This is a genomic window from Metasolibacillus sp. FSL K6-0083, assembly GCF_038630865.1.
GTDB lineage: Bacteria > Bacillota > Bacilli > Bacillales_A > Planococcaceae > Metasolibacillus > Metasolibacillus fluoroglycofenilyticus.
In genome coordinates this window covers 2,427,672-2,485,342 of record NZ_CP152046.1, presented here as the reverse complement: position 1 = coordinate 2,485,342, position 57,671 = coordinate 2,427,672, and the positions used below count along the sequence as shown (strand labels likewise).

At 39.1% G+C, this 57,671-nt stretch carries 56 protein-coding genes, 1 tRNA gene, 3 rRNA genes and 1 other RNA gene (2 of these 61 cut by a window edge); 50 read left to right on the top strand and 11 right to left on the bottom strand.

Annotated features, from left to right (window positions below; translation table 11 throughout):
* A protein-coding gene (locus MHB51_RS11595; protein WP_066165941.1) for an aldehyde dehydrogenase family protein crosses the window boundary here: on the top strand, nt 1–314 show its 3' portion. 1,114 nt of this gene lie to the left of the window's left edge; 314 of the gene's 1,428 nt are visible here — the last part of the coding sequence; its start codon lies off the left edge, out of view; it ends in the stop codon at nt 312–314.
* Nucleotides 315–336: 22 nt separating this feature from the next.
* Nucleotides 337–1,590 carry a histidinol dehydrogenase gene (hisD, locus tag MHB51_RS11590; protein ID WP_342558200.1) on the top strand — a complete coding sequence of 418 codons (1,254 nt, stop codon included), beginning with the start codon at nt 337–339 and terminating at the stop codon, nt 1,588–1,590.
* A 133-nt stretch (nt 1,591–1,723) separates the two neighbouring features.
* On the opposite strand, the gene MHB51_RS11585 is transcribed toward hisD, so the two are convergent.
* From MHB51_RS11585 to MHB51_RS11575, 3 genes are all read right to left on the bottom strand, one after another.
* Nucleotides 1,724–2,398 carry an ABC transporter ATP-binding protein gene (locus tag MHB51_RS11585; RefSeq protein WP_066165947.1) on the bottom strand — a complete coding sequence of 225 codons (675 nt, stop codon included), beginning with the start codon at nt 2,396–2,398 and terminating at the stop codon, nt 1,724–1,726.
* 1 nt (nt 2,399) lies between these two features.
* Nucleotides 2,400–3,431 (bottom strand): ABC transporter permease, encoded by a 1,032-nt coding sequence (locus MHB51_RS11580; RefSeq protein ID WP_066165950.1) that lies wholly within the window; start codon nt 3,429–3,431, stop codon nt 2,400–2,402.
* 206 nt (nt 3,432–3,637) lie between these two features.
* On the bottom strand, nt 3,638–4,489 hold the full coding sequence (locus MHB51_RS11575) for a hypothetical protein (RefSeq protein WP_342558199.1): 852 nt from the start codon (nt 4,487–4,489) through the stop codon (nt 3,638–3,640).
* Nucleotides 4,490–4,784: 295 nt separating this feature from the next.
* On the opposite strand from MHB51_RS11575, the gene MHB51_RS11570 reads away from it, so the two are divergent.
* From MHB51_RS11570 to MHB51_RS11560, 3 genes are all read left to right on the top strand, one after another.
* Nucleotides 4,785–5,219: a DUF4279 domain-containing protein gene (locus tag MHB51_RS11570; RefSeq protein WP_066165960.1), complete on the top strand. Its 435-nt coding sequence runs from the start codon at nt 4,785–4,787 to the stop codon at nt 5,217–5,219.
* Between the two features lie 162 nt (nt 5,220–5,381).
* Nucleotides 5,382–6,086, top strand: coding sequence for a CoA transferase subunit A (locus tag MHB51_RS11565; protein ID WP_342558198.1), 705 nt, complete (start codon nt 5,382–5,384; stop codon nt 6,084–6,086).
* Nucleotide 6,087: 1 nt separating this feature from the next.
* The gene (locus MHB51_RS11560) at nt 6,088–6,732 is read left to right on the top strand and encodes a 3-oxoacid CoA-transferase subunit B (RefSeq protein ID WP_342558197.1); all 645 of its coding nucleotides are present in this window, start codon (nt 6,088–6,090) and stop codon (nt 6,730–6,732) included.
* Between the two features lie 164 nt (nt 6,733–6,896).
* Here the strand turns inward: MHB51_RS11560 and MHB51_RS11555 are convergent, their stop codons facing one another.
* Together MHB51_RS11555 and tadA are read right to left on the bottom strand one after the other, a co-directional pair.
* The gene (locus tag MHB51_RS11555) at nt 6,897–7,463 is read right to left on the bottom strand and encodes a histidine phosphatase family protein (RefSeq protein WP_342558196.1); all 567 of its coding nucleotides are present in this window, start codon (nt 7,461–7,463) and stop codon (nt 6,897–6,899) included.
* Nucleotides 7,460–7,963 carry a tRNA adenosine(34) deaminase TadA gene (tadA, locus tag MHB51_RS11550; protein ID WP_107943770.1) on the bottom strand — a complete coding sequence of 168 codons (504 nt, stop codon included), beginning with the start codon at nt 7,961–7,963 and terminating at the stop codon, nt 7,460–7,462. Before tadA ends, MHB51_RS11555 begins: the two co-directional genes overlap by 4 nt.
* Nucleotides 7,964–8,088: 125 nt before the next feature.
* Here tadA and MHB51_RS11545 point away from each other — a divergent pair, with 125 nt between their 5' ends.
* The 4 genes from MHB51_RS11545 (at nt 8,089) to MHB51_RS11530 (ending at nt 12,424) form a co-directional block, all read left to right on the top strand.
* Entirely contained in the window at nt 8,089–8,724 is a 636-nt protein-coding gene (locus MHB51_RS11545; protein ID WP_066165971.1) for a deoxynucleoside kinase, read from the top strand.
* Between the two features lie 2 nt (nt 8,725–8,726).
* Complete coding sequence (locus MHB51_RS11540) at nt 8,727–9,395, top strand: deoxynucleoside kinase (RefSeq protein ID WP_066165974.1); 669 nt, start codon at nt 8,727–8,729, stop codon at nt 9,393–9,395.
* Nucleotides 9,396–9,679: 284 nt separating this feature from the next.
* The gene (locus MHB51_RS11535) at nt 9,680–10,969 is read left to right on the top strand and encodes an amidohydrolase (RefSeq protein WP_066165977.1); all 1,290 of its coding nucleotides are present in this window, start codon (nt 9,680–9,682) and stop codon (nt 10,967–10,969) included.
* On the top strand, nt 10,970–12,424 hold the full coding sequence (locus MHB51_RS11530; protein ID WP_283234865.1) for a M20 family metallopeptidase: 1,455 nt from the start codon (nt 10,970–10,972) through the stop codon (nt 12,422–12,424).
* Between the two features lie 22 nt (nt 12,425–12,446).
* On the opposite strand, the gene MHB51_RS11525 is transcribed toward MHB51_RS11530, so the two are convergent.
* On the bottom strand, nt 12,447–12,674 hold the full coding sequence (locus MHB51_RS11525) for a hypothetical protein (RefSeq protein WP_342558195.1): 228 nt from the start codon (nt 12,672–12,674) through the stop codon (nt 12,447–12,449).
* A gap of 631 nt (nt 12,675–13,305) precedes the next feature.
* Here MHB51_RS11525 and MHB51_RS11520 point away from each other — a divergent pair.
* The 4 genes from MHB51_RS11520 to MHB51_RS11505 all read left to right on the top strand — a co-directional run bounded on the left by MHB51_RS11520 (nt 13,306) and on the right by MHB51_RS11505 (nt 16,825).
* Complete coding sequence (locus MHB51_RS11520; RefSeq protein WP_153061612.1) at nt 13,306–14,550, top strand: helix-turn-helix transcriptional regulator; 1,245 nt, start codon at nt 13,306–13,308, stop codon at nt 14,548–14,550.
* A gap of 124 nt (nt 14,551–14,674) precedes the next feature.
* Nucleotides 14,675–15,313 (top strand): TIGR00730 family Rossman fold protein, encoded by a 639-nt coding sequence (locus MHB51_RS11515; protein ID WP_342558194.1) that lies wholly within the window; start codon nt 14,675–14,677, stop codon nt 15,311–15,313.
* Nucleotides 15,314–15,449: 136 nt separating this feature from the next.
* A complete protein-coding gene (locus tag MHB51_RS11510) occupies nt 15,450–15,947 on the top strand; it encodes a sigma-70 family RNA polymerase sigma factor (protein WP_066165990.1) in 498 nt (165 codons plus the stop codon).
* Nucleotides 15,947–16,825, top strand: coding sequence for a DUF3298 domain-containing protein (locus MHB51_RS11505; protein ID WP_342471505.1), 879 nt, complete (start codon nt 15,947–15,949; stop codon nt 16,823–16,825). Before MHB51_RS11510 ends, MHB51_RS11505 begins: the two co-directional genes overlap by 1 nt.
* A 204-nt stretch (nt 16,826–17,029) precedes the next feature.
* On the opposite strand, the gene MHB51_RS11500 is transcribed toward MHB51_RS11505, so the two are convergent.
* Nucleotides 17,030–17,122 (bottom strand) — tRNA-Ser (locus tag MHB51_RS11500).
* Nucleotides 17,123–17,362: 240 nt separating this feature from the next.
* On the opposite strand from MHB51_RS11500, the gene ffs reads away from it, so the two are divergent.
* The 5 genes from ffs to MHB51_RS11475 all read left to right on the top strand — a co-directional run bounded on the left by ffs (nt 17,363) and on the right by MHB51_RS11475 (nt 20,652).
* Nucleotides 17,363–17,630, top strand: an RNA gene (gene ffs, locus MHB51_RS11495) — signal recognition particle sRNA large type.
* A 120-nt stretch (nt 17,631–17,750) separates the two neighbouring features.
* On the top strand, nt 17,751–19,475 hold the full coding sequence (gene dnaX / locus MHB51_RS11490; protein ID WP_342558193.1) for a DNA polymerase III subunit gamma/tau: 1,725 nt from the start codon (nt 17,751–17,753) through the stop codon (nt 19,473–19,475).
* Between the two features lie 27 nt (nt 19,476–19,502).
* Nucleotides 19,503–19,817 (top strand): YbaB/EbfC family nucleoid-associated protein, encoded by a 315-nt coding sequence (locus tag MHB51_RS11485; RefSeq protein WP_066165995.1) that lies wholly within the window; start codon nt 19,503–19,505, stop codon nt 19,815–19,817.
* Between the two features lie 10 nt (nt 19,818–19,827).
* Entirely contained in the window at nt 19,828–20,424 is a 597-nt protein-coding gene (recR, locus tag MHB51_RS11480; protein ID WP_066165997.1) for a recombination mediator RecR, read from the top strand.
* 12 nt (nt 20,425–20,436) lie between these two features.
* Nucleotides 20,437–20,652 carry a YaaL family protein gene (locus MHB51_RS11475; protein WP_342558192.1) on the top strand — a complete coding sequence of 72 codons (216 nt, stop codon included), beginning with the start codon at nt 20,437–20,439 and terminating at the stop codon, nt 20,650–20,652.
* Nucleotides 20,653–20,944: 292 nt separating this feature from the next.
* Here the strand turns inward: MHB51_RS11475 and MHB51_RS11470 are convergent, their stop codons facing one another.
* Complete coding sequence (locus MHB51_RS11470; RefSeq protein WP_342558191.1) at nt 20,945–21,187, bottom strand: hypothetical protein; 243 nt, start codon at nt 21,185–21,187, stop codon at nt 20,945–20,947.
* Between the two features lie 370 nt (nt 21,188–21,557).
* Here MHB51_RS11470 and MHB51_RS11465 point away from each other — a divergent pair.
* The 15 genes from MHB51_RS11465 (at nt 21,558) to rsmI (ending at nt 37,521) form a co-directional block, all read left to right on the top strand.
* A 16S ribosomal RNA gene (locus tag MHB51_RS11465) occupies nt 21,558–23,112 on the top strand.
* A gap of 516 nt (nt 23,113–23,628) precedes the next feature.
* Nucleotides 23,629–26,556: ribosomal RNA gene (locus MHB51_RS11460) — 23S ribosomal RNA — on the top strand.
* A gap of 250 nt (nt 26,557–26,806) precedes the next feature.
* Nucleotides 26,807–26,922 (top strand): 5S ribosomal RNA (rrf, locus tag MHB51_RS11455).
* The 16S, 23S and 5S rRNA genes sit together here, the layout of an rRNA operon.
* A gap of 1,416 nt (nt 26,923–28,338) precedes the next feature.
* Entirely contained in the window at nt 28,339–28,821 is a 483-nt protein-coding gene (locus tag MHB51_RS11450) for an RNA polymerase sigma factor (RefSeq protein WP_066165680.1), read from the top strand.
* A complete protein-coding gene (locus MHB51_RS11445) occupies nt 28,814–29,680 on the top strand; it encodes a hypothetical protein (protein ID WP_342558190.1) in 867 nt (288 codons plus the stop codon). Before MHB51_RS11450 ends, MHB51_RS11445 begins: the two co-directional genes overlap by 8 nt.
* Nucleotides 29,681–29,750: 70 nt before the next feature.
* Complete coding sequence (locus tag MHB51_RS11440) at nt 29,751–31,175, top strand: aminotransferase class I/II-fold pyridoxal phosphate-dependent enzyme (protein ID WP_342558189.1); 1,425 nt, start codon at nt 29,751–29,753, stop codon at nt 31,173–31,175.
* Between the two features lie 18 nt (nt 31,176–31,193).
* Entirely contained in the window at nt 31,194–31,823 is a 630-nt protein-coding gene (tmk, locus tag MHB51_RS11435; protein WP_107943678.1) for a dTMP kinase, read from the top strand.
* Between the two features lie 70 nt (nt 31,824–31,893).
* A complete protein-coding gene (locus MHB51_RS11430; protein ID WP_066165667.1) occupies nt 31,894–32,223 on the top strand; it encodes a cyclic-di-AMP receptor in 330 nt (109 codons plus the stop codon).
* Between the two features lie 48 nt (nt 32,224–32,271).
* On the top strand, nt 32,272–32,709 hold the full coding sequence (locus MHB51_RS11425) for a YaaR family protein (protein ID WP_066165665.1): 438 nt from the start codon (nt 32,272–32,274) through the stop codon (nt 32,707–32,709).
* Between the two features lie 151 nt (nt 32,710–32,860).
* Nucleotides 32,861–33,865, top strand: coding sequence for a DNA polymerase III subunit delta' (holB, locus tag MHB51_RS11420; protein WP_342558188.1), 1,005 nt, complete (start codon nt 32,861–32,863; stop codon nt 33,863–33,865).
* Entirely contained in the window at nt 33,858–34,673 is an 816-nt protein-coding gene (locus MHB51_RS11415; protein ID WP_066165659.1) for a stage 0 sporulation family protein, read from the top strand. Before holB ends, MHB51_RS11415 begins: the two co-directional genes overlap by 8 nt.
* A gap of 128 nt (nt 34,674–34,801) precedes the next feature.
* On the top strand, nt 34,802–35,149 hold the full coding sequence (gene yabA / locus MHB51_RS11410; protein ID WP_042479111.1) for a DNA replication initiation control protein YabA: 348 nt from the start codon (nt 34,802–34,804) through the stop codon (nt 35,147–35,149).
* Between the two features lie 506 nt (nt 35,150–35,655).
* Nucleotides 35,656–36,405 carry a tRNA1(Val) (adenine(37)-N6)-methyltransferase gene (locus MHB51_RS11405; protein WP_066165656.1) on the top strand — a complete coding sequence of 250 codons (750 nt, stop codon included), beginning with the start codon at nt 35,656–35,658 and terminating at the stop codon, nt 36,403–36,405.
* Nucleotides 36,389–36,655: a GIY-YIG nuclease family protein gene (locus MHB51_RS11400; RefSeq protein ID WP_066165653.1), complete on the top strand. Its 267-nt coding sequence runs from the start codon at nt 36,389–36,391 to the stop codon at nt 36,653–36,655. Before MHB51_RS11405 ends, MHB51_RS11400 begins: the two co-directional genes overlap by 17 nt.
* The gene (gene rsmI, locus MHB51_RS11395) at nt 36,652–37,521 is read left to right on the top strand and encodes a 16S rRNA (cytidine(1402)-2'-O)-methyltransferase (protein ID WP_342558187.1); all 870 of its coding nucleotides are present in this window, start codon (nt 36,652–36,654) and stop codon (nt 37,519–37,521) included. The genes MHB51_RS11400 and rsmI overlap by 4 nt, the downstream gene beginning before the upstream one ends.
* A gap of 276 nt (nt 37,522–37,797) precedes the next feature.
* Here the strand turns inward: rsmI and MHB51_RS11390 are convergent, their stop codons facing one another.
* Nucleotides 37,798–38,076 (bottom strand): AbrB/MazE/SpoVT family DNA-binding domain-containing protein, encoded by a 279-nt coding sequence (locus MHB51_RS11390; RefSeq protein ID WP_042479106.1) that lies wholly within the window; start codon nt 38,074–38,076, stop codon nt 37,798–37,800.
* A 411-nt stretch (nt 38,077–38,487) separates the two neighbouring features.
* On the opposite strand from MHB51_RS11390, the gene metG reads away from it, so the two are divergent.
* The 13 genes from metG (at nt 38,488) to MHB51_RS11325 (ending at nt 52,067) form a co-directional block, all read left to right on the top strand.
* Complete coding sequence (metG, locus tag MHB51_RS11385; RefSeq protein ID WP_342558186.1) at nt 38,488–40,446, top strand: methionine--tRNA ligase; 1,959 nt, start codon at nt 38,488–38,490, stop codon at nt 40,444–40,446.
* Nucleotides 40,447–40,696: 250 nt separating this feature from the next.
* Nucleotides 40,697–41,473, top strand: coding sequence for a TatD family hydrolase (locus MHB51_RS11380; protein ID WP_342558185.1), 777 nt, complete (start codon nt 40,697–40,699; stop codon nt 41,471–41,473).
* Nucleotides 41,474–41,606: 133 nt separating this feature from the next.
* A complete protein-coding gene (locus MHB51_RS11375; protein WP_107943685.1) occupies nt 41,607–42,812 on the top strand; it encodes a G5 and 3D domain-containing protein in 1,206 nt (401 codons plus the stop codon).
* Nucleotides 42,813–43,472: 660 nt separating this feature from the next.
* Nucleotides 43,473–44,036: a ribonuclease M5 gene (gene rnmV / locus MHB51_RS11370; protein WP_066165638.1), complete on the top strand. Its 564-nt coding sequence runs from the start codon at nt 43,473–43,475 to the stop codon at nt 44,034–44,036.
* Nucleotides 44,029–44,916 (top strand): 16S rRNA (adenine(1518)-N(6)/adenine(1519)-N(6))-dimethyltransferase RsmA, encoded by an 888-nt coding sequence (gene rsmA / locus MHB51_RS11365; protein WP_342558184.1) that lies wholly within the window; start codon nt 44,029–44,031, stop codon nt 44,914–44,916. The genes rnmV and rsmA overlap by 8 nt, the downstream gene beginning before the upstream one ends.
* A 146-nt stretch (nt 44,917–45,062) precedes the next feature.
* On the top strand, nt 45,063–45,320 hold the full coding sequence (locus MHB51_RS11360; RefSeq protein WP_066165631.1) for a Veg family protein: 258 nt from the start codon (nt 45,063–45,065) through the stop codon (nt 45,318–45,320).
* A 342-nt stretch (nt 45,321–45,662) separates the two neighbouring features.
* Nucleotides 45,663–45,851, top strand: a complete 189-nt coding sequence (locus MHB51_RS11355) for a small, acid-soluble spore protein, alpha/beta type (RefSeq protein WP_066165629.1) — start codon at nt 45,663–45,665, stop codon at nt 45,849–45,851.
* A gap of 633 nt (nt 45,852–46,484) precedes the next feature.
* Nucleotides 46,485–47,351, top strand: coding sequence for a 4-(cytidine 5'-diphospho)-2-C-methyl-D-erythritol kinase (ispE, locus tag MHB51_RS11350; protein ID WP_066165626.1), 867 nt, complete (start codon nt 46,485–46,487; stop codon nt 47,349–47,351).
* Nucleotides 47,352–47,456: 105 nt separating this feature from the next.
* Nucleotides 47,457–48,284 (top strand): pur operon repressor, encoded by an 828-nt coding sequence (gene purR / locus MHB51_RS11345; RefSeq protein ID WP_066165623.1) that lies wholly within the window; start codon nt 47,457–47,459, stop codon nt 48,282–48,284.
* Nucleotides 48,285–48,659 (top strand): RidA family protein, encoded by a 375-nt coding sequence (locus tag MHB51_RS11340; RefSeq protein ID WP_066165620.1) that lies wholly within the window; start codon nt 48,285–48,287, stop codon nt 48,657–48,659.
* Nucleotides 48,660–48,926: 267 nt separating this feature from the next.
* Nucleotides 48,927–49,217, top strand: coding sequence for a septation regulator SpoVG (spoVG, locus tag MHB51_RS11335; protein ID WP_066165617.1), 291 nt, complete (start codon nt 48,927–48,929; stop codon nt 49,215–49,217).
* 505 nt (nt 49,218–49,722) lie between these two features.
* A complete protein-coding gene (gene glmU / locus MHB51_RS11330; RefSeq protein ID WP_342558183.1) occupies nt 49,723–51,087 on the top strand; it encodes a bifunctional UDP-N-acetylglucosamine diphosphorylase/glucosamine-1-phosphate N-acetyltransferase GlmU in 1,365 nt (454 codons plus the stop codon).
* Nucleotides 51,088–51,107: 20 nt separating this feature from the next.
* Complete coding sequence (locus tag MHB51_RS11325) at nt 51,108–52,067, top strand: ribose-phosphate diphosphokinase (RefSeq protein WP_066165611.1); 960 nt, start codon at nt 51,108–51,110, stop codon at nt 52,065–52,067.
* Between the two features lie 111 nt (nt 52,068–52,178).
* Here the strand turns inward: MHB51_RS11325 and MHB51_RS11320 are convergent, their stop codons facing one another.
* Together MHB51_RS11320 and MHB51_RS11315 are read right to left on the bottom strand one after the other, a co-directional pair.
* Nucleotides 52,179–52,424, bottom strand: a complete 246-nt coding sequence (locus tag MHB51_RS11320; protein WP_342558182.1) for a hypothetical protein — start codon at nt 52,422–52,424, stop codon at nt 52,179–52,181.
* Nucleotides 52,425–52,510: 86 nt separating this feature from the next.
* The gene (locus MHB51_RS11315) at nt 52,511–52,918 is read right to left on the bottom strand and encodes a hypothetical protein (RefSeq protein WP_342558181.1); all 408 of its coding nucleotides are present in this window, start codon (nt 52,916–52,918) and stop codon (nt 52,511–52,513) included.
* A gap of 207 nt (nt 52,919–53,125) precedes the next feature.
* On the opposite strand from MHB51_RS11315, the gene MHB51_RS11310 reads away from it, so the two are divergent.
* The 4 genes from MHB51_RS11310 to comX form a co-directional block, all read left to right on the top strand.
* On the top strand, nt 53,126–54,403 hold the full coding sequence (locus MHB51_RS11310; RefSeq protein ID WP_342558180.1) for an RNA-binding domain-containing protein: 1,278 nt from the start codon (nt 53,126–53,128) through the stop codon (nt 54,401–54,403).
* Between the two features lie 238 nt (nt 54,404–54,641).
* Nucleotides 54,642–55,856, top strand: a complete 1,215-nt coding sequence (locus tag MHB51_RS11305) for an MFS transporter (protein ID WP_342558179.1) — start codon at nt 54,642–54,644, stop codon at nt 55,854–55,856.
* Nucleotides 55,857–56,722: 866 nt separating this feature from the next.
* Entirely contained in the window at nt 56,723–57,622 is a 900-nt protein-coding gene (locus MHB51_RS11300) for a polyprenyl synthetase family protein (protein WP_342558178.1), read from the top strand.
* A gap of 11 nt (nt 57,623–57,633) precedes the next feature.
* Nucleotides 57,634–57,671, top strand: partial view of a competence pheromone ComX gene (comX, locus tag MHB51_RS11295; RefSeq protein WP_107943690.1) — the beginning only. It continues 124 nt past the right edge of the window; the window shows 38 of its 162 coding nt (coding positions 1–38); its start codon is at nt 57,634–57,636; its stop codon lies off the right edge, out of view.

Genomic DNA, 57,671 nt, shown 5'->3' with positions numbered 1-57,671 from the left:
TCGTATGCCAAGAAACATTTGCACCTGTCGTTTCAATTGTACCGTATAAGGATTTGGATGAGGCAATTCATCTAGTTAATGCTTCTAATTATGGATTGAATGTTGGCATCTATACGCAAAATTTAACAGATGCCCTGTATGCAGCTGATGACATTGATACGGGGTCATTGATTATTAATGATATTCCCTCTTTCCGTGTAGATAATATGCCGTATGGTGGCGTAAAGCAAAGTGGTTATGGGCGTGAAGGAATTAAATTTGCTATTGAAGAAATGACAAATTTGAAATTTATAGCAGTGAAAAAGAGTTTGTGAGACGAGTAGGAGGGAATTTAAAATGATTTATGTGAAACAAGCCAAAAGCACAACTGCAACATCAATGAACGAAGTGTCTACAATTGTTAAGGATATTATTGAAGATATAAAGCAAAATGGGGATGTCGCAGTATTAAAATATGAGGAGAGATTTGGTTCTTCTAACAGACCATTTCGTGTAACGCAAGAGGAGATTGATAATAGCATTGCTCAACTCTCTAGTGACACAAAAGAATTAATTGATCGAGTAGTAGAACGGGTAAATGCCTTTGCTGAGGCGCAGCTAAAGTGCTTACAACCATTAGATGCAGATTTCGGTGATGGCATTAGAATGGGGCATAAAATCGTACCAATTGAAACAATTGGTGCATATATTCCCGGGGGACGTTTCCCATTACTTTCATCTGGCCCAATGGTGGTTGCGCCAGCAAAGGTAGCAGGTGTTAAGCGCATTGTTGCATGTAGCCCTGCAAACTATCAAGGAGGAATTCATCCTGCTGTTTTATACGGACTTGTCAAATCAGGTGCTACAGATATTTTTGCCATTGGCGGTGCACAAGCCATTGCTGCGATGGCTTATGGTACAGAAACAGTACCAGAAGTAAGCATGATTGCGGGTCCGGGAAATAAATTTGTAGCAGAAGCAAAAAAACAGGTTTTTGGGAAAGTAGGAATTGACTTACTTGCAGGTCCAAGTGAAGTTATGGTATTTGCTGATGAACATGGCAATGCATTAAAGATTACGGCTGATTTATTAGCACAAGCCGAACATGACCCGAGTGCACGTGCGATATTTGTGACAAATTCGATGGATGTAGCAAATCGAGTAGTAGAACAAGTACATGAAACATTGAAGGAATTTTCAAATGATTCACCAGCACATGCTTCTTGGGAAGATTACGGTGAAGTCATTGTTACGGATTCAATCGAGGAAGGAATCGCGGTATGTAATGATTACGCAAGTGAGCATTTACATGTACATGTAGAAGAAGCTGATAAATATACGGCAAGTTTAACAAATTACGGTTCTTTATTTATTGGAGAGGATAGCTCAGTTGTATTCTCTGATAAAGTATCGGGAACAAATCATACACTGCCTACATTAAAAGCTGCTAAGTATACAGGCGGATTATGGGTAGGAAGCTATATTAAAGTATTAACGCATCAAAAAATAACCGGTGAAGGTGTCCAATACTTAGCGAATCACGCTGCACAGCAGTCTGAAATCGAAGGGTTAGAGGGGCACAAACTATCTGCAGCAGTTCGAATTAAATAAATAAAAAGTGCCGGATCCCCCCTTCCGGCACTTTTTTAGCTACATCACATTAGATTGTTGATAGCCTATTAGAAGAAATGCTTGAGTAATTTGAGGATATTCGGGGTGAAAAAGCGCCTTTTCTGACGCTCTTTCACTGTACAATCCCATCAACCATCTTCACAATACGATTAACGTATGGCAGCATTTCTTCATCGTGTGTGACGATTAATGTAGCGATATTTAGCTCTTTTGTGATGCTTTGCAGTAGCTCCATTATTTCTTTCGAGCGTGTAGAATCTAAGCTAGCAGTAGGCTCATCTGCAAATAAAACCTTTGGCTGATGAATGATGGCACGGGCAATTGCGACACGTTGCTTTTCACCACCCGACAGTGAGGCAGGGTACATGTTTTTTCGGTGTTCCATGCCAATCAATGATAAAATGTGGTCGATATGCTGCTGTTGCTTAGTCTTAGCCCATTTTACTTCTGCTACATCAAGCATAAGGAAGAGCTGTTCCTCTACAGTTAAAAATGGTACAAGATGGGCAAATTGAAAGACGAAGCCGAACTCACTAGCACGCACCTGACGAATTTGTTCTTCATTCATTGTGGCTAAATCGTGCTCATTAAAAATGATACTTCCCTCAGAGGCAGATTGAAGTCCAGCGGCAATTGTGAGCAGTGTGCTTTTGCCTGAGCCAGATGAGCCTACTAAAGCAGTCATTTCACCTGGATATAATGTCAAACTAACTCCTTTTAATATTTCTTCTTTTACTTCTCCCATTTGAAACGTTTTGTGTACATCAGTCACTGTAAATAAAGCCATTTTATCCATCTCCCCGCTGTATCGCCTGTAAAGGTTCAATTTGTTTAATTTGCAAACCAGAAAGCGTTGCCCCTATGAAGCCGATTACTAAAAAAATGCCAGCCAATTGTAGCGTAGTAGTAATTGATAAATGGAAGGGCATTTCGCTCGGCGCAAGCAAGACAAAAGCCTGGCTTAAGGCAATTGCAAATGCAAGGGCAATGATAGTAATTACAAGCATTTGTGTCCAAATTAATTGGAATAGCTTAACCGTTTTTAAACCGATTGCTTTTAAAATCCCGTATAAGCCAATTTTTTGTACATTCATCATATAGAAGAAAATAGCGAATAGCATTCCGCTGATGATAATCAAAAAGCTTACAATCATATTTAAAGACATTTGCTCTGCTTTATAGCTTGGGATACTTTGAAGTAATGCTTTTGCAGTAAATGCTTGCAATCCATCAATCACAAGTACCTCACTATTTGGGATAAAAATTAATTGCATCGTATTTGTGCGATACATTTCTTGATAATCCTGTTGATTAATAAAGGCAACAGGTGCATGACTGTATTTTTGCTCCTCAACAAAGCCTTTCACAGTCAACTCACCATTCAATTGATTACTTACTAAGCGATCCCCTATATTTACACCTTTTGCTTGCAGTGATTGATCAAGCACAACCTCTCCCTGCGCTATTTCTGGAAATAAATTTGAAGACGTCGCTGTAGTGAAGGCTACACCATGCTGCTGCTCCTCTATATCATTTAAAAAGCCCATTGAAATTGATAAGGCAACCGCATTGTCATGCTGTTGAAGCAAATCATCCTGTATATTTTGCGGGATTTGAGACATATTGAATGACCCCTCCGCCTTCTCCGTCATATAAAATTGCCCATTCGGCAAATTTCTAATCAGCGCCGCATTGTCCTGTGACAAACCATTCGCCAACCCCGAAATAATCAATGTCAAAAAGCTGATAAGAAAAACAATTGAACCAACAATAATAAACCTTACTTTATTACGTTTCATTTCCTTCCAAGCAAGATTCATACGAAGCACCTCCATGTTTCTTGATAACCTAACTATAAAAGGCAAAACTGAACTGAGCATGAACTAGTAAAGTGAAAATAAAAAAGACTATAGGTTCGCCTACAGTCTTTAAGGTGTGTGGATTATTACAATTTATTACCTAATAGAATGTTTTTTAAAAAAATTTTAGGATGCAATTTATATTTGCTTACATTAATCAAAATATTTTAATGTATATATTGCCCGAATTCTAAAGTAATTGTTTGAAGTAAAGAGTCATCATTATATATTTTAACTAATTCAATTGCTTTGGATAAATAAGGTGTTTCGTTAGAAGGAAGTAGTTTTTGTAAGCATATTTCTTTTCTCGATAGACAAACTGCTAGTGATTGATAGGGCATTATTTTTAGATTTTCATTTAATAATTTATTGAGAATCTGCAATGCTTCTTTATATTGTTTATTTTTGATTAGTAATAGGGATAGATTAATACACAAAGTAAGTTTTAAGTTTTTTACTTCTTCAAATTTCTTATATTTTTTTAAACGTTGCAACATATTGTTAGATATTTCGATAGCTATGTCTGTAGGAAAGAAATATAAAATAGAATTTAGTAATCTAAAGTCTGTTATATACCAATTATGTAAAGCCGACATACGTGTCCAAATAGGAGTTACTAATTTCCTTGCATTTTCCATGCCAAGATTCTCTCTTAGATGCAATAATGCTAAACAAACTAAACGCAAATCCTCTAATAATAAATCTTCATTATATTGTAAATACTCATCTATCGCCATTAACATTCTCTTTAATTCCTCTTTTGAATTATAGGGCATTGAGAAGAAGTCTTGTACTAATTGTGTTTTTTTAGCATTTTGGAAGCCTTCATGAATAAAAGAGAATTCATTATAAGTCATATTTAGTTTTTCTAGTAGTTGATGAAAAGCTACAAAATTAATATCACATTGATTATGTTCAAACTTTGAAAAGGAGCTTTGAGACAAAATATTTTTTGCTAAGTATTGTTGACTATATCCTTTGTTTTTTCGGATTACTTTTAATGTTGAACCATAATTCATCTATAATTCCTCCTCAAATATTCATATTTGAATATTTTGTCTGAATATTAAATATACCATATAAAATAAAGAAAAAAGAGGGGTGAAAGATATGGAATTTATTATGGCACTTATGGATATCTGGCTTATTGGTGGGGGAGGGTGATTAATTTTTTTGTTTAATAAAAGTAATATTCTATTTTTCTAACACAATGACTATTTTCATTGGATGGGAGCAAAATAGTCATTGTTATTTTTAAAATTAAAATACGTAATTTTTATAATACATAAAATACTAAAGAGGTGGTTTTACAAAATGAGAGTACAAGCTTATTTTCACTTGTTAAATAAGTATGAGAGCTTTCCAGTTGAGGAAGTGACAAAGGTTTTAAATCTACTTCCGACGTTTGTTAATGAACGACAAGAAATGCCTCTGTACACCTCGATATTCTGTAATTTCACCAATTGGCAATATGGAAAAGAATATAATGAATTTCATAATATAAATGATTTATTGATTTCGTTAGTTGAAGTACTTGAACCAAAAATGAATTTAATTAAACAGTTAATAAACAAGTATAAATTGACTGCGGAAATAGCAATCGTAATGGGTATAGATGAAGGACGTATGCTTAGTCTGATGATAGATTCAAGGGTTTGCAATTTTGCCGCTGAGATTAATGCTGGCATTAACATTTATTCTTATGAATTTGAAAGTTTAATAGATAGTAGTTTGTATTTGTTAAATTGAATTATTATGGGGAATTAAGCAATATACTATTCATAAAACCCAAGTAATGATGAGACTTTTCGTCATTATTTGGGTTTTCTTAATTAATTGTAGCCTCCCTTTACGGGCAATCACACATAAGGTAGAATTTTTAGTGAGTAATACAGAAAAGGGGTGTTTGTATTGGCTAGTAATAAAATATGGTCATCGTTTAGCGAGGCTGTGGCAGATATTGGGGATGGCAGCACGTTAATAGTTGGTGGCTTTGGTCTTTGTGGTATTCCTGAAAAATCAATTGAAGCGCTGAAGGATAAAGGGACAAAGGATTTAACAGTTGTTAGCAATAACTGTGGTGTAGATGATTGGGGGCTAGGGTTACTCCTTGCCAATAAGCAAATAAAAAAAATGGTCGCTTCTTATGTGGGAGAAAATAAAATTTTTGAGCAGCAATTTTTAAATGGTGAGCTAGAGGTTGAACTGACACCGCAGGGAACGCTAGCAGAACGCATTCGTGCAGGTGGTGCAGGTATTCCAGGTTTTTATACGGCAACAGGGGTAGGAACACCAATTGCAGAAGGGAAAGAAATTAAAGTCTTCAACGGCAAAGAATATTTGCTCGAGGAAGGTATTGTCGGCGATTTTGCGTTAGTGAAGGCTTGGAAGGCTGATACAATGGGGAATTTAGTGTTCCGTAAAACATCACGCAATTTTAATCCACTTGCGGCAACAGCGGGAAAGATTACGATTGCAGAAGTGGAAGAAATCGTTGAGGTTGGTGAGCTTGATCCAGATGAAATCCATACACCGGGTATTTATGTACAGCGTGTTTTGCTAGGAGAAAACTATGAGAAACGCATCGAACGACGTGTTGTGAAGGGGGATCTTTGATATGCATGATAGTAGACAATTGATTGTAGCGCGTGCTGTACAAGAAGTGAAGGATGGCATGTATGTCAATTTAGGTATCGGTATTCCAACACTTGTCGCGGACGCTTTACCAGCAGATGTCAATGTATTATTACAATCAGAAAATGGTTTGCTTGGCATTGGACCTTATCCATTAGATACGGAAGTTGATGCAGATTTAATTAATGCAGGAAAGGAAACGGTTACTGCTGCGCGCGGTGCAGCCTTCTTTGATAGTGCCGCGTCATTTGCGATGATTCGTGGGGGACATATTGATTTAGCCATTTTAGGTGGGATGGAAGTTTCACAGGAAGGCGATTTAGCGAATTGGATGATTCCCGGCAAAATGGTAAAGGGCATGGGTGGCGCAATGGATTTAGTTGTTGGCGCGAAGCGTGTCGTTGTTATTATGGAGCATGTCAATAAACATGGTGAGTCGAAAATTAAAAAAGAATGCACATTACCTTTAACAGGAAAGGCAGTTGTACATCGTCTAATTACGGATTTAGCGGTGTTTGATTTTACAGAAGAGGGTATGGTTTTAATTGAAGTGCAAGAAGGTAGTTCTGTACAAGAAGTTCGGGAAAAGACAGAGGCTGATTTCATAGTGGCTGAACATTTACAATAAGAAAAAAGGGCGTGTCTGAAAAGGTGAGATTTTTTCAAACACGCTTTTTTAAATTGCTTTTATATTGATTAGTTTAATTTTATTTTGATTCAGTTGCAGCATTGTGGTTAATTAATGGTTTTTCCTGTATTGCTGAACACAAGACGAGATTCTTTCAGTCCATTTTAGTGCCCCGTATAATTAAATAGCAGTAGCTTATTTTCTGATTTTGTTAATTCAATTACCGTTAATGCGGTGTTATGCATGCGAGGGAGATTGTGCTTAGGTAAAAGGAGCTGTAAAAATTGCTGGAGCAAATCGCCGTGACTGACGACGAGTATGCATTCTGTTGGAAACTGTTGCTGTATATATTGTAAAAACGTTTCGCAGCGAGTAATAATTTCTTGTTCAGGTTCTATTCCTAACTCTACATTTTGCCAATGGATGCCCCATTTTGCAATCCGCTCCTGTTCTGTTGTTCCTTCTATCATGCCTGTGCCAATTTCACATAAACGCGCATCTATCCATAAAGGGATGTTGCCATGCTGCTTCGCGATGATTTCAGCAGTTTGTTGTGCACGAGCTAGAGGGCTTGTAAAAATGGCGTCCCATTGCTCATTAGCAATTCTTTTAGCTAACATTTGTGCCGCAATGATACCCTCTTGATGTAAAGGGATGTCTAGCCGTCCTTGCTCCCGCCCCTCTTTATTCCATGCGGTAATACCATGTCGGATAAAGCCAATTGTCGTCATTGTAATTCCTGCTGCTGAGCTCGCTTTTGTGCCTTTTTACGAGCTCGCAATGCGCGAAAGAAGTCTGTTAAAATTTGTCCGCATTCCTCAGCTAAAACCCCTTCAACTACATCGCATTCATGGTTAAAACGCTTGTCGTTGAGCAAGCGATATAATGAATCGACACAGCCTGCCTTTAAGTCGCGTGCACCATAAACAACACGTGGCACTCTCGATTGTAAAATAGCGCCAGCACACATTGGGCAAGGCTCCAACGTAACATATAAAGTGGTCTGTTCTAAGCGCCAGCTTCCGATTTTTTCGCATCCTTGTTGAATAGCTAGAAGCTCAGCATGTGTAACAGCATTTTGCGTCGTTTCACGCAAATTATGGGCACGTGCAATAATTTCTTCGTTATGTACAAGGACAGCTCCAATTGGCACTTCCCCCTTTTCACCTGCGTGTTGTGCCTCGATGAGTGCTTGCTGCATAAAATAACGGTCTTTTTCAAATACGTCCATCTTCATCGCTCCTTGCCCTCATTGTAACAGAGTGCCAGGCACACACACAATTCTCACACAATTCACTGTGTCTATGATACAATGAAAAGCATTGACGAATTTGAAATTTAGGGGAGGAACTTTTCGTGTCAGTTCCATTTATAACAATCGAAGGCCCGATTGGTGTTGGGAAAACATCTTTATCTAATGCTGTTTCAAAGCATTTTACATATCATTTATTAAAAGAAATTGTTGATGAAAATCCATTTTTGGGGAAGTTTTATGAAAATATTGAGGAGTGGAGCTTTCAGACGGAAATGTTTTTTTTGTGCAATCGCTATAAACAGCTGTCTGATATTAAGCAATACTTAGCATGCGAGCAGAAGCCCGTTGTAGCGGACTATCATATTTTCAAAAATTTAATCTTTGCCAAGCGGACTTTACAGCCTTCAGAGTATAATAAATATGAAGCAATTTATAGTATTTTAACGGCAGACATGCCTGTTCCAAATATGGTCGTTTATTTATATGCAAGTGTTGATACATTGATGAAACGCATTGCGAAGCGTGGTCGTGAGTTTGAAAAAAATATTACACGTGAATACATGGAGCAGCTAGCGGCAGATTATCATGAATTTATTCAGCATTTTGTGAGGATGCATCCGGAGATTCCTGTTATACAGCTTAATGGTGATGAAATAGACTTTGTAGAAAATAAAGCTGATTTAAAAAATGTACTGCAAATTATTGAGCAAAAGTTACAACAAAGGAGTATAAAGTAGTTATGAATTTACGAGAAAAATATGGAATCCCGACAAATGCAGTTATTACAATTGCAGGAACAGTTGGTGTTGGTAAATCAACAATGACAAAAGCATTAGCAGAGGCCTTAAAATTCCGTACATCATTTGAAAAGGTTGATACGAATCCATACTTAGATAAATTTTATGAGGATTTTGAGAAATGGAGCTTCCATTTACAAATTTATTTTTTAGCAGAGCGCTTTAAGGAGCAAAAACGTATTTTTGAATATGGCGGGGGCTTTATTCAAGACCGCTCGATTTACGAGGATACTGGCATTTTTGCGAAGATGCATTATGATAAAGGCACAATGAGTCCAATAGACTATGAAACATACACAAATTTATTTGATGCTATGGTTATGACACCGTACTTCCCACACCCAGATTTACTCGTTTATTTAGAAGGGCCTGTGGAGGATATTATCGGTCGCATTCAAGAGCGTGGACGAGCGATGGAGCAGCAAACACCACATGATTATTGGTATGAAATGCATGGTCGCTATGAAAATTGGATTAATAATTTCAATGCATGCCCTGTACTGCGATTAAATATTAATGACTACGACTTAATGGAAAATCCAGAACAAGTTGAAAGTATTATAGACCGCATCGCATATATGATGGAGCAAACAAGCCATTTAAGAAAGTAGAGGCTAGTATATTTTTTATAAGCTTACTACTAGAAAAGAAGCTAATACTTTGTCTTACTGAGTCAGTCGCAAACTTTACATTTAAGAATATAAAGAGGTATAAAGTCCAGTGTATTTGAAAGATTGCTGTGTGCTTTATACCGCTTTTTTATTTTAGCCTGTTGAAATATTATTATTAATATAATAAAATTTATTTCGAATAGAGAAATACTGCAATAAAAATATTCGGAAAATTTAGATAAATTTACATTGCGTTTGTTTTAGATAGACGAGGAGGAAAATTTATGATTCGCATACAAGAAGGTTATTTAAACACATTATCAGAGTGGCGCAGAGATTTTCATCGCTATCCAGAACCGGGCTGGCTGGAGTTTCGGACAACAGCAAAAATTGCTGACCAGCTTGAGGAATGGGGTTACTCAGTATATGTAGGGAAGGATATAGTTGTTGGCGAGCGCATGGGGCTTCCAGGCAAGGAAGAGATGGATATATTTTTTGAACGTGCAAAAAAGATGGGTGCCAATGATAAATGGCTCGCAAAAATGGAAGGTGGCTACACAGGTGCATTAGCTGTTCTTGAAACAGGAAAGCCCGGTCCGAATGTGCTGTTTCGTGTAGATATTGATGCACTACCGATTTTAGAAACGACAAATGAAAGCCATGTACCACAGCAGCTAGGCTTTCGTTCGGTAAATGAAGGTTATATGCATGCCTGTGGTCATGATAGTCATGCAACAATTGGTCTTGGACTTGCCGAGCAAATATTGCAGCAACGCGATAAGCTAAAAGGGACAATCAAAATTTTGTTCCAGCCAGCAGAAGAAGGGGTACGTGGTGCGGCATCGCTTGTTGCCTCTGATTTATTTGATAATATCGATTATTTTTTTGCTCTCCATATTGGAACAGGTGTTGAAAAAGGGGTATTTGTTGCTGGGACTGACGGGTTTTTGGCGACATCGAAGTATGATGTGTTATTCGAAGGAGTTGCCTCACATGCAGGGGCCTTCCCAGAGCAAGGGAAAAATGCCCTTCTAGCAAGTGCTCAGGCTACTCTTGCTTTACATGCATTACCACCGCATAGTGATGGCTCAAGTCGTATAAATGTTGGGACACTCCATGCGGGCGCAGGGCGAAATATTATTGCACCAAATGCCAAGATGCAGCTTGAATTACGCGGGGAAACAACAGAAATTAATGCATTTTATGAAAATCAAATGCGCAATATTTTAGAAGGTATTGCGACAATGTATGATATTCAAGTTCACTATGAAAAGGTTGGAGGTGCGATAAGTGTACCATCAGACAAAAAGCTGGCTGAAAAATTAGCAAACATAACAAAAGCATTAAATATTCCAACTGTTGAATACCAATATTTCAACGCGGGCTCAGAGGATGCTACATATTTGATGGAAAAAGTACAAAGTAGTGGTGGGGTAGCTACATATTCTATTATAGGAACAGATTTAGCAGCGGGGCATCACAATGAATGCTTCGATATCCGTGAGGAAGATATGTTACCAGCTATTGAAATATGGCTAAATATGCTACTACATCTTAGCGAGGAGGAAAAGTAAATGGCAGTGACAGCGCTTGCGGCAATGCAAGAGCTTGAATCTTATCTAATTAAATATGAGCAAGACATATTTACTTTATCTGATCGGATTTGGGAAATTGCAGAAATACGTTTTGAGGAACAACAATCCGTACAATTATTAACTAGTTATCTTAAGGCAAATGGCTTTGAGATAGAAACAGGTCTAGGTGGAATCGAAACGGCCTTCGTAGCAAAGTATGGGACAACGGGTCCGATTATTGGCATTTTAGGTGAATATGATGCATTACCCGGTTTAAATCAAAAGGGTGGTGCGACAGCACGTGAAGCATTTGTAGAAGGGGCAAATGGACATGGTTGTGGTCATAATTTATTAGGTACAGCAGGGGTTGCAGCAGTAATGGCTTTAAAGGAATGGATTGCTGAAGGGAAAATACCTGGGCAAATTCATTATTATGGCTGCCCAGCAGAGGAGGGCGGCTCAGGTAAAACATTTATGGTGCGTGAGGGTGTGTTTGCTGACGTTGATATCGCCTTAACTTGGCATCCAGAATCATATGCCGGTGTTTGGAATCGTTCTTCTCTGGCAAACTACCAAGTGTACTTTGAGTTTGAGGGCATCGCTGCACACGCTGCAAATTCACCTGAGCTTGGTCGCAGCGCATTAGATGCAGTGGAGCTGATGAATGTAGGCGTAAACTATTTGCGTGAGCATGTGCCATCAAATGTACGCTTTCACTATGCAGTAACAAATACAGGTGGCATTTCACCAAACGTAGTACAAGCAAATGCAGAAGTATTATATTTAATTCGCGGCAAGGATATTAAGGAAGTGGAGCAAATTTATCAGCGTGTGGTCAAAATTGCAGAAGGTGCGGCATTGATGACGGAAACAACGGTTAAGGTGAAGTTCGATAAAGCCTGCTCTAATTATTTGCCGAACGACACAATTAATCAACTTCTCTATAAAAATTTAGAGGCAGTAGGGTTGCCGAAATATACGAAGCAAGAGCTTGCATACGCAAAGCAAATGGCTCAAACATTAACAGCGAATGAAATACAGGCAGGAAAAAATGACGTCAAGGACATAGCGGGTGGGCATAATATCGATGAAGCCTTTTTGCAAATGAATGGCCCATTTTTAAATATTGTATTACCCTATGAACAATCAGATAAAGCGATGGCGGGCTCAACAGACGTCGCAGATGTTAGTTGGGTTGTGCCAACAGCGCAATGCTTCACACCTTGCTTTGTTTTTGGCACGCCGCTTCATACTTGGCAAGTCGTATCTCAAGGGAAGACATCTATCGCACATAAAGGCTTATTATATGCAGCGAAGGTGATGGCATTAACGGCAATTGACTTATTGCGGGAGCCTCAGCTTATCACGAAAGCAAAACTAGAGCATGCCGCTCAAACAAATGGCTCATACGTCAATCCAATTCCAGCTCATGTGAAACCGAATATGAATAAATAAAAATTGTGTGAGTGCCTGGCACTCACACAATTTTTATTTTCAAAAAGCGCAGAAAAAAAGCGAGCATGAGAAGCACAACAGGTGTTAATGCGATGAGTTGGTAAGCGTTATTTGCGCCTACTAAAAAATAAAGGGCAATTGGTAATGATGCCACAGCACTTACACAGATGAGTAACCAAGATAATCGAGTTAATCCAACTAGCAATGCACCGACCGAAACAGCTAACGACAAGTAGAAAAGTGTTAACATTTCTTGTGAGCCTCCTAGAAGTTAATAGTATCAGGCGTGTTGATTATGAAAATATTGGATATGGATGCGTGTGTTTTAAGGTAGAGAATGCACTGTTAATAAAAGATTTATTTGTTCATTGGAGTGAAGGGGGCGAGTGCTCCTGCGATTACTCGTCGCAAAGCAAAGCCTTCCAGCAGGACAAAGTGTAGGGAGGCTAAAACCGCCGCGCCCTGCGGAAAGCGTCCCCCGCAATGGAAATCAACAAATTTCCTAGACTCTTTTTGTAAAATAAAGGATAATCAACGCATCTGTAATAGTATATATAATTATAGCTTGTTGGGAGAGCTTTTCGTAAATTGAAGTGCGAACTTTATAAAAAACCTTATTAATTCGCTAGAAAACTGTTAGTAATAAAAAATAAAATAAATTAGAAATAATGCATTTAAAATGATGAAAAACTAAAATATTTTGCGTATTTATAAAAAATAGAGAAATTAATGATGTTTAGTGTGCTTTATTGCGATTATTTTTGTAAGATGTTGGGGATAGCTAATACTTTAGTATGATTGAATTATGATATAATTCAGAAAGTACCTTACTATTTGATTTGAGCTACTATGTTAAGCGTACTGAAATGAGGTGAACCTTTTTGCACATAGGTAATCGAATACGAAAAATCAGAATGCTAAAAGGCTTTTCTCGTGAGTATGTTTATACAGGCATTGTATCTAACTCTCATTTTAGCAATATCGAAAAGGGAAGATATCAACCGCCAGCTGAGACATTGCAATTGATGGCCAAAAGAATGGAAGTACCGCCTCATTATTTGAGTGATTTTTATGATGAGGATGCAGAAGTTGCAGCGATTATTGAACGTTTAGCCGACTGTGTGAAAAACCATCAATTACAAGAGGCGCAAGATATTTTAAACACTTATCAAGACAAGCTAACGTATATTTCCTCTGTTTGGCAAGAGTTAGACTTCAATCTCACTCGTTTCGATGTATATGCGAAGCTTCATCAAGATGATAAGGCAAAATTACTATTTGAGAAGGAAATACAAGACATTATACAATTACAAGATGTACCGCCTGAATTGCGATATAGATATTTAAAAGTATACGGTACATACTTTTTAATGCAGAAAGACTTTGAGCAAAGCTTGCTACATTATCAACAAGCGTTGAGCAGTACCTATGCTATATCAGACCAAATTCCGATTCGCTATAATTTAGCCATTTGCTATTATCGGTTGGGTGATATAGAGCAGGCATGTAAAAACTTAGACAAAGTGCTCCATTACGCTTTACGTACACAAAATTGGATAAGTGCTATTCATGCCTATAATTTATTTGGCGTCTTGTTTCAAAAGAAAAAAGACTATCAACAAGCGCAAAGCTATTATCAATATGGCATTGCACTTAGTGAGTTAATTCAATTGGATGAAGTATTAATTATAGGGAAGCTCTATCATAATTTAGGGTTCATTTATTTTGAGCAAGCAAATTATGAGGAGGCAGAAAAAACGCTATTGCATTGTGTGGAGCTTAGAAAAGATGCACCTCAAATAGATAAGGTCAAAACCATTTATTTATTAATAGAAACTTATATTAAACAAGGTAGCTTAGAAAAGGCATATCTAGAGTTAGCGAATTATAAAACGCTTATCCCGCATTCGCTCTATATTTTTTGTCAGGCAAAGCTTGCTAAAGGGCTGCACAAAGATACGGAGTTTGAGCAGTATATTTTACAGGCAATGCATCTTTTCGAAAGAGAGAAGGAGCTTGTTTATTTGTCAGAGGCATTTGAGCATTATATTCCTTATTTAGAGGAAAAGCGCAAATACAAGCAAGCATATGAATTATTAAAAAGGTATCACGATATTAAAAAATAAAGGAGTTATGCAAAATGAAAAAATGGATTTTAGTATTAGCTTTATTATTAGTAAGTGTTCCACTTTATGGTGAGGTTAGCCCGCAAGATAATAGCGACATCGGCGAAGCAATGTAAAATAAGTTTTGTTACATCGGAATGTTATCATTTCGTTAAATATTTCGGCTGCAACTAGTCATGCACCTTCCTTGTCTATTAATATAATAGAAGAAAAGGAAGGTGCATTTTTAATGAATGTTGCAGTATATTGTGGTTCACAAATGGGGAAATCCCCAATTTATAAGGAAGCAGCGGCACAGTTAGGGGAAGTATTAGCTAATGCGGGACATGGCATTGTCTATGGCGGTTCAAATATTGGCTTAATGGGACAGGTTGCAGATGCTGCATTGCACGGAGGCGGAAAAGTAATCGGCATTATGCCTACGCATTTACAGCAACGTGAAATTGCCCATACGAGCTTAACTGAAATTCATTTTGTAGAGTCTATGCATGTGCGTAAAGCAAAGATGGTAGAATTAGCAGATGCCTTCATTGCATTACCAGGGGGCTGTGGCACGTTAGATGAATACTTTGAAGTATTTACTTGGGCGCAAATCGGTTTACATGACAAGCCTGTTATTTTGTATAATGTCAATGGATTTTATGATGCAATCGCACAGCATTTCGAAAAGATGCTAGATGAAGGCTTTATACGAGCAGAGCAACGTAGTTTACTACATATAGCGACATCACCCCAGCAAATAGTGGACATTTTGGCGAGGTAACCCTCGCTTTTTTTATTGCAAACAATTTTAAATTGTGTGTAAATTGTATGTGTGCCTGGCACTAAAATAATTTAAACTTTTTCATAAACTCATCCGTCTAGTAGTTGTATACATTAATCAAAGGAGTCTTTCGGAAATGAGTAATTCGCGCGCGGAACAAAATTTAGTAACATTTATCCGAAACAACAAAGAGCGTTTCTATTATCTTGCCTATAGTTATACGAAAAATGAGCAGGATGCGCTGGATGTTGTACAGGACAGCATTCAAAAAGCATTACAATCGCTTCATACATTACAAAATGAGGAGCAAATAAAGAGTTGGTTTTATAAAATCGTCGTGCGCACAGCTATCGATTTCCTCCGTAAACATAAGCGTCAACAAATAATGGAAGATGATAAGCTCGCGCTATTAACACCACAGCAGGTTGATTCGTATGAAAATACGGATTTGGAGGTGGCTCTTGATAGTTTACCAACTATTTATCGAGAGGTAGTTATCTTGCGTTATTTTGAGGATTTAAAAATTGAAGATGTTGCGCGTGTATTAGATACAAATATTAGCACAATAAAATCTAGATTGTACAAAGCGTTAAAGTTGTTAAAGATACAATTACAAGAGGAAGAAGGTTTTTAATGATGGATGAGCGTTTGAAAAAGTTAGAGCAACAGTATAAAAATGTACCGATACCGAAAAGTCTTGATTCAATAGTAGAGGCAAGCTTGAAGCAGCGACCAAAAAAGCGTGCGCCTAAATGGGTTTTAGGTGCGGTTGCAGCGACGGCGCTCTTTACTGCTGGTTTAAATATTAATCCTGCAATGGCCAAAAGTTTAGTAAATGTGCCAATTCTCGGTGATGTAGTAAGTGTATTGACATTTGTGAGCTATGAGATTGAACAAGATACGTATTCTGCCAATATAGATGTGCCAAAAATTAACGGGAAATCAGAAGAGATTGTGGCGCTAAATAAAAAATATGCGGCAGAAGGCAAAGAGTTGTTTGAGAAATTTAAAGATGATGTAGATTGGATGAATAAAAACGAAGGTGGCTATCTAGGTTTAGATAGTAGCTATGTTATTGCAACAGATACAAGCCAAATTTTATCAATAGGTCGCTATGTTGTTGAAACAGTCGGTTCTTCGTCAACTGTTATGAAATACGATACAATTGATAAGCAAAAGGAAATAGTCATCACTTTACCAAGTTTATTTAAAGACAATGCTTATGTAGAAAAAGTTAGCGCCTATATTGCTGATAAAATGCGCGAAGAGATGATAGCAACAAATCAAGATAAAATGTATTGGGTAAGCGATGCAGGTCTTGAGGATGAAAGCTTAGTCGAGCTCTTTACAACAATTAAGGCAGACCAAAATTTCTATATTTCGGAACAGGGTAAGCTTGTAATCGTTTTTGATAAATATGAGGTTGCACCAGGTTATATGGGAATAGTAGAGTTTGAAATCCCAACAGAGATAGTGCAAGATTCACTTGTAAGCAACGAGTATATTAAATAAATGGGGCGTATGACAAGCGGTGTAGTTGCCTGCTTGTTATACGCTTTTGTTGATGCTTTGTCAAAGCTATAACTCGTAAAAGAGAGAACCCTCCTCTTTGAAAACAGGCGAAACATGGGCTTTAGCAGATTTTTTTGCATTTAAAATACTTAACTCTATATTAAAAAAACCGCTACATCAGTAGCGGTTGTCATTTGAAAAATATGGCGGAGGAAGAGGGATTCGAACCCCCGCGCGGTTTAACCCGCCTGTCGGTTTTCAAGACCGATCCCTTCAGCCGGACTTGGGTATTCCTCCGTATAGATGTCTTATCGACAAGAATTAGAATATCATGTATTAAAATGTTGGTCAAGCACTTTTTCTGAAAAATATTGAAATCAGGCCTTGGCTAATTATTTGATTCGATTTAGATATCTGTTGTTACAATCGCCTGTTTGCTTGATAGCAATAGAAGAACATCGCTAAATCAAGATAAACAATAAATTCCTATGTACAATTCGTTGCTTTTTTTGTGGCATATGAGTATACTTATAAATGCCGTGCTAGATGGGGAGGTAGCGGTGCCCTGTAACTTGCAATCCGCTCTAGCAAGATTGAATTCCTTTTCTGAGGCTGTCCGTATTGTTTGGTCTGCCTTTTGCACGTAGTGTTGACGGTTGGGTCCTGCGCAATGGGTACCCATGAACTATGTCAGGTCCGGAAGGAAGCAGCATTAAGTGGTTTCACTCATGTGCCGCGGGGTAGCCTAACCTGAGCTGTCGACAAGAGTAACGCTTATGTGCGGCTGTCGAAGGAAGGTGCACGGCTTTAAATTGCAGGTAATAGCGCATTCATCTACTATGATGGATGCGCTTTTTTTAAAGAAAAAATCGCACAATTAATGCTATACTATAGCTAGTGAATTCAAGCAAAGGAGAGGAAACCGTTGACGTATCAAGCATTTTATCGTGTCTATCGCCCTCAATCTTTTCGGGATATGTCAGGGCAAGTACATGTAAAAAGAACGCTGCAAAATGCCCTCCTGGCAAATAAAACAACGCATGCCTATCTCTTCTCTGGTCCCCGTGGTACTGGAAAAACAAGTACGGCGAAAATTTTTGCGAAAACATTAAACTGTGAGCATGCCCCGACAAGTGAGCCTTGTAATGAATGTGCTACATGTAAAAGTATTACGGAGGGTTCACATCCAGATATCATTGAATTTGACGCAGCCTCTAACTCTCGTGTAGAAGAAATGCGTGATATTATTGAAAAAGTCCACTTCACACCAGCAAATGCGCGCTTCAAAGTTTATATTATTGACGAGGTACATATGCTATCAACAAGTGCTTTTAATGCACTATTGAAAACATTAGAGGAGCCTCCAGCGCATGTTGTATTCGTTTTGGCAACGACAGAGCCACACAAGCTGCCAGCGACGATAATTTCTCGCTGTCAACGCTTCGATTTTAAGCGCCTTTCTTCCACTGATATTTTAGAGCGTATGAAAGTTGTTTTAGAAGATATTGATCTACCGTTTGAAGAACAGGCATTAAAGGTAATTACACAAGCGGCAGCAGGGGGAATGCGTGATGCACTTAGCTTGCTAGACCAAGTGGTATCCTTTAGTAAAGACATATTAACAATGGAGGATGCGCTTTTTGTAACGGGCTCAGTTAGTCAAGATGTATTTTATGACCTAACAATTGCCATTGGGCAAAAAGATGTCGCGCAAGTACTCTCATTATTAGAGCAGTTAGTTGCTGATGGCAAAGAGCCATTACGTTTAACAGAGGACCTAATTACATTTTTCCGAGATTTATTATTGCTACAAACTACTGGCGATTTAAGTGAGCTACTGGAGCTTGTGACAATGGAAGAGAAATTTGTTCAATTAGCGGAGCAATTTTCGGCAGACACGCTGTATAGTTTTATCGACACATTAGCGCAAACACAGCAAGAAATGAGATTTTCTCATCACACGAAAATCTATTTGGAAACAGCTTTGTTAAAAATAACGCAATTTACAGCGAGTCCCACAGCATCAGTGGGCGTAAACCCAGCGCTAGAAGAAAAAGTTGCAATGCTAGAGCAGCTTGTTCAGCAGCTAACAGAGCAATTAGCGAATGGCACAACTATGCAACAACAGGAAAAGCAAGCGCCGCGACAAAGGGCAAAAACGCCAAATGGGTTTAAGCCGCAGACAGGGCGTATTCAAGAAGTGTTAAAAGATGCTACGAAGGAAGATATTCAAAAAATAAAATCAGCTTGGGCACAAAGCTTAAATCAAATGCAAAAATCACAAGCGGCACTTTTAGCGGAGGCAGAGCCTGTTGCAGCATCTTCTAGTGCTTTTGTGTTAAAATTCAAGTATGATATACATTGTCAAATGGTAGCTGAAAATCGCTCTTTATTAACAATGTTTACACAAACATTGGCAGCTCAAATCGGTACGATGTATGAGATGCTGTGCATTCCAGAAAGCTCTTGGCTTGAATTGCGAGAGAACTTTATTCGCGATAACGGTCTACACGCTAAAAAAAGTGAGCAGGTTCAGGAGACGGCGCAGCCATTTATTGACGACGCACAGCCAATCGCGTCGCAGGACCCACTTGTAGTGGAAGCTGAAGCTTTATTCGGCAAAGATTTTGTTGAAGTTATTGAAGAATAATTTATTCAATTTAGGAGGAATTTAATTATGCGTGGAATGGGTAATATGCAAGGCATGATGAAAAAAATGCAAAAAATGCAAAAAGAAATGATGGAGGCACAAGAGGCTTTAAATGCCCAGCAATTTGAAGGCTCTGCAGGTGGCGGCGTAGTGAAAGTAATCGTTAATGGCCAACGTGAAATTCTTGAAGTGAATTTGGATGAGTCAGTAGTAGACCCAGAAGATATTGAAATGCTACAAGACTTAATCGTTGTTGCAACAAACGATGCATTGAAAAAAGTAGAAGAGACTACAAATTCAACAATGGGCAAATTCACACAAGGCTTAAACCTTCCATTCTAGGAGGTACAACATGCATTATCCTGAACCAATTTCAAAGCTTATTGATAGCTTTATGAAACTGCCAGGCATTGGACCGAAAACTGCGGCCCGTCTGGCATTTTTCGTGCTAACGATGAAAGAAGATACCGTTTTATCATTTGCAAAGGCGCTAGTTGATGCAAAGCGTAATTTAATGTACTGCTCGCAATGTGGTCATATAACCGATATTGACCCGTGTCATATTTGCTCCGATAAGCAGCGAGACGTTTCAATGATTTGTGTAGTACAAGATCCGAAAGATGTAATTGCAATGGAAAAAATGCGTGATTACAACGGGATGTATCATGTATTACACGGAGCAATCTCGCCTATTGAAGGAGTGGGACCAGAGGATATTAATATTGCATCGTTATTGACACGACTTCATGATGAGCGAGTGCAAGAGCTTATTTTAGCAACAAACCCTACAATTGAAGGGGAAGCAACGGCGATGTATATTTCTCGTCTTGTTAAGCCATCAGGTATTCGAACAACAAGAATTGCACACGGCTTGCCGGTAGGTGGCGACTTAGAGTATGCCGATGAAGTTACTCTATCGAAAGCATTAGAAGGTAGACGTGAGTTATAAGGTGTGTGACACATGTTCTTTTCACGAAAAGGAAAATTAAAAAAAGAATTCGACGAAAAATTAGTATATCTAATAAAAGAAACAAAAGAAGGCTGGCATAACGCTAAAGTAATTGAAGATTTATCAGATGATTACAATTTAGATGTTGAAGCACAAAGAAAAGCTGCTGAGAGTATTCATTTCTTCTTATTTAAAGAAGCAAGAATTCGCCAAGTAAATATAAAATGAAGTTTGGAGCTGTTGGAGTGGGGATTTTCTTCAGCAGCTCCAATTCAGTTTGGAGCGATAAATATGATGGAAGGAAACCTCAATTAAGGGATTATGCCGATGCGTAATTGATTAATAGGCTAGCTGCTTGAGCGTGAGGATTTACCTTTACCTAGTCATCTCGGAAAATCAAAATTGTAGTAGTAGCTTTTCTAATTGCATATCTAAATATTCAGCTTGCTGAAAGAAGAAATAATTAGTACTGTCCTTGCATATGTTCTGTTGAATACATTTTCGAGGAGCGGGTTATTATTTATAAAGCACTTGGCATTGGTCTAATTTTATTTATTGTTATATTTATAGGAAGTAAGTTAAATTGGAACGTAATATTTGAAAAGCTAGCATTGATTTGGTTTAAGTTAGCGTTTGCAGTTATGATTTTATTTGGAGCGCATTTATTGCTATCAATGCAAGGCATTATACTGCCAATCAATATTTTTTCAATAGCAACAATAACGTTTTTAGGAATACCTGGCGTGTTATGCGTAGCATTCACAACTTTTTTATTAAATTTTTAATAAAGGTATTGCATAAAATGAATGATGATGCTAATATAGATAAAGTCGTTAGGGAAATAAATTAATAATAAGATAAATTGTTGACTAACGTATTAAGGATATGATATATTTTAAAAGTTGCCGTTTTAATATTGACGCTAACAGATAATAGTGTTAAACTATTAAAAGTCACTTATTGATAACTGCAAATGATATGAACCTTGAAAACTGAACAAGCAAGACGTGAATGAATAAAGTTTCATTGAATAGATGAAACACAATTTTGGACATCGAATGAAGATGCCAGCAAATGTTTTAATGTATCGAAAGCGAAGCGACAGATACAAATTTGAGCTTACTCAAATTCTTTTTATGGAGAGTTTGATCCTGGCTCAGGACGAACGCTGGCGGCGTGCCTAATACATGCAAGTCGAGCGAGTGTTACTTTGGTGCTTGCACCGAAGTAACGCTAGCGGCGGACGGGTGAGTAACACGTGGGCAACCTGCCCTGTAGATGGGGATAACTCCGGGAAACCGGGGCTAATACCGAATGATACTTTAAAACCCATGTTTTAAAGTTGAAAGATGGCTCTGCTATCGCTACAGGATGGGCCCGCGGCGCATTAGCTAGTTGGTGAGGTAATGGCTCACCAAGGCAACGATGCGTAGCCGACCTGAGAGGGTGATCGGCCACACTGGGACTGAGACACGGCCCAGACTCCTACGGGAGGCAGCAGTAGGGAATCTTCCACAATGGGCGAAAGCCTGATGGAGCAACGCCGCGTGAGTGAAGAAGGTTTTCGGATCGTAAAACTCTGTTGTAAGGGAAGAACAAGTGCCGTAGTAACTGGCGGCACCTTGACGGTACCTTATTAGAAAGCCACGGCTAACTACGTGCCAGCAGCCGCGGTAATACGTAGGTGGCAAGCGTTGTCCGGAATTATTGGGCGTAAAGCGCGCGCAGGCGGTTTCTTAAGTCTGATGTGAAAGCCCCCGGCTCAACCGGGGAAGGTCATTGGAAACTGGGGAACTTGAGTGCAGAAGAGGAAAGTGGAATTCCAAGTGTAGCGGTGAAATGCGTAGAGATTTGGAGGAACACCAGTGGCGAAGGCGACTTTCTGGTCTGTAACTGACGCTGAGGCGCGAAAGCGTGGGGAGCAAACAGGATTAGATACCCTGGTAGTCCACGCCGTAAACGATGAGTGCTAAGTGTTAGGGGGTTTCCGCCCCTTAGTGCTGCAGCTAACGCATTAAGCACTCCGCCTGGGGAGTACGGTCGCAAGACTGAAACTCAAAGGAATTGACGGGGGCCCGCACAAGCGGTGGAGCATGTGGTTTAATTCGAAGCAACGCGAAGAACCTTACCAGGTCTTGACATCCCGTTGCCCACTATGGAGACATGGTTTTCCCTTCGGGGACAACGGTGACAGGTGGTGCATGGTTGTCGTCAGCTCGTGTCGTGAGATGTTGGGTTAAGTCCCGCAACGAGCGCAACCCTTGATCTTAGTTGCCATCATTCAGTTGGGCACTCTAAGGTGACTGCCGGTGACAAACCGGAGGAAGGTGGGGATGACGTCAAATCATCATGCCCCTTATGACCTGGGCTACACACGTGCTACAATGGACGGTACAACCGGTTGCCAACCCGCGAGGGGGAGCTAATCCGATAAAACCGTTCTCAGTTCGGATTGTAGGCTGCAACTCGCCTACATGAAGCCGGAATCGCTAGTAATCGCGGATCAGCATGCCGCGGTGAATACGTTCCCGGGCCTTGTACACACCGCCCGTCACACCACGAGAGTTTGTAACACCCGAAGTCGGTGAGGTAACCTTTTGGAGCCAGCCGCCGAAGGTGGGATAGATGATTGGGGTGAAGTCGTAACAAGGTAGCCGTATCGGAAGGTGCGGCTGGATCACCTCCTTTCTAAGGATATTTTCGGAATATCTCCTACGGAGATAACATTCACGGATTGCTGTTCAGTTTTGAAGGTTCATCAACGGATGAATACTTCTTATTGTGCTCCTGCGGTTACTCGTCGCAAATACGCGAGGAAGCAAATACAGGTAGCCTATTTGCTCTTTGAAAACTGGATAAAACGACATTGAAAGTAACAAGTTTTAAATAGATCAAGTAATTGATCGTGTAAGTTCTTAAATCTTATTTCTTTTATGAGATAAGTTGTAACTAACATGAAGGTTTCAAGACACGAGTAGGACAAGGAAGCGATTGAGCGATGGAAGGAGCGTACTTAAGTACGTGACTGACAGAGTGAATGAAGCTGACGCAGTCATACGATGTGTATTGAAAGCCGAAAATGAAGGTTTCGAGATACGAGCAAGCCAAGGAAGCAGCTTGAGCGAATGAAGGAGCGTACCTTTGTACGTGACTGAATGAGTGAAAGTAGCTGACGCAGGATGGCGATGTATATCGAAAGCTGAAGGTTAAGTTATTAAGGGCGCACGGTGGATGCCTTGGCACTAGGAGTCGATGAAGGACGGCACTAACACCGATATGCCTCGGGGAGCTGTAAGTAAGCTTTGATCCGGGGATTTCCGAATGGGGAAACCCACTATGTTTAATGGCATAGTATCCATACGTGAATTCATAGCGTATGGAAGACAGACGCAGGGAACTGAAACATCTAAGTACCTGCAGGAAGAGAAAGAAAATTCGATTCCCTGAGTAGCGGCGAGCGAAACGGGAAAAGCCCAAACCAAAGAGCTTGCTCTTTGGGGTTGTAGGACACTCTATACGGAGTTACAAAGGAATGAAGTAGACGAAGCGACTTGGAAAGGTCCGCCAGAGCAGGTAAAAGCCCTGTAGTCGAAAGTTCATTCCCTCCAGAGTGGATCCTGAGTACGGCGGAACACGTGAAATTCCGTCGGAATCCGGGAGGACCATCTCCCAAGGCTAAATACTCCCTAGTGACCGATAGTGAACCAGTACCGTGAGGGAAAGGTGAAAAGCACCCCGGGAGGGGAGTGAAAGAGAACCTGAAACCGTGTGCCTACAAGTAGTTAGAGCCCGTTAATGGGTGATAGCGTGCCTTTTGTAGAATGAACCGGCGAGTTACGATAACGTGCAAGGTTAAGCTGAGAAAGCGGAGCCGCAGCGAAAGCGAGTCTGAATAGGGCGAAGGAGTACGTTGTCGTAGACCCGAAACCAGGTGATCTACCCATGGCCAGGGTGAAGGTAAGGTAACACTTACTGGAGGCCCGAACCCACGTACGTTGAAAAGTGCGGGGATGAGCTGTGGGTAGCGGAGAAATTCCAATCGAACCTGGAGATAGCTGGTTCTCTCCGAAATAGCTTTAGGGCTAGCCTCGTGATGGAGAATACCGGAGGTAGAGCACTGTTTGGACTAGGGGGGCATCTCGCTTTACCGAATTCAGACAAACTCCGAATGCCGGATATTTATACACGGGAGTCAGACTGCGAGTGATAAGATCCGTAGTCAAGAGGGAAACAGCCCAGACCACCAGCTAAGGTCCCAAAGTAATCGTTAAGTGGAAAAGGATGTGGCGTTGCTTAGACAACCAGGATGTTGGCTTAGAAGCAGCCATCATTTAAAGAGTGCGTAATAGCTCACTGGTCGAGTGACACTGCGCCGAAAATGTATCGGGGCTAAACGATTCACCGAAGCTGTGGATTGACATCTACGATGTCAGTGGTAGGAGAGCGTTCTAAGTGCGTTGAAGTCAGACCGGAAGGACTGGTGGAGCGCTTAGAAGTGAGAATGCCGGTATGAGTAGCGAAAGACAGGTGAGAATCCTGTCCACCGTATGACTAAGGTTTCCTGAGGAAGGCTCGTCCGCTCAGGGTTAGTCGGGACCTAAGCCGAGGCCGATAGGCGTAGGCGATGGATAACAGGTTGATATTCCTGTACTACCTCCCCACCGTTTGAGCAATGGGGGGACGCAGGAGGGTAGGGTAAGCAGAGCGTTGGTTGTCTCTGTTCAAGCAGTAAGGCGTGTGTGTAGGCAAATCCGCACACTCTAACGCCAAGCTGTGATGACGAGTCCGTATGGACGAAGTTCCTGATCTCACACTGCCAAGAAAAGCCTCTAGCGAGGTGGGAGGTACCCGTACCGCAAACCGACACAGGTAGTCGAGGAGAGAATCCTAAGGTGTGCGAGAGAACTCTCGTTAAGGAACTCGGCAAAATGACCCCGTAACTTCGGGAGAAGGGGTGCTCTTGAGCGTGCAAGCGCATGAGAGCCGCAGTGAATAGGCCCAGGCGACTGTTTAGCAAAAACACAGGTCTCTGCAAAACCGTAAGGTGACGTATAGGGGCTGACGCCTGCCCGGTGCTGGAAGGTTAAGAGGAGTGGTTAGCGCAAGCGAAGCTATGAATTGAAGCCCCAGTAAACGGCGGCCGTAACTATAACGGTCCTAAGGTAGCGAAATTCCTTGTCGGGTAAGTTCCGACCCGCACGAAAGGCGTAACGATCTGGGCACTGTCTCAACGAGAGACTCGGTGAAATTATAGTACCTGTGAAGATGCAGGTTACCCGCGACAGGACGGAAAGACCCCGTGGAGCTTTACTGTAGCTTGATATTGAATTTTGGTACAACTTGTACAGGATAGGTAGGAGCCAGAGATCTCGGAGCGCCAGCTTCGAAGGAGGCGTCGGTGGGATACTACCCTGGTTGTATTGAAATTCTAACCCGTGCCCCTTAGCGGGGTAGGAGACAGTGTCAGGCGGACAGTTTGACTGGGGCGGTCGCCTCCTAAAAGGTAACGGAGGCGCCCAAAGGTTCCCTCAGAATGGTTGGAAATCATTCGTAGAGTGTAAAGGCACAAGGGAGCTTGACTGCGAGACCTACAAGTCGAGCAGGGTCGAAAGACGGGCTTAGTGATCCGGTGGTTCCGCATGGAAGGGCCATCGCTCAACGGATAAAAGCTACCCCGGGGATAACAGGCTTATCTCCCCCAAGAGTCCACATCGACGGGGAGGTTTGGCACCTCGATGTCGGCTCATCGCATCCTGGGGCTGTAGTCGGTCCCAAGGGTTGGGCTGTTCGCCCATTAAAGCGGTACGCGAGCTGGGTTCAGAACGTCGTGAGACAGTTCGGTCCCTATCCGTCGTGGGCGTAGGAAATTTGAGAGGAGCTGTCCTTAGTACGAGAGGACCGGGATGGACATACCGCTGGTGTACCAGTTGTCGTGCCAACGGCATCGCTGGGTAGCTATGTATGGACGGGATAAGTGCTGAAAGCATCTAAGCATGAAGCCCCCCTCAAGATGAGATTTCCCATTACGCAAGTAAGTAAGATCCCTCAAAGACGATGAGGTAGATAGGTTCGAGGTGGAAGTGTGGCGACACATGGAGCTGACGAATACTAATCGATCGAGGACTTAACCACAATTAAAACTTGTTTCAATGTTCGTTTATCCAGTTTTGAAAGAACAAACACTTTCTAAAAACAAGGATTTCAAGATACAAGCTAATCGAGGAAACAAAGGAGCGATTGAAGGAATGTACTAAAGTACATGACTGAATGAGCGAGTGCAGTTGACGAAGAGTAGCGCAGTAGATTGGAAGCTGAGTAAGGAACGTCTACTAAAAGCACCACATCCTGTGGTAACGTAGACGCCAGCACACCCATGTGCAAGTGAAGTAATGATGGCAAAGAGGTCACACCCGTTCCCATACCGAACACGGAAGTTAAGCTCTTTAGCGCCGATGGTAGTTGGGGGCTTCCCCCTGTGAGAGTAGGACATTGCTTCGCAATCAAAACCACTGAGGAATCAGTGGTTTTTTTATATGGAAAAGAAGCCCCCAACTACCAAAGACCGAAGGTCAGCTCGGCGCGTAATCGCAAGCAAACAATTGCAAACACTTTTAATCGAATACAAGCTCAAGCAGTGCAGAAGAGCAAGGAGTCCGAGGCGTTAAGGAGCGCGGAGCGGAATGTGCATGGCACATGAGCACCGCAAGCGACGCGGGCAACGAAGGAATCCGCGGCTCAGCTGTACTGCGTTGAAGTGCCAATGGTAGTTGGGGGTGCCCCCTGTGAGAGTAGGACATTGCTTCGCAATCAAAACCACTGAGGAATCAGTGGTTTTTTTATATGGAAAAGAAGCCCCCAACTACCAAAGACCGAAGGTCAGCTCGGTGCGTAATCGGAGGCAAACAATTGCAAACACTTTTAATCGAATACAAGCTCAAGCAGTGCAGAAGAGCAAGGAGTCCGAGGCGCCAAGGAGCGCGGAGCGGAATGTGCATGGCACATGAGCACCGCAAGCAACGCGGGCAACGAAGGAATCCGCGGCTCAGCTGTGCTGCGTTGAAGTGCCGCTGGTAGTTGGGGGCGCTCCTTGTGAGAGTAGGACATTGCTTCGCAATCAAAACCACTGAGGAATCAGTGGTTTTTTATATGGAAAAGAAGCCCCCAACTACCAAAGACCGAAGGTCAGCTCGGCGCGTAATCGGAGGCAAACACTTTTAATCGAATACAAGCTGAAGCAGTGCAGAAGAGCAAGGAGTCCGAGGCGCCAAGGAGCGCGGAGCGGAATGTGCATCGCACATGAGCACCGCAAGCGACGCGGGCAACGAAGGAATCCGCGGCTCAGCTGTGCTGCGTTGAAGTGCCGCTGGTAGTTGGGGCTCCCCTGTAAGAGTAGGACATTGCTTCACAACCAAAAACCACTGAAGAATATCAGTAGTCAAGTGCAGAAGTTACCAAGAAGAAAAAGAGCGAACATGGAATAAATCTCAGAAAACATGGAATAAAAGTTGAAAAACGTGGAATAAACTCATAAAAACATGGAATAAACTTCGAAAAGCATGGAATAACGAACCGCTGGGAGCCTATTATAAATAAATTTAAACTATCAGCTAGAACCAACAGTTACTAAAAGTAGAGATAAAACAATATAGATAATGCCTTTGTAAAACAAAATATCAATGGAATTAAAGCTTTCCTGTAACATGCTAATAAAAGCTTGAAATGACCTAAGGAAAGGGAGAAGCTTACCGTTATAGTATCACAGCCTTCCAATAACCTTCAAAATCTACTTATATGACAATAAAAAAATCCGCCATACTTGCCCTAACCTCCTCCTTTTCTACAGATACATAAAATATTTATATTTTTACTAATTCCAATACGAAGTTTATTCGTCTTTAATTATAAGAGGAGGGGATGCGCGTGCAGGATATATATGAGCAACACTATGAAGCAATTTATCAATACATACTCTTTTTAACTACAAATCCTGCGATTGTGGATGATTTTGTTCAGGAAACATTTATCCGCTATTATCATACAAAGCATGTACGAAATGAAAAAGCATTACTTATCCGAATCGCTCGGAATTTAGTATATGACTATTTTAGGCGAAAGCAGCTATTAAAATGGTTGCCTTTAACTAAAACAGATTATGAAGATGAGGCACTTTTACCTGAGGAGTTATTATTACGTTCGCAGGAAGTACGGGAACTGTATAGAGCATTAGCAAAAATTAAAGTAAATTATCGAGAAGTGATTATTCTTCGTTATATTGAAGAACTATCAGTGAAAGAGGTGGCTCATTATTTGGAGTTGTCAGAGGTGCAAGTGAAGAATTATACAGCGCAAGGCTTAAAATCGTTGCGTGGTATTATGGGGAGGGAAGCGGATGTTTGATTTTAAACAATTAGCTGTAAAGCCTAGTGAAGAAAAGAAGGAGCAGCAATATCGTTTGATTGAAAAACGATTACAAAAAAGAAGACCTCATTTATTACCAATTGTATTGCCCCCAGTCATTGTATTAATTGCTTGCTTATTGTTTATTACGATGCCAATCCATCCATCTGAGCGAACAGCGCTTAAATCCAATGATATTGTGCAAATTTTAGGAACGTTAGGAGAGGGGAATCCTAGCTCCATTTATCGTTGGAATGTAAAAAATATAACAAGCCCTTCACTACTTGATAGCTTTGAGCAAGCTTTACATGAAATGAAGCCAATTACGTTGTCAAATGTTCCTGATATTACATATACGGTGCAATTAACATACGAAAATGGGGTAATTGAGAAGTACTTTATTAATTGGGGAGAAGATATGCATCTTGGCGATATGAATGGGGAATGGTACATTTTAGATAATCATAATTTATATGATACAATGGCAGGGCTAGTTTTCCTTATTACTGAACGTGATTTTCGCAGTACAGGATATATTATTTTAATTATCAGTATGTGTTTATTATGGGCAGTTGAAAAAAAGATAAGACCACAAGGACATGATGGGAAGAAACTCCCTTTATATTCAATGAAGTTACAATATGTCATAGATATAGTAATGATGTTAATTATTATTGTTCCATTCATCGTTATAAAAAATCCACTTGTATTTAACTTTTTCGCTACTGTAATTATAAGTGGGGGGTTAAAATTATGGTTAGAAGCTCGCCACGGTGCTGAAAACTGGCGTTATAAAATGATTGTTTATCGTACTTGTTATTTGTTGATAGCGTTTAGCTGTATATTATTTATTATATAGAACATGGGGTCATTCCCCATGCTCTTTTTCATGTATAATGAGAGCAGAAATATGAACGGGGTGAAGGAAGATGAAACGAGAGCGCCCGCTTGTGGAAGCTTTACAAAAATTTATTGAGCAGGAGCCGTATTCTCTGCATGTGCCAGGGCATAAAAATGGCAGTATTTCAAATTTACCAAGTGAAATGTTGCCAACTTTGCGCTATGATGTAACGGAGTTGACTGGACTGGACGATTTCCATCAGCCAGAGGAGGCAATTGCTCAGGCAGAGGAGTTGCTATGTCAAACATACGAGGCAGACCGAAGCTTTTTTTTAGTGAACGGCTCGACCGTTGGGAATTTAGCGATGGTTTATGCAACATGCCAAAAAGGTGATACAGTCCTTGTTCAGCGTAATGCACATAAATCCATTTTCCATGCACTGGAGCTTGTTGGGGCACAACCTGTTTATTTAGCACCAGAATGGGACGAGCAAACATGTACAGCTACACATATTCATTTAGATATAGTGAAAGAAGCATTACAGCATTTTCAAGATATTAAAGCAGTTATTTTAACATCACCTACGTATTATGGAATCGTAACAACACAATTAAAAGCGATTATTGATTTATGTCATACATATAAAATCCCAGTACTTGTAGATGAAGCGCATGGTGCGCATTTTGTTGCGAGTGAAAGTTTTCCAATGTCGGCTTTAGCATTAGGTGCGGATATTGTTGTACACTCGGCTCATAAAACATTGCCTGCCATGACGATGGCTTCATTCTTACATGTGAAATCAGCTCTTGTAGAAGTGGATAAAGTGAATCGCTATTTACGCATGCTACAATCGAGTAGCCCCTCCTATTTATTGCTTGCCTCTTTGGATGATGCAAGGCATTATGTTAGCACGTATATTGAAGCGGATGCGCATTATTTAAAGGAGAAGCGAGCGCAATGGATAGAGTCTTTACGAGCAATTGATGCGCTGACAGTTATTGAGGTAGATGACCCTTTAAAATTGTTGTTGCGTGTTCACGGATATACAGGCTTTCAATTAAAGGAGCAACTAGAGCGACATCAGTTATATGTAGAGCTTGCAGATGCAGAGCAAGTGCTCGCCATTTTACCGCTTCTAAAAAGAGGAGAGGCATATCCATTTGCGGATATGCGTATACGTATAAAAGAAGCCATAGCAACGCTGCGAACAACAGAGCAAGAGGTTTTACCAAAATTAAGTGCGCAATTTAGTTTAACGAAAATCGTGATACCAGAATATCAATTTGGAGAGGTAGAGCAGCTAGAGAAAGAATGGATACCTTATATGCGCGCAATAGGAAGGGTAGCAGCATCCATGATTATTCCGTATCCACCCGGGATTCCATTGTTTATACCTGGAGAAAAAATTACGGTCGCAAAACTAAGTCAGCTAGAGGAATTATTGGCGATAGGTGCAACATTTCAAGGGAACCATCAATTAAATAAAAAACGAATTTATGTCATAAAGCAGTAGTTGGAGGAATATAACAACATGGTAAGCAATTTATTTATTACGTTCGAAGGGCCAGATGGGGCAGGAAAAACGTCTGTGCTGAAGGAAATTGTACAACGCCTAGAGCAACAAAAGGTAAATTTTTTAGCAACGAGGGAGCCAGGTGGTATTCGCATTGCTGAAAATATACGGGAAGTTATTTTAAATCCAGCATATAAGGAAATGGATGCACATACGGAGGCATTGCTTTATGCTGCAGCGCGCAGCCAGCATTTTTATGAAAAAATTATACCTGCACTGCAAGCGGGAAAGCATGTATTATGCGATCGTTTTATTGATTCTTCGCTTGCATATCAGGGCTATGCTAGAGAGCTTGGCGTGGATGAAGTACTCAGTATTAACGAGTTTGCCATAGGGAAAAGAATGCCTGATTTAACATTGTTTTTTGATTTACAGCCTCACATCGGATTGACACGCATTCAAGCAAATCGTTCAGATGAAATTAATCGTTTAGATGCTGAAAGTTTAGTGTTTCATGAGAAAGTGTATGCTGGTTATGAAGAGGTACTGCGTCGTTATCCAGAACGAATTCGCATAGTAGAAGCCTCAAAGCCTTTGGAGGAAGTAATTGAGGATGTTTGGGAAATTTTAAAAGAGGTTATAGTTTAAAAGTAAATGAATTGCATGACTGTGTTGTGCTATAATAGTACTATCAATTTTATTGAAGGGGTGAGGGCGGATGAAATTAGTAGTGGCCGTTGTACAAGACCAAGACAGCAACCGTTTATCGAACGCATTAACAAAAAATAATTTCCGAGCAACAAAATTAGCGAGTACAGGTGGATTTTTACGTTCAGGAAATACAACGTTTTTGATTGGTACAGATGATTCGTTGATACCGAAGCTTTTAGATATTATTCGAGAAAACTGTCGAGCACGAGAACAAATGGTAGCACCAGTTTCACCGATGGGAGGCAATGCAGACTCTTATATCCCGTATCCTGTTGAAGTAGAAGTTGGTGGCGCTACAGTATTCGTATTGCCAATTGAGCAATTCCATCATTTCTAATTCCAAACAAAAGATACTAAAATAGAAGTGGCGCTGGAGGGGAATTCATTGAAAATCAACCAAGATTTACGTGTTCTAAACACCAATCGCAATGAACTACGGCCTACAACACAAAGCGCTAATCGGTTTGGAGAAATGGTTGTAAAACAAGGAACCAAAATGCAAACAGACCAGTTAACACGTTTGCTTGGTGATATTTCAGCAGCAGGGGAGCGCGTAGCAAGATCCCGCAATTTACGTGAGTTGACACGTTATAAAATGTTGATTAAGCGTTTTTTGCAGGAAGCTGTTGATTATGGTCTTGAAATGAAGCAATCACATACGTGGAATCGCTTTGGTGAAGGGCGTCGTTTAAAAATTATCGAAACAATTGATGAGCGTCTAGTTGAATTAGCACAGGATTTATTAGATGAAGAAAAGGAAACAATTGACCTATTGGCTAAAATAGGTGAAATTAAAGGATTATTAATTAATCTATATATGTAAAACCCGTGTCTCCACCACATGACACGGGCTTTTTTCTAACATGGATAAAAAGTCAGAAAAACGTCTGGACGAGATTTAGCCGATGCATAGTTGATTCAACAAGCTTTCTATGAAAGCTGGAGAAATTTGAAGATGTGAAAAGGTGAAGCAAATGGCACATAATATGAATGAGCTAGAAATGCTACAGCCTGTAGTTATAAAGCAAATTCAAACAGTTTACGAGAAAAATAGGATGGTTCATGCTTATATTTTTGATGGTGAAAAAGGTAGTGGAAAAAGAGCTGTTATGCAGTTTTTTGTAAAGCTTTTATTATGCGAAAACGTGTCGAATAATGTTCCATGTGAAACATGTCGAAATTGTTTAAGAGTAGATTCGGGCAATCATCCAAATATTCGACAAATAGAGCCTGATGGACAATTTATTAAAGTCGATCAAGTGAGGGAGCTTATTTCTGAAATGACAATGACAGCAGCGGAGGCAGGTAGGAAAATTTATGTGCTACATCATGCAGATAAATTAAATACAGCCTCTGCAAATACATTGCTTAAATTTTTAGAGGAGCCCGATGGTGATGTTATTGCGATTTTATTGACGGAGCAAATCCAGTCGATGCTACCGACAATACGTTCACGCTGTCAGCATATAAAATTTTCACAGCTACCGCGACAAGTGATTGTGCAGCGGTTAGTAGAGCAAGGTGTCACACAGTCGATGGCAGCTACAGTAAGTGTGGTAGCAAATGAACTAGATACAGCACTTTTTTTAGCGAAAGATGAGCTATTTGCACATGCGAGAAAAACAGTGTTAAAATTAATAGAAGCTGTCAGAAAAAATGTCCATGAGGCGATGTTAATCGTGCATGAAGAGTGGCTACCTTCCTTTAAAGAAAGAAACGAAATGGAGCAGGCGCTTGATTTACTGCTATTTGCTTATCGTGATATTGTCGCATTAAAAGCAAATATGGAGTCTGCTTGTACCTATCCAGATATGTTACAAGCCTTTAAAGATGTAGCCTTACACACGACATACGAGCAATTATCAAATCAAATGCAGGCAATTTTACAAGCTAGACAGCAGCTACAACGTAATATGAATAGGACGTTGTTGATGGAGCAGCTTATGCTGAATCTGCAGGAGGGGTATACATTTGTATAATGTAGTTGGTGTTCGTTTTAAAAAAGCGGGCAAAATATATTATTTCGATCCGGCAATGTACGAATTAGTGGAGAATCAATACGTCATTGTAGAAACAGCGCGAGGCATTGAATATGGTAAAGTCATTATACCGACGAAGGAAGTTGGAGAAAATGATGTTGTATTACCATTAAAGCAGGTTGTACGCCCAGCGGATGAGCGTGATCGTATTCAAGTTGATGAAAATCAAACGGAGGCAAAGCGCGCGTTTGATTTAGCAAATGCTAAAATTATCGAGCATAGCTTAGATATGAAGCTTGTCGATGTGGAATATACGTTTGATCGCAATAAAATTATTTTCTATTTTACTGCGGAGGGGCGAGTCGATTTTCGTGAGCTTGTAAAAGATCTTGCATCTGTTTTCCGTACGCGTATTGAGCTACGTCAAATAGGTGTTCGTGACGAGGCAAAACTATTAGGTGGAATTGGTCCATGTGGACGAATGCTGTGTTGTTCAACGTTTTTAGGTGATTTTGATCCGGTATCCATTAAAATGGCGAAGGATCAAAACTTATCATTAAATCCGACGAAAATTTCAGGACTTTGCGGTCGTTTAATGTGTTGTTTGAAATATGAGAATGATGAGTATGAGACAGCAAAAGAAGGAATGCCGGATATTGGCGATTCAACAATGACGCCAGATGGCATCGGAAAAGTAATAGGCTTGAATGTGTTAGAGCGTATAATTCAAGTTTATTTACAGGAGCAAGAGCGAACAGTAGAGTATACGCTTGAAGAACTATTGCAATCTGAGGGAAATCTTATATAGATTACATGCGTCGTAGAGTAAGTGAGTCTAGATTCGATAGCTCATTTAAAAGCTGGATGCAATGAGGTAATTGATAAAGGTGATAAACTTCAACTGAATAAAGATAAAGATTTAATGGGGTGGCTTGAGTGAAGGACCGTAATTTCTTAAATACCGTTATGGAATTCGAACAACAGCTTGAAGCGATACAAGAGCAATTTAACTATTTAAAACAGTTTGTTGCACATATGATGGAAGAACATCAAACACTTCAAGCAGAAAATCTTCACCTACGTGCGCGCTTAGATGAGTTGCAATCAAATGAAGCGATACAAAATGAGGAGCGCAAAAGCGATGTGGCAGACATCGGTGAAGGCTATGATAACTTAGCACGTCTTTACCACGAAGGATTTCATGTATGCCACGTACATTTTGGCAGCTCGCGTAAAGGTGAGGATTGCTTGTTTTGCCTATCGTTTTTAAATAAAACAACATAGTTAAAAGAGGGCTGTCTAGAAAAGAGTTTCTTTCTGGACAGCTCGACTTTGTTAAAAACCTAATCATCGCGTCAGCAATGATAATCGTATTGTAAATATTTTTTAACTTTTTTCGGCAGAAGTCTCCAACTCTATAGGTAGAGAGATGGATGCAAGTATTAAGCCAGTTTCAGCCGATGTCCAAACACTCGCTGATAAAGAGGAACTTAGTCTAAAACAAATGCATACTAAGATAACGACTGAGTGGCCAATATCGTGTTGGTTTAAAGCCTTCGGCGGATGTCACAGATTTTGAAGGGAGTCTTGTGTGTGATGCAGGTCAGTTAACCGTTGTCACAGGACGTGACGGTTTTAGGTTAATATCCACCAAACAGCTTGAAAAATTTGAACGCAATTAAGCTGAGGCGTAATTGATAATGGAAGGGCTGGGGGAAGGCAGATGAACATTTGCTATTCCACCAGCCCCTCTCTTTTGGTGCTTCATCATAAAGGAGGAAATATTAGAAATGGAACAGTGGCTACGAGATGATGAGCGTTTAGATTATTTATTAGCAGAGGATTTACGTATCATTCAAAGCCCCTCTGTATTTTCGTTTTCTTTAGACGCTGTATTGTTATCACGTTTTGTGAATGTCCCAAAAAACAAAGGACATATTGTTGATTTATGCTCAGGTAATGGGGCTATTCCATTATTTTTAAGTGCACGAACAAAGGCACAGATTACAGGAGTAGAGTTGCAGCCTAGATTATACGATATGGCTTGTCGGAGTGTTGATTATAATGGACTTAACCAGCAGATTACAATGACATTGGGGGATGTAAAGGAAGCTGCTAATCAATTAGGTGTTGAAAAATATGATGCAGTAACATGCAATCCTCCATATTTTTTAGCACATGAGATGAGCGACAAAAATATAAGTGAGCATCATGCAATTGCACGTCACGAAATTCACTTAACATTAGAGGAAGCTGTCATTGCTGCAAGTCGTTTGTTAAAGCAAGGGGGGAAAGCCGCTTTTGTACATCGACCAGGTCGTTTGCTTGATATTATTACAGCTATGAGAGCACATCGGTTAGAACCAAAGCGCATTCGCCTCGTTTATCCGAAAGCTGGCAAGGAAGCGAATACACTATTAATAGAAGGAATTAAAGATGGTAAACCAGACTTGAAAATCTTACCTCCTCTTTATGTGTATGATGATGATAACAACTATACGGCAGAAGTGAGTGAACTTTTATATGGAGAGCGTGGCTAAGCATTATTTTTATGTTTTACAATGTAAGGACGGGTCTTTATATGCGGGTTATACGAATAATTTAGAACGGCGGGTTGCTGTCCATAATGCTGGTAAAGGTGCAAAATATACGAGAGCAAGATTACCTGTCACATGCGTCTATTTTGAGGAATTCATTACGAAACGGGAGGCAATGCAGCAAGAATATGCATTTAAACAGCTAACACGTGAAAAAAAGGAAGATTACATAGGGAGGAATGAGCAAGCATGAAATCACAAAAAAGTAGCCAGCATGAAGCCAGTGCTTGCCTCTATTTGGTCGCGACACCAATCGGCAATTTAGAGGATATAACGATGCGTGCATTACGTATATTAAAAGAGGTTGATATTATTGCTGCTGAAGATACGCGTAATACGAAAAAACTTTGTCATTATTTCGATATTACAACACCACTCGTCAGCTATCATGAACATAATATAGAAGCGGGTGGAGAAAAGCTTTTGCACTATTTGCGTGAAGGGAAATCCGTTGCACTTGTTAGCGATGCGGGATTACCCTGTATTTCAGACCCCGGTGCAGATATTGCCATGAAGGCAATCGCAGAGGATTTTGCTGTTGTGCCGTTACCTGGAGCAAATGCTGCATTGACGGCATTAATTGCTTCAGGTATTACAGCACAGCCGTTTTATTTTTTTGGTTTTCTAAATCGACATAAAAAGGAGCGCCGCTTACAGCTTGAAAGCTTAAAAAAGCGCCAAGAAACAATTATTTTTTATGAAGCGCCGCATCGCTTAAAAGATACTTTGAAGGATATTGAGCTTGTAATCGGCAATCGTCAAATTACATTAGCCCGTGAATTAACAAAGAAATTTGAAGAGTTTTTGCGCGGTAATGTGAATGAGGCAGTAGAGTGGGCGATGAACAGTGAAATTCGGGGAGAATTTTGCATTGTGCTGGAAGGTAACCAAGAGGTCCCATCAGAGGATGAGCAAGCATTTTGGACAAGCATGACAATTGAAGAGCATGTAGACTATATAATTGAAGAAATGGATATATCCTCGAAGGATGCTATTAAAGAAGTTGCGAAACAACGCAATTTACCAAAGCGAGATGTATATCAGGCATATCATAAATGAACGAATGCTTAACATCCTGTTTGTGATGAGTAATCGCCGGAGCACATTATTTTTGTACTGAGAGCAGGGGGACAGGTGCAGAGAGGGGAAATCCAAGAACTCGATATGTATAGGAACATCGCATTAGCTAGACTTGCGGAGGGTATCATAAATTTTGAGGGGATTCCCAAAAAATCCAGATTAGAGTTGGCCGAGGGGCATAATGGATATTGTTAAAAAGGCTGTCTGATAAGTGGCGTATAGGAGCACACTTATCAGACAGCCTTTTCTATAATTTTATTTTTTTAAGCCTGCTTCGATTTCTTTAATTAATAATTCAGCACCTTCTGGGCTTAAAATTAATTTACCACCTACAAGACGTAGGTTATCGTCAGATACTTCACCAGTTACAGCACATGTCATATTTGGCATGTATTTCTTTAAGATGATTTTGTCGTCATCTACATAAATTTCTAAAGCATCTTTTTCAGCAATACCTAATGTGCGGCGTAATTCAATCGGAATTACTACACGTCCTAATTCATCGACTTTACGAACAATACCAGTTGATTTCATAATATAATTCCTCCTTAAAATAAATTGTATAACAATTCTACAAAATTCGACATGAATTGCTTGTCTACCATGAATCATACCAAGTAATTACATAATCGTCAATAAATTAGTTTGAAAAAAAAGTTACTTTATAAATGATTTGTTAAAAAGTAAGTTAAAATGCCGGTTTATTGAGAGAAATTAGGATATAATAAGAAAAAGCATCTATTTATTTATCGGCGTTATTCTACAAAATTCGACATATTTTGTCGATTTATTTAACTTCTTTCAATGGACGTCCCGGATTTCGAGGGAATTTCCTTGTTAGAAAAAACTGACACCCTGTTAAGGCTGTAATATTCTATCATTGAAACGAAATTCGTACTTCGATAGAATAGATATTATATTGCAAAGTAATTGGAGGCACTTTACGTGAACGAAAAACAGACATTTTATATAACAACCCCTATCTATTATCCGAGTGGAAAATTCCATATTGGTACAGCGTATACGACAGTTGCATCAGATACGATGGCACGTTATAAACGACTGCGCGGCTATGATGTACGTCTTTTAACAGGTATGGACGAGCATGGACAGAAAATTCAAGAGAAGGCAGCGGAGGCTGGCAAAAATCCACAAGATTATGTAAATGAAATTGCGGACGCAGCGAAAAAGCTTTGGGCGTTGATGGATATTTCATATGACGATTTCATTCAAACAACGCAGGAGCGCCATAAACAAAGCGTTGAAATTATCTTTAAAAAGTTTTTAGAGAATGGTGATATTTATAAAGGCGAGTATGAGGGCTTATATTGTGTGCCGTGTGAGTCATACTATACAGAAATGCAGCTTGTAGATGGTAAATGTCCTGATTGTGGACGTGATGTACAAACGGTAAAAGAGGAATCATATTTCTTTAATATGAAGAAATACGCGAGTCGACTATTGGAATACTATGAAAATAATGTAGAATTTATTGAGCCGGAATCACGTAAAAATGAAATGATTAATAACTTCATTAAACCAGGATTAGAGGATTTATCGGTTTCACGTACATCATTCGACTGGGGAATTAAAGTACCCGGTGATCCTAAGCATGTTATTTATGTATGGGTAGATGCACTTTCAAACTATATTACGGCATTAGGCTACGGCTCTGATAATGAGGAACTATTTAATAAGTATTGGCCAGCAGATGTCCATGTTGTAGGAAAGGACATTGTACGTTTCCATACAATTTATTGGCCAATTTTCTTAATGGCACTTGATTTGCCACTACCGAAAAAAGTATTTGCACATGGCTTTATTATGATGAAAGATGGAAAAATGTCGAAATCAAAAGGAAATGTCGTATATCCTGAAATGCTTGTAGAGCGTTATGGATTAGATGCAGCGCGCTACTTCTTATTGCGCGAGCTACCATTTGGGTCGGATGGCGTATTTTCTCCAGAATCATTTGTAGAGCGTACAAACTTTGATTTAGCGAATGATTTAGGGAACTTATTAAACCGAACTGTATCCATGATGAATAAATATTTTGATGGCATTATCCCGACTAATAATTCACAATCAACGGAGTTTGATGAAGCGCTAAAAGCACATGCAAACGAAACGCGTATTAAATATGAAGAAAGTATGGAGAAAATGCAATTTAGTGTCGTATTGGCAGAGTTATGGTCGCTTGTTTCTCGCACAAATAAGTATATTGATGAAACAGCTCCTTGGGTATTAGCGAAAGAGGAAGCAGATCGACCAAAATTGGCATCGGTTATGGCGAATTTAGCAGAAAGCTTGCGCCATATTGCGGTTATGCTACAGCCGTTTATGACACAAACGCCAGCACGCATTTTTGAGCAGCTAGGGTTAGATGATAAATTATTAGCATGGGATACAATTGAAACATTCGGCAATGTTATTGCGCCAAACGTTAAAGTGGCAGAAAAAGGAACACCTATTTTCCCGCGTTTGGAAAATGAAGTGGAAATTAATTATATTCGTGAGCAAATGCAAAGCTCAGTTCAAACACCACAGGAGCAACCAAAAAATCCGGAGGCTGGAGAGGTTGCAGAAATTTCTATTGATGACTTTATGAAGATTGATTTACGCGTTGCTACAGTGACTGCTTGTGAGCCTGTGCCAAAAGCAAATAAATTATTGAAGCTACAAGTTGATTTAGGATACGAAAAACGTCAAGTTGTTTCAGGCATTGCGGAGCATTATACACCTGAGCAGTTGGTAGGTCAAAAGGTGATTGTTGTCGCAAATTTAAAACCAGTGAAGCTACGCGGAGAATTGTCACAAGGGATGATTTTAGCCGGCTCGCATGATGGAGTGTTAACATTAGCTACAGTTGATTCAAAACTTGAAAACGGTGCAAAAGTAAAATAATGTATGAGGGGCCTGTTGGAAAAATTGTTTACCACAGGCTCTTTTTATTGAAAAATAGAATATGGATTAAATTATATTAGCATAATTAAAAAATGCAAAAAAAGTATTAAAAGTAGTTATATAGGACTAAATAAAAATTCTATACACATATAATGTCATAAAAGATAAGATTTTTGTAATATAAACGTAATAATTCTGAAAACTAAGAAATAATTCAATCCAATAAAATATACGTCAGGAGTAATGAAAGATGGTAACTTTTATAGACACACATGTACACTTAAATGCAAATCAATATGATGGGGATTTACAGCAAGTAATTGACCGTGCTCTAGTAGCAAAGGTTGAAAAAATGGTGGTTATTGGATTCGACCGCAAAACAATTGAACGGGCAATGGCCTTAGTAGATAAATACGATTTTATTTATGCGGTCATTGGCTGGCATCCTGTTGATGCCATAGATTGCACAGAGAAGGATTTAAAATGGATTGAAGAGCTTGCAGCACATCCTAAAGTAGTTGGTATTGGTGAAACGGGACTTGATTATTATTGGGACAAGTCACCAAAGGATGTACAAGAGTTTTGGTTCCGTAAGCAAATTAAGCTAGCACAAAAATTAGATTTACCAATCATCATTCATAACCGCGATGCAACAGGAGATGTTGTTCGTATTTTGCGCGAAGAAAATGCTGCTACTGTTGGTGGCATTATGCACTGCTTTGGAGGCAGCGTGGAAACTGCGCGTGAATGTATCAATATGAATTTCATGATTAGCTTAGGAGGACCTGTGACATTCAAAAATGCGCGCCAGCCAAAGGAAGTCGCAAAGGAAATACCTTTAGAACATCTATTAATCGAAACAGACGCACCATATTTAGCGCCGCACCCATACAGAGGGAAAAGAAATGAACCTTCTTATGTGCCATTGGTAGCTGAAGAAATAGCAAGACAAAAAGAGCTCTCTTTGGAAGAAGTTGCTAATGCTACGACGGCAAATGCAATACGTTTTTTAAAATTAGATGTTTAAATTGTGAATATGCCTCCAATACTGCGTTTAAAGCACTTTTTTTTAAGTGTTTTTTAGCGGATAAAAAACTTTATAGTTGACAGCATGAAATCAAGTCCGTATAATTCAGCGAGTATCAAGGAGGCGTATTTTCATGTCAAATAATTCCATGAAAAGCCAGTTCTTAGGATCATTGAGGAGCAAGGAAACAAGAGCAAAAATATTATCGTTTGTCTTGTTTGCAGCTGTAATTTCATTCGTTCTTTTCCAAGGAACGAAATCACCTGTCATTATTATGGCGGATGGGGAAGAGCAAAAAGTAGCAACACACGCAAAAACGGTCGGCGAGCTTTTAGAGGCACGCGACATTAACGTATCACAATATGATAAAGTATCACCCTCATTAGATACCAAAATCGTTAGTGGAATGACGATTGAATGGGAACAGGCAAAAGAAGTAATCGTTTCAGTTGACGGGGAAGAGTCAAGTGTATGGACAACTGAAAAAATAGTGAAGAACATTTTGGAAGAAGCAAATATCGAAGTAACAGAGCACGATAAAATATCACAAAGCTTGACTACTGAAATAGAGGCAGATAACAAAATCGATATTCAAAAGGCGTTTCAGTTAACGCTTGTCGATGGTTTAGAAGAGAGACAAGTTTGGTCCACTTCGACTACGGTCGCTAACTTTTTAAAACAACAAGAAATTCAATTAGGTGAATTTGATCGTGTCGAGAATAAACTGGAGGACGTTATCACTCCAGCAGAGAAAATCGTAGTTGTTCGCGTAGAAAAAGTTACCGATGTAGTGGAAGAATCCGTTGATTTCGCAGTCGAAAAGAAAAACGATTCTTCATTGCTAAAAGGCAAAGAAAAAGTTGTAACAGAAGGTGTCGCGGGGAAAGTAGAGCGCACTTACGAAGTAGTAAAGGAAAATGGTAAAGTTGTCGAAAAAACATTGAAATCTGAAAATGTAACAAAGAAGCCGACAACAAAAGTTGTAGCCGTAGGGACAAAGGTTGTCACTGCGAGTGTTTCTCGTAGTAATTCAGCAGCACCTGCTGGCGGCACAGAGTTTTATGTAACAGCGACTGCATATACACCATACTGTAATGGCTGTTCTGGCATTTCAGCTGCAGGCATTAACCTGCGTAGCGACCCTGGATTAAAATTGATTGCTGTAGACCCACGTGTCATTCCTTTAGGAACAAAAGTATGGGTTGAAGGCTACGGCTATGCAATTGCTGGTGACACTGGCGGTGCAATTAAAGGCAATAAAATTGATATTCTTGTGCAAACAAAGCAACAAGCATATAGCTGGGGACGTAAGCAAGTACGTATTAAAGTATTAAATTAAATATATAGTTAATGAGCTAATTTTTTTGCTCATTTATTTCGTGCTGTTTAAATGACGCAAACTTCCAAAGAAATGTACTTTTGTAGTAGTTGTATTCAATGCTACTTCACACTGCACAAAAGAGCTGTCTCACTATGATTTTTCAGGCAGCTTCATTTCTACATGTTTAACTTCCTTCGGCAATGTTTTCTGCGACGAGTAACCGCGGAGCACATGTTTGTATCGAAAGTGAAGCGGACAGGTACGGCAGTCTCTTTTCTAGAAGTGGCGAGAGATAATGAATGCATTTGTAATTGATATACTAGCGAACGAAAACTAAAGCAATACCAAAATGTTCATAGGGGGTGTAGGGAAAATTTTGACTTTCCTTACACCCCTTTACTTCGCTATAAGAGCCACTATGTTTTCTCTATAGTAAGAAGTGTTTTCTGAAGAGTGTATTGGAGAAAATTATGATAAAATGGCTCTATCATTTACCCCGCATTAACGAGCAGTAAGATGCCCATTTAAAGAATTGAATGAGAAACGGCTTAAGGGTAGGTGGGAGATTAACTGCCTGTAAAAGCCCGATAGGTTCAACTAACAATCAGTGGGTCCTGAAGAAAAGCCACTGATTGAAGTTTCACTTTATCTAAATTCAGCAGAAAAGAGGAGCAGCTTTTGGATATAAAAGAAATTATCGTTGTAGAAGGTAAGGATGATACAACAGCGATTAAACGAGCTGTCGGTGCGGACACAATTGAAACGAATGGCTCAGCCATCAACGAGGAAATATTGTGTCGCATTGAGCATGCAAACGAGAAGCGTGGGGTCATTGTATTTACAGACCCAGACTATCCAGGACGCCGTATACGTGCAATTATTGAGGAGCGTATACCGAATGTAAAGCATGCATTTTTAGCGAAAAATAAAACAATTGCTAAAAATGGTAAAGGTCTTGGCATCGAGCATGCCAGTGATGCAGATATTCGTCAAGCACTTGAGGATGTTTATACACCGAATGAGCAAACGAATATGGAGGAAATAACCCTTGAGGATTTAATGCTAGCGCACCTTATCGGACATCCACAATCAAAGCCACGTCGCAATCGACTAGGAGAAATATTAAATATTGGTATGACAAATGGTAAGCAGTTGCATAAGCGCTTGAAAATGTTTCAAATTACACCGGCACAATTTGCACAAGCAATTGCACAGTTAGATCAGGAGGAACAAAATGCATAAAGATATTGCAACACCTATTCGCACGAAAGAAATTTTGGAAAAGTACGGATTTTCATTTAAGAAAAGCTTGGGTCAAAACTTTTTAATTGATCCAAATATTTTGCGAAATATTGTAAGTCATGCAAAGCTAACAGAAAACAGTGGTGCAATTGAGGTCGGTCCGGGAATCGGTGCTTTAACCGAGCATTTGGCACGCGAGGCTAAAAAAGTTGTGTCGTTTGAAATTGACCAGCGCTTATTGCCAGTGCTAGAAGATACGTTAAGTCCCTATGACAATGTTACAATTGTTCATTCAGATATTTTAAAGGCGGATGTAGCACAAGTAATCGCAAAGGAAATGCCTGATGTTCAGGATATTATGGTTGTTGCCAACTTGCCATATTATGTGACGACACCAATTTTATTAAAGCTTCTACATGACAAACTACCGATTCGTGGTTTTGTTGTTATGATGCAAAAGGAAGTGGCGGATCGCATTACTGCAAAGCCTGGCACGAAGGAATACGGTTCACTTTCTATTGCGATTCAATATTTTGTGACAGCCGAAGTAGCAATGATTGTACCGAAAACGGTGTTTATGCCACAGCCAAATGTCGAATCAGCAGTTATTCGATTAATTAAGCATGATAAGCCACCAGTAGCGGTTATTGATGAAGAATTTTTATTTGAGGTGACACGCGCATCATTTGTGCAACGTCGTAAAACAATTTTGAATAATTTGCAGGCTGGACTGCCAAATGGTAAGCAAAAGAAAGAAGATATTTTATCGGCATTAATAAAATGCGAAATTGAGCCAACACGTCGTGGAGAAACTTTAACAATTCAAGAATTCGGTAAATTAGCGGATGCACTTTATCCAAATTTCGCAAAACGCCAATAATTTGGCTAACTTAAGACAAGAATTAAAAAAAATATTTTTTTTATAAGAAAAAAGTTGACTAAAATTATTGTATGGTGATAAAATATATATCTTTTGACATTGTTTATAAAACGTGATACACTAATAAATAGTGAGGTGTATGCGAAATGCCAAAAACAATTGCCAATATTAAAAAGGCTCTAGATGGTCATTTAGGCAAGCGTTTGCAAATAAAAGCAAACGGTAGCCGCAAAAAAACGGTTGAATGTGCAGGTATATTAAGTGAAACACATCGCGCAGTATTCGTAGTAGAGCTCGATGAAAAAGATAATGCGTGTAAACGCGTTTCTTACAGCTACACAGATATTTTAACAGAATCAGTAGAAATTACATTTTTAGATGATGCAATAGCAGTTGGTAAATAATTACCGATACTTTTTAACGGGTTTCCAAAAGAAGTCTCCTATTCTCAAGGAACATGAGTGAATTGGCGATAGCCGAAGCCCACGCTATAATATAGAAACAAAAACTCTTGGAACAAGAGGGTTTGCTCGGGCACTTATCGTTGGTTAGTAACAGCAACGATAAATCGAGAAACCCCCACTTTAATTAGACTTGTAAGGTCAAATAAGTGGAGGGTAGTTCACTATGTAAAAGGACACTCAAATTTTTGAGTGTTTTTTTGTTTTATGAATTAGCTGTATAAAGAAAATGAATTTAAGCATACTAATGAAGCCAACTGAACTTTAGAAAGGGAGGTCATCTGCATGGCACGAAAAGGCATCATGTCGAATCGTCTGAAGGAAGAGATTGCAAAAGAACTTGGATTTTATGATGTAGTAGAACGTGAAGGCTGGGGTGGTATTACTACCCGTGATGCAGGGAATATGGTTAAACATGCGATTGAGAAAGCAGAAAAGCTTCTTGCTGAGCAACAAGCTACAGACACAAAGTAGCGATAGTTTTAACTTAAGTAAACCGATCATATAGGAAAGTTGGCAAAGGAAAGAGGAGCGTCCAAAAAGCCGTGCAGTTGCCGGCATTTTGGGCGCTTTTGTTGGTGTTACTTCAAAAAGCTCACTCAGCTAGAGTGGCAAGAAGGTTCTTTGAAAAGATGAAAAACAAAAATTAGGGGATATTCTTCTGAATGAAAGTGAATAATGGAAAATCGAGTTTTTATTGTTTAAGCAAGGCGGACTGCCTTTTCATACAATCCTGTTTTTTGTTTAAAAATGTGATTCCTTAAAAAAACAAGGCTGAAAACAGTGAAACTAGCACCTTTATTTGAATTAAAGATGAAAGAGTAAAAAATCAATTTTATCCCGCATCAACGGGCAGTAAGCATCTCACTTCAAGACTTAAGTGAAAATCGGCTTAAAGATAAGTGGGAGATTAACTGCCTGTAAAAGCCCGATAGATTCAATTAACAATCAGTGGGAATGAGGAAACCTCCACTGATTGAAGTTTTACTTTATTGGGTAGCAATTTTTTTATTTTCGAACTATTCCTATTTCGTGTTCCGTACAATGAATATGATAAAATATAAATACTTATTATATGAGAGAGCTCTATTAGGGAGGGATTCAAACATGCTTTATGTTAAAGCGCCAGCTAAAATTAACTTAACTCTAGATGTACTATATAAAAGACCTGATCATTATCATGAGGTTGATATGATTATGACAACGATTGATTTATCAGATAGAATCGGTCTAGAAATACGTCAAGATGGCTTAATAAAGATTACCTCAGCAAATCGTTTTGTACCGAATGATGAGCGTAATTTTGCTTATCAAGCGGCGAAGCTACTTAAAGATACATATAAGATTAAAGAAGGTGTATCAATTACGATTGATAAGGAAATTCCTATCGCGGCAGGCTTAGCGGGAGGCAGTAGCGACGCCGCAGCAACACTTCGAGGATTAAATGAGCTTTGGAGCTTAAATTTAACAATAGATGAGTTAGCGGAGCTTGGCGCACAAATTGGCTCGGATGTGCCGTTCTGCGTATTTGGAGGAACCGCTCGTGCAACAGGACGTGGGGAAAAAATTGAGGAGCTGCCAGCACCACCGAATTGCTGGATTGTGTTAGCTAAACCTAAGATTGGCGTCTCAACTGCAGATGTCTATGGAGGTTTAAAATTAGATGATGTAGAGCATCCGAATACAGCAAGGGCAATAAAAGCGATTGATAGGAAAGATTATGCAGCATTATGCGCATCTCTTAGTAATGTATTAGAAAGTGTGACGCTAAAGCTCCATCCTGAAGTTGCGATGATTAAGGAGCATATGCAGCGCCTAGGCGCTGATGCAGTGCTTATGAGTGGTAGTGGGCCGACTGTTTTTGGATTAGTAGATAATGAGGCACGTACAGCAAGAATATATAATGGGTTACGAGGTTTTTGTGACGAGGTGTACACAGTTCGTTTACTTGGTGAGAGGAATCCACTTGCGTAAATGCGTACATTTATGTTAACTTACGTATAAAATATTCGTGTTAACTTTCTCTAGTCAGCTTGAAAAGAGCTAGCTAGAGTGCAATTGATAGGAGAGGGACATACTATGAAATGGAAGCGTAGTGAACGACTTGTTGATATGACATATTACCTGCTTGAGCATCCGCATCAATTAATCCCCCTCACTTACTTTTCGGATTTGTATCAGTCGGCCAAGTCCTCCATTAGTGAGGATTTAACGATTGTAAAGGAAACGTTTGAGGAGAAGGGTATCGGACTCTTAATAACAGTTCCTGGCGCAGCGGGCGGGGTAAAATATATTCCGAAAATGTCTGAGCAGGAAGTGAAGGAGATTACTCAGGAGTTGATTACTCAATTGGGGCAATCAGATCGATTATTGCCAGGCGGCTATTTGTTTATGACGGATTTACTTGGTAATCCAGATTTTATGAATCGCATTGGTAAGGTATTTGCGAGCGCCTTTGCAGGGCAACAAATCGATGTTATTATGACAGTAGCAACAAAGGGTATTTCTATAGCACATGCAATAGCACGCCATTTGAATGTGCCTGTTGTTGTCGTTCGTCGAGATAGCAAAGTAACTGAAGGCTCAACAGTGAGCATTAATTATGTATCAGGCTCTTCGCGTCGTATTCAAACGATGGTTTTATCTAAACGTAGCATGAGAAGTGGACAACGTGTGCTAATTACCGATGATTTTATGAAGGTAGGCGGTACAGTTAATGGAATGAAAAGCTTGCTAGAGGAATTCGAATGTGAACTAGCAGGTATCGCTGTATTAGTTGAAGCAGAGCATGCGGATGAAAGATTAGTGGATGATTACTATTCTTTAGTTAAACTTCATGAAGTAAACGAGAAGGATCGTATTATTGAACTTAGCGAGGGCAATTATTTTCAAAAGGGGAGATTCTAAATGAAGGCAGTATCAACAACAAAAGCACCAGCAGCAATTGGACCATATGCGCAAGGCATGATTGTCAACAATATGTTTTATTCATCAGGTCAGATTCCATTAACAGCTTCAGGGGAACTTGTAGATGGTGATATCGTTGAGCAAACGAATCAAGTATTCGAAAATTTAAAAGCCGTTCTTGCAGCAGCAGGCTCTTCACTAGACCAAGTGGTGAAAACAACAGTATTTATTAAAGATATGGATGAGTTTGGAGCATTGAATGAAGCATATGCTGCTCATTTTGGAGAGCATAAGCCAGCACGCTCAACAGTTGAGGTAGCTCGCCTACCACGCGATGTGAAGGTAGAAATTGAAGTAATCGCATTAGTGAAATAAGCGAATGAATTAGGGTTGTTCGAAAGCAGGCTAGTATGCAGCTTTTGGACAACTCTTTTTTTAAGACTTTAATAAAATATTAACTATTAGGAAGATAAAAAAACATCGTTTAGTGCGTTTTTCGCTCACTTATTACAAAATTTAAGAATAAATTTTTATAATATTTGAACTATTTTAAAAATTTAGTAATATTAAAGGAGGAATTAATATTCTATGAGAAGAATATTATATTTCAACATAGGCATCTTAGATTGAGGGGGTGAAAGAATGGAAGTAACAGATGTAAGATTGCGACGTGTACAATTAGAAGGGCGTATGCGTGCTATCGCTTCCATCACACTAGACGATGAATTTGTTGTACATGATATTCGCGTAATAGATGGCAATACAGGTCTATTTGTAGCAATGCCAAGCAAGCGTACTCCAGATGGCGAGTTCCGTGATATTGCACATCCAATTAAATCGACTACGCGCAACAAAATTCAAGAAAGCGTATTAGCTGCATATCATGCGTCAAGTGAGGATGAAGAGCTAGAGTTAGAACAGGCAAATGCATAGAAGGCTATATAAACAAAAATAGTCGGGCTGTGAGGAAGTTAAAACTTCTTTACAGCCTTCTTATTTTTATCAAAAAGTACATGGTTGAGATTAGCTAAAAGAAATGACAACAAAAAGCTGATTTTTTTCCTATTGAATATAAAGTGAAACTTCAATCAGTGGAGGTTTTCCTCATCCTCCATTGGTTGTTAATTGAACCAATCAGGCTTTTACGGGCAGTTGATTTCCCACTTACACTTAGCGTATTTTCACTTAATTCTTGAAGTGGTGTCTTACAGCCCTTTAATGCGGGATAAAATTAAAGAGAAAGGCTTTAAATTCAATGTTTACAACTCCAAACGGTCATATTTTAATGAAAAACAAATGAAATGCCCAAAAACTGGTGCGTTATCATGTTTTTTAGACATCCCAATGTCATAGTTTTGTCAAGTCACAATACCTTGAAAAACACGGTGATTTACTATATAGTCAAGTATGAGACTTAGAGTTAAACTGGGGGACTTATATGACAAATATTTTTGCAATCGTTTTGGCTGCAGGTCAAGGAACACGTATGAAGTCCAAATTATATAAAGTACTACATCCTGTTTGTGGAAAACCAATGGTAGAGCATGTCATCAATCATATTGAAACACTAGATGTAAATCGTATCGTGACAGTGGTTGGTCATGGTGCTGATAAGGTACAAGAGCAATTAGGCGATAAAAGTGAATACGTGCTACAGGCTGAGCAACTAGGGACGGCACATGCGGTTCAGCAAGCAGAGGGCATTTTAGGTGACCTTGAAGGGATAACGCTTGTTGTATGTGGTGATACGCCGTTAATTAGACCAGAAACGATGAAAGCATTAGTTGATTTCCATCGTGAGCAAAATGCTAAGGCTACAATTTTGACAGCGATTGCAGAGGACCCAACAGGTTACGGTCGCATTATTCGTAACGAGGGCGGGCAAGTAGCGCAAATTGTAGAGCATAAGGATGCGACACCAGAGCAGCACTCTGTTAAAGAAATTAATACAGGTACGTATTGCTTTGATAATAAGCTATTATTTGAAGCATTAAAGCTTGTAAACAATAATAATGCGCAAGGTGAATATTATTTACCTGATGTGATTGAAATTTTACAAAAGCAAGAGGAAATCGTATCTGCTTATGTGACGAAGGATTTCAATGAAACGCTAGGTATTAACGATCGCTTCGCTTTATCACAGGCGGAGGATTTGATGCGCGCACGTATCAATGAACGTCATATGCGCAATGGTGTAACAATCATTAATCCTGCCACGACACATATTAGCGTGGATGCAATTATCGGTAGTGACACAGTAATCCTACCAGGTACGATGATTGAAGGAAAAACAATTATAGGTGCGGATTGTGAAATTGGTCCCAATAGCCATATTATAGACAGCCAAATTGGTAGCGACACGTCTATTCATAGCTCTGTTGTAAAAAGTAGTGCAATTGGTGATGCGGTAGCGATTGGTCCATTCGCACATATTCGACCTGAGTCCACACTCGGTAATCATGTGAAAATTGGCAACTTTGTTGAAGTGAAGAAAAGCCAAATAAATGAAGATTCTAAAGTATCACATTTAAGCTATATCGGCGATGCCGAAATCGGCAAAAATGTGAATATTGGTTGTGGCTCCATTACTGTCAATTATGATGGTAAAAATAAGCATAAAACAATTATTGAAGACAATGTATTCGTAGGATGTAACACGAATTTAGTTGCACCGGTAACTGTGCGTAAAAATGCATTTATCGCCGCAGGCTCTACGATTACGAAAGAGGTTCCTGAGGATGCACTAGCAATCGCACGTGCAAGACAGGAAAATAAATTAGGCTATATGAATAAATTAAAATAATATAAATTCAGGAGGGCATCATGCCATATCATTACGCTGACTCAAAACTAAAACTTTTCTCACTAAATTCAAATAACCCACTTGCACAGGAAATTGCACAAGAAATGGGCATAGATTTAGGTAAATCATCTGTAAAACATTTCAGTGATGGAGAAATTCAAATTAGCATTGAAGAAAGTATTCGTGGTTGCGATGTATTCATTGTGCAGTCAACTTCCGCACCTGTAAATGAGCATTTAATGGAGCTTTTAATTATGATTGACGCAGTGAAGCGCGCTTCTGCTCGTACTGTCAATGTTGTAATCCCTTACTATGGCTATGCTCGACAAGACCGTAAAGCAAAAGCTCGTGAGCCAATTACAGCAAAATTAGTGGCGAACCTATTAGAAACTGCTGGTGCAACACGTGTAATTGTATTAGATTTACATGCACCACAAATTCAAGGCTTCTTCGATATTTTAATTGACCACTTAGTGGCAGTACCGATTCTTGCTGATTACTTCGGTTCAAAAGGCTTTAACCAAGAGGATTTAGTAATCGTTTCTCCTGACCATGGTGGTGTAACACGAGCACGTAAAATGGCAGAGCGCTTAAAGGCACCGATTGCCATTATCGACAAACGCCGTCCAAAGCCAAATGTTGCTGAAGTAATGAATATCGTAGGTAACGTTGAAGGTAAAATTTGTATTTTAATTGATGATATTATTGATACAGCAGGTACAATTACAATTGGGGCTAATGCATTGATTGAGTCAGGCGCGAAAGAAGTATATGCTTGTTGTTCACACCCAGTACTATCTGGACCAGCAATTGAGCGTATTGAAAACTCAGCAATTAAAGAGCTGGTTGTCACAAATACAATTCAATTACAAGAAGAAAAGAAATCGCCAAAAATTAAAGAGCTTTCTGTTGCGAAATTAATGGCAGATGCAATCTCTCGTGTTTATGAAAATAAATCAGTAAGTACATTGTTTGATTAATGACTAAAGGCTGTAAAGGAAGTAGTACAACTACTTTCTTTACAGCTTTTGTCGTTTGAGCTATCCAAATAAAATGCTCTCCAAACTAGCTTTTTATAACTGATGTATCCGCTATTTATCCTCATTTTTCTTAAACAAAAATACAAATGCAACAGCTATAAAAGATACAGATAAGACTTTTGTGAAACTTTTATAATCAGGAGCTATAAATTGGTTAGCAATAAAAGCTAGCATCGCCATAACTCCATAAGAAAGACTACGCTGTAATTTTGTTGTTTTTATTTTAAGTACAGTCATAAGTAGCTCAACAATTAAAATAATCGCAAATAAAATAAGAATACATAGTAGCATATACATGAAAATCTTGCCCTCTTTTAAAGTGAATAGACATTAATTTTTTAGTGTATTGATTATCCTTTATTATATAGTAAGTGCTTGTAAATTTAGATTTTTTTATAATCCTCTTTTGCGTCTAGCCATTCTTGTCCGTATTGATATATAGTTAAAGCCGCACCAAATGGACCTACTTTAACAGCTCCGCCCACAATCTTTTTAATTAAAGACCAGCTCAATAAATTACCTGCTTTTAGTGCGTTAATTATATCATCAGCAAAACCTAAAACTCCAAAGGTAACTAAATCTAGTTCTTTACTTTTTAATGCATCCGCATGACCTTGAAATCTTATGAAATTAGCAGTAGTTTTTGTAGTGTTTTTATAATAGGGATTTTGCCCAATCATAATAGCCTCTGCAGTTCCATCTGTAAATAATCTATATCTAACATCTGAAACATAAGAACCACCATAAGATGCTGATTTTAAAGTGGCAATTGAAGAACTATTAGAGTCCAAAGGTATTTTTTTCCGTCTATCGAGGTTACTTCTAACATGCCAGAAATCAATTCGGAAACAATAATAGTTTCATTATTAAATAATAATTTTTCATTCCCTTCGATTTTATAAGCCTTGATGTTTATTATTTCAGCATTACTTATTAATTGATTAATCGATTATAATCGATTACTATTGATTTATAAAATAATCGATGGAGTGAGTGTAATGAATTTGAAAGAATCACTGACATTGGAATTTAAACGGGAATTAACGGATGCTATCAAGCGAGAAATCATTGCTTTTGCAAATACACAAGGTGGCGAACTTTACATTGGGGTCGATGATGATGGCACTATTATCGGTCTTGACAATGCTGATAAAGTGCTTGAATCTGTTTCTAGTATGCTGCACGATGGTATTCAGCCAGACATTTTAGTGCACACTTTTTTAGAAATTATTGAGTTAGAGGATAAAGAAGTTGTAAAAATCAGCATTGCAAGGGGAGCTCGTCGCCCATATCATTTAAAAGCAAAGGGCATGAAACCATCCGGCGTCTTTATTCGATACGGTACTTCCGTTACAAATGCTTCCGAAGAAAACATCCGTCAAATGATTATTGAATCTGACGGGATAAATTATGAAACGATGCGAAGCATACAGCAAGAGCTGACATTTACAGAAGCTGGAGCTGTTTTTAATGAGCAAAACATAAAGTTCGGTCCAGAGCAAATGCGTACGCTTGGTCTTATAACAGACGATGGCTATTACACAAACTTAGGATTACTTTTCTCGGATCAATGTGAGCATACAATCAAATGTGCTCGTTATTTAGGAAACGATAAACTTGAATTCCAAGACCGCAAAGAATTTGCTGGCTCTATTTTAGCCCAAGTAGAGGCAGCTTATGAATATTTATCGTTAAATAATGCAAAGCACGCATATTTCGAGGGGCTTAAACGAATTGAAACGGAAAGCTATCCGAGTTATGCATTACGTGAAGCGTTAATTAATGCGGTTACTCATCGCGATTATAGCTTTAGTGGTAGCATACTTATTCACCTATTCCAAGATCGATTGGAGCTTGTTTCTGTTGGTGGTCTAGTTAAAGGATTAACGCTAGAAGATATTGAATTAGGTATCTCACAAAGTCGTAACCCGAAACTAGCAAATGTCCTTTACCGATTAAAATGGATTGAAAGTTATGGCACAGGCTTACAGCGCATGAAAGAGAGTTATAGGGGGAGTGCTATTCAACCGTTTTGGACAGTTGGACCAAATGCATTCGTCGTCATACTTCCTAAAAACAACCTTTCTACTCCTACTGAAGATAATAAAATCTTATCTGACTGGTTAACACAAAATAAAGAATTTGCTTCCAAAGACCTTGAAAATTATTTAAATAAAAGTAAAGGTACAGTACGGAAAATTATTATGGAATTACTTCAGAGCGGACAAATTATACGCATTGGGCGAGGGCCGAAGACAAGGTATAAAGTGATTTAACATACTTGCAATAAAGTGAAACTTCCATCAGTGGGGGTTTTCCTCATCCACACTGATTGTTAGTTGAACCAATCGGGCTTTTTCCAGCAGTTGATCTCCCGCTTATTCTTTAGCGTATTTTCACTTAAGTCTTGAAGTGGTAATCTCACAGCCCGTTAATGCGGGATAAACAAAAATAGTTGTATATGATGCTTTGTTCGCTATAATCAAATTAACAATAATAGAAAGTAGCGTTCAGATGAAAACATATAATGAAAAGATGAGCATTTATCATGGCATGGCTTCCACACTTGCTGCCAATACAACGGCAAATTATATTCCGATATTTTCGATGGCGATTTTAGGGGCGACGAATTATCAGGTCGGCTTAATTAGCTCTATTCCGCCTTTAGTCACATTGCTGATGACGATTCCAGCGGCAATTTTATTGAATAAAGCGGTAGAGCAAAAGAAGCTTGTTGCCTTTTCCGTACTGATTGCAAGGCTTATTTTTATGTCATTCATCTTTATCGCCTATATCCCGCAGGCAATTGCGTCATGGGCTTTATTAGCGTTGATTGCGTTAATGAGTATACCAAACACAATGGCGAATATGGGCTGGCAGGCATTAATCGGTAATATTATTGAGGATAGAAGGCGTGGTCAATTTTTTAGTGACCGCAATCGCCTGCTAACAATTGTAGGACTTATTTCGACATTAACTATTGGTATTATTATGCGAGAGGCTACGAATAGTACCTTTGCTTATCAGCTTTTATTTTCAATCGCCTTTTGCTTTGGCTTGTTAGAAGTATACTTTTTGTTAAAGCATGAAGAAGGGGAGCCTGTACAGAAAAAGGAACGAAATAAGGCTATGAATTGGGATATTTTCAAAGACTCTAATTATGTCCGTTTTTTATTTGTAGCTTTACTTTTTAATTTCGGCTGGCAAATTGCATGGGGGCTTTTCAATATTTATAATGTGCGCTATGCAGGGGCAACAATATTTTGGATTAGCATGTTTAGTGCGGCAAATATGCTAGCGCAAATTTTTTCCTTCCCATTATGGCGTAAATGGTCAGAGAAATACGGCAATATGCGTGTCTTCGTTTGGGTAGCCTTCGGTATGGCGGTAGCCCCATTCGCGATGTCACTATCGACAAATCTTGTCTATTTAACACTCGTATCTGTACAATCGGGTTTATTCGTCTCTGGTACAACATTAATTCTATTTAATTTATTGCTAGAAAATTCCCCAAAGGAAAATCGTACATATTGCATTACGAGCTATAATGTTTTATTAGCGATTATCGCCTTTATCGCACCGCAAATCGGTATTTGGATACTCGAAACATTTACAATGACAACTGCTATGAACATTAGCACCATTGTTCGACTAACAGCAGCATTTGGTTTCCTGTATGTATGGATGAAGAGTAGAAGACCAGTGAGCTATTCCAAAAGCCGTGCGTAGCCGGCTTTTGGATAGTAGCGATAATGTTTGATAAAATGTTGATGTAACTAAAAAGAGAAATCCTCTTTTAAAAATGTGATGAACATTGGCCTAAGCGGTGTTCCCGCTTGGTGAAAAATGGAGCGATGCAAACCTTTATTTCAATGTGGTGTCAAAACAAAATGGATTTTTCGGACACGCCCTTCAATACTGACAATTAATAAGACTTTTTTAATGTATAGTCGAGTGATGTGTTTTGTTTTAATCATAGGTATACTTTTCCTGTTCCTGATTTTTTACTATAATAAAAATCAAATCTAGAAATAGGCCATAAACTTTTAGGGATAAAATCTTGTTTGAATTGATGTATGGCATTTTATCCTGTACAACCATATTTGGCTACATGATTAGTTACTGCACTCGTGTTCATTTTTGTTAATGCTAATCCACTAAAATCTACACGCTCTAATCTTATATCATCTATACTATAGGTAGTAATATCCTCAGTTAGTAAATCTAATTCTAACTTAAACTCATTAATTTCCGAAGCATTGCCGTATCGTTGATGTTAATTAGAAATAGAATTGCTAAGCTATATAAGATGGTGGTTAAAAATTTCATAAACTTCATTTTCAAATATGCCTCTCAATTAGTTGCTATAGCATTTTTTATATTCTCGAGTTAACCCCATTATAGTACTACACATAACACATAAACAATTGCGTGATTCCGCAAATAAAATATGCGGAATCATGCAATTGACTTTAGTTATAAAATTATCTTTAATTTCTAATTTGATACAAATAAATACTGAACTATGCTCTACTGTCCTTGCTGTGAAACTAAGACAATGGTACTATATTCTCTAAGTAAGGTGGGTGATAAAGTTGGTATATAAAAATGATATAATAGATAAAATGAAGGAAATTATCTTATTAGAAAATATAGAGGAACGTTTCAAAATAACTTTATTAAGTTATATAAATGAAAAAAGTAATTCTGCTATGTCTTTTGGGGAGCTTTGCGTGTTCCATTATCAGGCATTTTCACAAGAACCAGAGATAGATAGAGACATCATACGAATTGCTGCTGCTGTTGAATTATTAGTACTGAGCTTCGATATAATAGATGATTTGCAGGATGGCGATGCGGATTATATATGGTGCAATAATCCTGCTATTGCGATGAATGGTGCGTTGGCAATGATTTTTTTAACAGCCAAGCTGATTCATGAAAGTACATTTCAGCACAAAGCGCAGGCTCTGCATGTGCTAAATGAATTTGCAATAAAGAGCATTAATGGACAATATCTTGATTTAGAAAATAGCGCAAAAGACGAAGCTTCTTATCTCAAAATGACAGAGGCTAAATCAGGCGCATTAATAGCACTTAGCAGTTCTATAGGAGCTAGCCTAGCGCTAGGTAAATTGGATGAAAGAGTAATTGAGTATTCAACATATATTGGTGTAGTCCAGCAAATATTAAATGATATCCAAGACCTGAAAACATGGGGTAAAAAAAATGACTTGCTAAATCGCAAGTATTCTTTACCAATCCTTTATTTATTGGAGCAGTCAGAAGCGTATGCAGATATTTTGAAAAAATATTATAATGGTGCAAAAGTAGAGCTTGAACCTACATATTTTAAACAAGTATTATTAGAAAGCGGTGCAATTAATTATGCACTTGCTATAAAAAATATTTTCAAATTCAAGACATTGCATATAATAAAAACGATGCCATTTAACAATGAAGAAAAACAATATTTAATAAAATTAGTAGAATAGGAAGTTTTAACGTGATTAGCAAATTAATTAAGTATGTAAAAGAAAATTC

Bases quoted from the DNA above. Each gene is read 5' to 3' on its own strand.
- hisD (WP_342558200.1), top strand. From the start codon at position 337: ATGATTTATGTGAAACAAGCCAAAAGCACAACTGCAACATCAATGAAC.
- MHB51_RS11585 (WP_066165947.1), bottom strand. From the start codon at position 2,398: ATGGCTTTATTTACAGTGACTGATGTACACAAAACGTTTCAAATGGGA.
- MHB51_RS11580 (WP_066165950.1), bottom strand. From the start codon at position 3,431: ATGAATCTTGCTTGGAAGGAAATGAAACGTAATAAAGTAAGGTTTATT.
- MHB51_RS11575 (WP_342558199.1), bottom strand. From the start codon at position 4,489: ATGAATTATGGTTCAACATTAAAAGTAATCCGAAAAAACAAAGGATAT.
- MHB51_RS11570 (WP_066165960.1), top strand. From the start codon at position 4,785: ATGAGAGTACAAGCTTATTTTCACTTGTTAAATAAGTATGAGAGCTTT.
- MHB51_RS11560 (WP_342558197.1), top strand. From the start codon at position 6,088: ATGCATGATAGTAGACAATTGATTGTAGCGCGTGCTGTACAAGAAGTG.
- MHB51_RS11555 (WP_342558196.1), bottom strand. From the start codon at position 7,463: ATGACGACAATTGGCTTTATCCGACATGGTATTACCGCATGGAATAAA.
- tadA (WP_107943770.1), bottom strand. From the start codon at position 7,963: ATGGACGTATTTGAAAAAGACCGTTATTTTATGCAGCAAGCACTCATC.
- MHB51_RS11540 (WP_066165974.1), top strand. From the start codon at position 8,727: ATGAATTTACGAGAAAAATATGGAATCCCGACAAATGCAGTTATTACA.
- MHB51_RS11535 (WP_066165977.1), top strand. From the start codon at position 9,680: ATGATTCGCATACAAGAAGGTTATTTAAACACATTATCAGAGTGGCGC.
- MHB51_RS11530 (WP_283234865.1), top strand. From the start codon at position 10,970: ATGGCAGTGACAGCGCTTGCGGCAATGCAAGAGCTTGAATCTTATCTA.
- MHB51_RS11525 (WP_342558195.1), bottom strand. From the start codon at position 12,674: ATGTTAACACTTTTCTACTTGTCGTTAGCTGTTTCGGTCGGTGCATTG.
- MHB51_RS11510 (WP_066165990.1), top strand. From the start codon at position 15,450: ATGAGTAATTCGCGCGCGGAACAAAATTTAGTAACATTTATCCGAAAC.
- MHB51_RS11505 (WP_342471505.1), top strand. From the start codon at position 15,947: ATGATGGATGAGCGTTTGAAAAAGTTAGAGCAACAGTATAAAAATGTA.
- MHB51_RS11485 (WP_066165995.1), top strand. From the start codon at position 19,503: ATGCGTGGAATGGGTAATATGCAAGGCATGATGAAAAAAATGCAAAAA.
- recR (WP_066165997.1), top strand. From the start codon at position 19,828: ATGCATTATCCTGAACCAATTTCAAAGCTTATTGATAGCTTTATGAAA.
- MHB51_RS11475 (WP_342558192.1), top strand. From the start codon at position 20,437: ATGTTCTTTTCACGAAAAGGAAAATTAAAAAAAGAATTCGACGAAAAA.
- MHB51_RS11450 (WP_066165680.1), top strand. From the start codon at position 28,339: ATGCGCGTGCAGGATATATATGAGCAACACTATGAAGCAATTTATCAA.
- MHB51_RS11445 (WP_342558190.1), top strand. From the start codon at position 28,814: ATGTTTGATTTTAAACAATTAGCTGTAAAGCCTAGTGAAGAAAAGAAG.
- MHB51_RS11440 (WP_342558189.1), top strand. From the start codon at position 29,751: ATGAAACGAGAGCGCCCGCTTGTGGAAGCTTTACAAAAATTTATTGAG.
- tmk (WP_107943678.1), top strand. From the start codon at position 31,194: ATGGTAAGCAATTTATTTATTACGTTCGAAGGGCCAGATGGGGCAGGA.
- MHB51_RS11430 (WP_066165667.1), top strand. From the start codon at position 31,894: ATGAAATTAGTAGTGGCCGTTGTACAAGACCAAGACAGCAACCGTTTA.
- holB (WP_342558188.1), top strand. From the start codon at position 32,861: ATGGCACATAATATGAATGAGCTAGAAATGCTACAGCCTGTAGTTATA.
- MHB51_RS11405 (WP_066165656.1), top strand. From the start codon at position 35,656: ATGGAACAGTGGCTACGAGATGATGAGCGTTTAGATTATTTATTAGCA.
- MHB51_RS11400 (WP_066165653.1), top strand. From the start codon at position 36,389: ATGGAGAGCGTGGCTAAGCATTATTTTTATGTTTTACAATGTAAGGAC.
- rsmI (WP_342558187.1), top strand. From the start codon at position 36,652: ATGAAATCACAAAAAAGTAGCCAGCATGAAGCCAGTGCTTGCCTCTAT.
- MHB51_RS11390 (WP_042479106.1), bottom strand. From the start codon at position 38,076: ATGAAATCAACTGGTATTGTTCGTAAAGTCGATGAATTAGGACGTGTA.
- MHB51_RS11380 (WP_342558185.1), top strand. From the start codon at position 40,697: ATGGTAACTTTTATAGACACACATGTACACTTAAATGCAAATCAATAT.
- MHB51_RS11375 (WP_107943685.1), top strand. From the start codon at position 41,607: ATGTCAAATAATTCCATGAAAAGCCAGTTCTTAGGATCATTGAGGAGC.
- rsmA (WP_342558184.1), top strand. From the start codon at position 44,029: ATGCATAAAGATATTGCAACACCTATTCGCACGAAAGAAATTTTGGAA.
- MHB51_RS11360 (WP_066165631.1), top strand. From the start codon at position 45,063: ATGCCAAAAACAATTGCCAATATTAAAAAGGCTCTAGATGGTCATTTA.
- MHB51_RS11355 (WP_066165629.1), top strand. From the start codon at position 45,663: ATGGCACGAAAAGGCATCATGTCGAATCGTCTGAAGGAAGAGATTGCA.
- ispE (WP_066165626.1), top strand. From the start codon at position 46,485: ATGCTTTATGTTAAAGCGCCAGCTAAAATTAACTTAACTCTAGATGTA.
- purR (WP_066165623.1), top strand. From the start codon at position 47,457: ATGAAATGGAAGCGTAGTGAACGACTTGTTGATATGACATATTACCTG.
- MHB51_RS11340 (WP_066165620.1), top strand. From the start codon at position 48,285: ATGAAGGCAGTATCAACAACAAAAGCACCAGCAGCAATTGGACCATAT.
- spoVG (WP_066165617.1), top strand. From the start codon at position 48,927: ATGGAAGTAACAGATGTAAGATTGCGACGTGTACAATTAGAAGGGCGT.
- glmU (WP_342558183.1), top strand. From the start codon at position 49,723: ATGACAAATATTTTTGCAATCGTTTTGGCTGCAGGTCAAGGAACACGT.
- MHB51_RS11325 (WP_066165611.1), top strand. From the start codon at position 51,108: ATGCCATATCATTACGCTGACTCAAAACTAAAACTTTTCTCACTAAAT.
- MHB51_RS11320 (WP_342558182.1), bottom strand. From the start codon at position 52,424: ATGTATATGCTACTATGTATTCTTATTTTATTTGCGATTATTTTAATT.
- MHB51_RS11310 (WP_342558180.1), top strand. From the start codon at position 53,126: ATGAATTTGAAAGAATCACTGACATTGGAATTTAAACGGGAATTAACG.
- MHB51_RS11305 (WP_342558179.1), top strand. From the start codon at position 54,642: ATGAAAACATATAATGAAAAGATGAGCATTTATCATGGCATGGCTTCC.